Source organism: Pseudoalteromonas sp. AS84 (assembly GCF_038900255.1).
GTDB lineage: Bacteria > Pseudomonadota > Gammaproteobacteria > Enterobacterales > Alteromonadaceae > Pseudoalteromonas.
This window is the reverse complement of sequence record NZ_JBBMQY010000029.1, coordinates 1-43,006: the sequence shown is the minus strand read 5'-3', so window position 1 is coordinate 43,006 and position 43,006 is coordinate 1. Positions and strand designations below refer to the sequence as shown.

Annotated in this window: 41 protein-coding genes, 1 tRNA gene and 1 riboswitch; of the genes, 20 read left to right on the top strand and 22 right to left on the bottom strand. The window is 40.7% G+C overall.

The annotated features are described in order from the left end of the window. Window positions 1–649: 649 nt before the first annotated feature. The 7 genes from WNY79_RS19515 to lptD all read right to left on the bottom strand — a co-directional run bounded on the left by WNY79_RS19515 (window position 650) and on the right by lptD (window position 9,392). Complete coding sequence (locus tag WNY79_RS19515; protein ID WP_182711398.1) at window positions 650–2,665, bottom strand: methyl-accepting chemotaxis protein; 2,016 nt, start codon at window positions 2,663–2,665, stop codon at window positions 650–652. 136 nt (window positions 2,666–2,801) lie between these two features. Beyond that, window positions 2,802–3,620 (bottom strand): symmetrical bis(5'-nucleosyl)-tetraphosphatase, encoded by an 819-nt coding sequence (locus tag WNY79_RS19510; protein WP_342876670.1) that lies wholly within the window; start codon window positions 3,618–3,620, stop codon window positions 2,802–2,804. 13 nt (window positions 3,621–3,633) lie between these two features. Next, the gene (apaG, locus tag WNY79_RS19505) at window positions 3,634–4,023 is read right to left on the bottom strand and encodes a Co2+/Mg2+ efflux protein ApaG (RefSeq protein ID WP_007585091.1); all 390 of its coding nucleotides are present in this window, start codon (window positions 4,021–4,023) and stop codon (window positions 3,634–3,636) included. Beyond that, the gene (gene rsmA / locus WNY79_RS19500) at window positions 4,007–4,813 is read right to left on the bottom strand and encodes a 16S rRNA (adenine(1518)-N(6)/adenine(1519)-N(6))-dimethyltransferase RsmA (protein WP_002960838.1); all 807 of its coding nucleotides are present in this window, start codon (window positions 4,811–4,813) and stop codon (window positions 4,007–4,009) included. Before rsmA ends, apaG begins: the two co-directional genes overlap by 17 nt. Next, window positions 4,810–5,802 (bottom strand): 4-hydroxythreonine-4-phosphate dehydrogenase PdxA, encoded by a 993-nt coding sequence (gene pdxA / locus WNY79_RS19495; RefSeq protein ID WP_024600312.1) that lies wholly within the window; start codon window positions 5,800–5,802, stop codon window positions 4,810–4,812. The genes rsmA and pdxA overlap by 4 nt, the downstream gene beginning before the upstream one ends. A gap of 2 nt (window positions 5,803–5,804) precedes the next feature. Further along, window positions 5,805–7,100: a peptidylprolyl isomerase SurA gene (gene surA / locus WNY79_RS19490; RefSeq protein WP_024600313.1), complete on the bottom strand. Its 1,296-nt coding sequence runs from the start codon at window positions 7,098–7,100 to the stop codon at window positions 5,805–5,807. Between the two features lie 39 nt (window positions 7,101–7,139). After that, window positions 7,140–9,392: an LPS assembly protein LptD gene (gene lptD, locus WNY79_RS19485; RefSeq protein WP_024592325.1), complete on the bottom strand. Its 2,253-nt coding sequence runs from the start codon at window positions 9,390–9,392 to the stop codon at window positions 7,140–7,142. Window positions 9,393–9,503: 111 nt separating this feature from the next. On the opposite strand from lptD, the gene WNY79_RS19480 reads away from it, so the two are divergent. Genes WNY79_RS19480 through djlA form a run of 3 tightly spaced genes read left to right on the top strand, consistent with a single transcriptional unit; the run spans window position 9,504 to window position 12,057 of the window. Next, complete coding sequence (locus WNY79_RS19480) at window positions 9,504–10,505, top strand: phosphotransferase (RefSeq protein ID WP_342876669.1); 1,002 nt, start codon at window positions 9,504–9,506, stop codon at window positions 10,503–10,505. Next, complete coding sequence (murU, locus tag WNY79_RS19475) at window positions 10,502–11,158, top strand: N-acetylmuramate alpha-1-phosphate uridylyltransferase MurU (protein ID WP_342876668.1); 657 nt, start codon at window positions 10,502–10,504, stop codon at window positions 11,156–11,158. The genes WNY79_RS19480 and murU overlap by 4 nt, the downstream gene beginning before the upstream one ends. Before the next feature lie 32 nt (window positions 11,159–11,190). Further along, window positions 11,191–12,057, top strand: coding sequence for a co-chaperone DjlA (gene djlA / locus WNY79_RS19470; RefSeq protein ID WP_024600316.1), 867 nt, complete (start codon window positions 11,191–11,193; stop codon window positions 12,055–12,057). Here the strand turns inward: djlA and WNY79_RS19465 are convergent. From WNY79_RS19465 to rsuA, 3 genes are all read right to left on the bottom strand, one after another. Further along, window positions 12,040–12,990: a DUF3530 family protein gene (locus tag WNY79_RS19465; RefSeq protein ID WP_342876667.1), complete on the bottom strand. Its 951-nt coding sequence runs from the start codon at window positions 12,988–12,990 to the stop codon at window positions 12,040–12,042. The genes djlA and WNY79_RS19465 overlap by 18 nt on opposite strands. A gap of 81 nt (window positions 12,991–13,071) precedes the next feature. Next, on the bottom strand, window positions 13,072–13,725 hold the full coding sequence (rluA, locus tag WNY79_RS19460) for a bifunctional tRNA pseudouridine(32) synthase/23S rRNA pseudouridine(746) synthase RluA (RefSeq protein WP_170071657.1): 654 nt from the start codon (window positions 13,723–13,725) through the stop codon (window positions 13,072–13,074). Between the two features lie 386 nt (window positions 13,726–14,111). After that, entirely contained in the window at window positions 14,112–14,810 is a 699-nt protein-coding gene (gene rsuA, locus WNY79_RS19455; protein ID WP_182197047.1) for a 16S rRNA pseudouridine(516) synthase RsuA, read from the bottom strand. Window positions 14,811–14,869: 59 nt separating this feature from the next. On the opposite strand from rsuA, the gene zapE reads away from it, so the two are divergent. Further along, window positions 14,870–15,979, top strand: coding sequence for a cell division protein ZapE (gene zapE, locus WNY79_RS19450; protein ID WP_342876666.1), 1,110 nt, complete (start codon window positions 14,870–14,872; stop codon window positions 15,977–15,979). A 169-nt stretch (window positions 15,980–16,148) separates the two neighbouring features. On the opposite strand, the gene WNY79_RS19445 is transcribed toward zapE, so the two are convergent. Genes WNY79_RS19445 through WNY79_RS19420 form a run of 6 tightly spaced genes read right to left on the bottom strand, consistent with a single transcriptional unit; the run spans window position 16,149 to window position 21,134 of the window. Further along, window positions 16,149–17,576 carry a tetratricopeptide repeat protein gene (locus tag WNY79_RS19445; RefSeq protein ID WP_342876672.1) on the bottom strand — a complete coding sequence of 476 codons (1,428 nt, stop codon included), beginning with the start codon at window positions 17,574–17,576 and terminating at the stop codon, window positions 16,149–16,151. Window positions 17,577–17,595: 19 nt separating this feature from the next. Then, on the bottom strand, window positions 17,596–18,252 hold the full coding sequence (locus tag WNY79_RS19440; protein WP_294121432.1) for an energy transducer TonB: 657 nt from the start codon (window positions 18,250–18,252) through the stop codon (window positions 17,596–17,598). Window position 18,253: 1 nt separating this feature from the next. Beyond that, window positions 18,254–18,658, bottom strand: a complete 405-nt coding sequence (locus WNY79_RS19435) for a biopolymer transporter ExbD (protein WP_010555259.1) — start codon at window positions 18,656–18,658, stop codon at window positions 18,254–18,256. 4 nt (window positions 18,659–18,662) lie between these two features. Further along, window positions 18,663–19,043 (bottom strand): MotA/TolQ/ExbB proton channel family protein, encoded by a 381-nt coding sequence (locus WNY79_RS19430; RefSeq protein ID WP_002960812.1) that lies wholly within the window; start codon window positions 19,041–19,043, stop codon window positions 18,663–18,665. After that, a complete protein-coding gene (locus tag WNY79_RS19425; protein ID WP_342876665.1) occupies window positions 19,036–20,361 on the bottom strand; it encodes a MotA/TolQ/ExbB proton channel family protein in 1,326 nt (441 codons plus the stop codon). The genes WNY79_RS19430 and WNY79_RS19425 overlap by 8 nt, the downstream gene beginning before the upstream one ends. Continuing rightward, the gene (locus tag WNY79_RS19420; RefSeq protein ID WP_342876664.1) at window positions 20,361–21,134 is read right to left on the bottom strand and encodes a DUF3450 family protein; all 774 of its coding nucleotides are present in this window, start codon (window positions 21,132–21,134) and stop codon (window positions 20,361–20,363) included. Before WNY79_RS19420 ends, WNY79_RS19425 begins: the two co-directional genes overlap by 1 nt. Before the next feature lie 217 nt (window positions 21,135–21,351). Here WNY79_RS19420 and WNY79_RS19415 point away from each other — a divergent pair, with 217 nt between their 5' ends. Then, window positions 21,352–23,532: a TonB-dependent siderophore receptor gene (locus WNY79_RS19415; RefSeq protein ID WP_342876663.1), complete on the top strand. Its 2,181-nt coding sequence runs from the start codon at window positions 21,352–21,354 to the stop codon at window positions 23,530–23,532. 77 nt (window positions 23,533–23,609) lie between these two features. Next, window positions 23,610–24,290 (top strand): Fe2+-dependent dioxygenase, encoded by a 681-nt coding sequence (locus WNY79_RS19410; RefSeq protein WP_007585050.1) that lies wholly within the window; start codon window positions 23,610–23,612, stop codon window positions 24,288–24,290. Window positions 24,291–24,713: 423 nt separating this feature from the next. On the opposite strand, the gene galE is transcribed toward WNY79_RS19410, so the two are convergent. Then, the gene (gene galE / locus WNY79_RS19405) at window positions 24,714–25,730 is read right to left on the bottom strand and encodes a UDP-glucose 4-epimerase GalE (RefSeq protein WP_024600327.1); all 1,017 of its coding nucleotides are present in this window, start codon (window positions 25,728–25,730) and stop codon (window positions 24,714–24,716) included. Between the two features lie 281 nt (window positions 25,731–26,011). Between galE and WNY79_RS19400 the strand changes: the two genes are divergently transcribed. Then, complete coding sequence (locus tag WNY79_RS19400; protein ID WP_197184570.1) at window positions 26,012–26,503, top strand: DUF3016 domain-containing protein; 492 nt, start codon at window positions 26,012–26,014, stop codon at window positions 26,501–26,503. Window positions 26,504–26,553: 50 nt separating this feature from the next. Here WNY79_RS19400 and WNY79_RS19395 read toward each other — a convergent pair whose 3' ends face one another. Continuing rightward, window positions 26,554–26,844, bottom strand: a complete 291-nt coding sequence (locus WNY79_RS19395; protein ID WP_076923732.1) for a prephenate dehydrogenase — start codon at window positions 26,842–26,844, stop codon at window positions 26,554–26,556. An 82-nt stretch (window positions 26,845–26,926) separates the two neighbouring features. On the opposite strand from WNY79_RS19395, the gene WNY79_RS19390 reads away from it, so the two are divergent. Then, window positions 26,927–27,136 (top strand): hypothetical protein, encoded by a 210-nt coding sequence (locus WNY79_RS19390; protein WP_024600329.1) that lies wholly within the window; start codon window positions 26,927–26,929, stop codon window positions 27,134–27,136. 8 nt (window positions 27,137–27,144) lie between these two features. On the opposite strand, the gene epmB is transcribed toward WNY79_RS19390, so the two are convergent. Beyond that, on the bottom strand, window positions 27,145–28,158 hold the full coding sequence (gene epmB, locus WNY79_RS19385) for an EF-P beta-lysylation protein EpmB (protein WP_342876671.1): 1,014 nt from the start codon (window positions 28,156–28,158) through the stop codon (window positions 27,145–27,147). A 41-nt stretch (window positions 28,159–28,199) separates the two neighbouring features. On the opposite strand from epmB, the gene efp reads away from it, so the two are divergent. Then, window positions 28,200–28,766 carry an elongation factor P gene (efp, locus tag WNY79_RS19380; RefSeq protein WP_024596699.1) on the top strand — a complete coding sequence of 189 codons (567 nt, stop codon included), beginning with the start codon at window positions 28,200–28,202 and terminating at the stop codon, window positions 28,764–28,766. Window positions 28,767–28,822: 56 nt separating this feature from the next. Next, on the top strand, window positions 28,823–29,797 hold the full coding sequence (gene epmA / locus WNY79_RS19375) for an elongation factor P--(R)-beta-lysine ligase (protein ID WP_342876662.1): 975 nt from the start codon (window positions 28,823–28,825) through the stop codon (window positions 29,795–29,797). Between the two features lie 379 nt (window positions 29,798–30,176). Here epmA and WNY79_RS19370 read toward each other — a convergent pair whose 3' ends face one another. Continuing rightward, on the bottom strand, window positions 30,177–32,294 hold the full coding sequence (locus WNY79_RS19370; RefSeq protein WP_342876661.1) for a TonB-dependent receptor: 2,118 nt from the start codon (window positions 32,292–32,294) through the stop codon (window positions 30,177–30,179). Window positions 32,295–32,378: 84 nt separating this feature from the next. Between WNY79_RS19370 and WNY79_RS19365 the strand changes: the two genes are divergently transcribed. The 8 genes from WNY79_RS19365 to WNY79_RS19330 all read left to right on the top strand — a co-directional run bounded on the left by WNY79_RS19365 (window position 32,379) and on the right by WNY79_RS19330 (window position 40,073). Further along, window positions 32,379–32,777, top strand: coding sequence for an acyl-CoA thioesterase (locus WNY79_RS19365; protein WP_182681684.1), 399 nt, complete (start codon window positions 32,379–32,381; stop codon window positions 32,775–32,777). 126 nt (window positions 32,778–32,903) lie between these two features. Continuing rightward, window positions 32,904–33,302: an META domain-containing protein gene (locus WNY79_RS19360; RefSeq protein WP_010555269.1), complete on the top strand. Its 399-nt coding sequence runs from the start codon at window positions 32,904–32,906 to the stop codon at window positions 33,300–33,302. Between the two features lie 107 nt (window positions 33,303–33,409). After that, a riboswitch (TPP riboswitch) is annotated at window positions 33,410–33,524 on the top strand. 142 nt (window positions 33,525–33,666) lie between these two features. Next, a complete protein-coding gene (gene thiC, locus WNY79_RS19355; protein WP_170071667.1) occupies window positions 33,667–35,619 on the top strand; it encodes a phosphomethylpyrimidine synthase ThiC in 1,953 nt (650 codons plus the stop codon). A gap of 113 nt (window positions 35,620–35,732) precedes the next feature. Next, window positions 35,733–36,743: an FAD-dependent oxidoreductase gene (locus WNY79_RS19350; protein ID WP_342876660.1), complete on the top strand. Its 1,011-nt coding sequence runs from the start codon at window positions 35,733–35,735 to the stop codon at window positions 36,741–36,743. Between the two features lie 7 nt (window positions 36,744–36,750). Next, complete coding sequence (thiS, locus tag WNY79_RS19345; protein WP_024606375.1) at window positions 36,751–36,945, top strand: sulfur carrier protein ThiS; 195 nt, start codon at window positions 36,751–36,753, stop codon at window positions 36,943–36,945. Window positions 36,946–36,950: 5 nt separating this feature from the next. Next, window positions 36,951–37,742 (top strand): thiazole synthase, encoded by a 792-nt coding sequence (locus WNY79_RS19340; RefSeq protein ID WP_010555272.1) that lies wholly within the window; start codon window positions 36,951–36,953, stop codon window positions 37,740–37,742. 10 nt (window positions 37,743–37,752) lie between these two features. After that, window positions 37,753–39,288 (top strand): thiamine phosphate synthase, encoded by a 1,536-nt coding sequence (thiE, locus tag WNY79_RS19335; protein ID WP_342876659.1) that lies wholly within the window; start codon window positions 37,753–37,755, stop codon window positions 39,286–39,288. 35 nt (window positions 39,289–39,323) lie between these two features. Next, window positions 39,324–40,073, top strand: a complete 750-nt coding sequence (locus tag WNY79_RS19330; RefSeq protein WP_197184576.1) for a HesA/MoeB/ThiF family protein — start codon at window positions 39,324–39,326, stop codon at window positions 40,071–40,073. A 147-nt stretch (window positions 40,074–40,220) separates the two neighbouring features. Here WNY79_RS19330 and asd read toward each other — a convergent pair whose 3' ends face one another. Then, window positions 40,221–41,087 carry an archaetidylserine decarboxylase gene (gene asd, locus WNY79_RS19325; RefSeq protein WP_024606371.1) on the bottom strand — a complete coding sequence of 289 codons (867 nt, stop codon included), beginning with the start codon at window positions 41,085–41,087 and terminating at the stop codon, window positions 40,221–40,223. A 15-nt stretch (window positions 41,088–41,102) separates the two neighbouring features. Beyond that, window positions 41,103–42,161: a small ribosomal subunit biogenesis GTPase RsgA gene (gene rsgA / locus WNY79_RS19320; RefSeq protein ID WP_024606370.1), complete on the bottom strand. Its 1,059-nt coding sequence runs from the start codon at window positions 42,159–42,161 to the stop codon at window positions 41,103–41,105. A gap of 121 nt (window positions 42,162–42,282) precedes the next feature. On the opposite strand from rsgA, the gene orn reads away from it, so the two are divergent. After that, window positions 42,283–42,828, top strand: coding sequence for an oligoribonuclease (gene orn, locus WNY79_RS19315; RefSeq protein WP_004336052.1), 546 nt, complete (start codon window positions 42,283–42,285; stop codon window positions 42,826–42,828). 105 nt (window positions 42,829–42,933) lie between these two features. After that, window positions 42,934–43,006, top strand: a tRNA-Gly gene (locus WNY79_RS19310).

The following is a 43,006-nucleotide window of genomic DNA, read 5'->3' as shown; positions in this document are numbered from 1 at the left end:
AAAATACATAATTACTATGTTTTATGTTTTCTCATTTACTCCTCTTTTGCTTCTCTTTGTGCAATAAGGTTTTAAGTAATTTATTCACAAAAAGGTTAAGAGGGCGCTTCGCTTTAGAGAAGGCAAAAGTAGGTAGTCTATTAAGTATAAATATTAAAAGCTGCGCTTTTCGCGTGAGCAAGCTTACGCCTACCGGTAAAGTTTGACGCCGTGGTTAAATTTACTTGTAGGCGAGCAAAGCTCGTAATTCCTAGGCTTTAGTCTCTTCTCATTTACTCCTCTTTGGCTTCTCTTTGTGCAATAAGGTTTTAAGTAATTTATTCACAAAGAGGTTAAGAGGGCGCTGCGCTTTAGAGAAGTAAAAATACATAATTACTATGTTATATGTTTTCTCATTTACTCCTCTTTTGCTTCTCTTTGTGCAATAAGGTTTTAAGTAATTTATTCACAAAAAGGTCAAGAGGGCGCTACGCTTTAGTGAAGGCAAAAGTAGGTAGTCTATTTAGTATAAATATTAAAAGCTGTGTTTTTTACGTGAGCAAGCTAGGTGCTTACCGGTAAAGTTTTACATCTCGCTTTTAAAGTCCTGATAAACAAAAACCCCGATGGTACATAGTACTATCGGGGTTTTTTAATCGTTTTAGTAAACTTAAACTTTAAATTCGTCTACCGATAAGCGAAGCTCTTCGGCAAGTTTTGCTACTTCTGAACTTGAGATATTAGTTTGGTTTGCGCCTTCGGCTGTTTGCTCTGCAATGGCTACAATCGACTCAAGGCGTTCACTAATTTCTTGTGCTACTTGTTGTTGCTCAAGTGCTGCGGTCGAAATTTCTTCACTTACGTCGTGAGCTTGCGAAACCGCAAATGTAATTGAATCAAGAGCGCTACTTGCTAGGTCGGTTTGCTCAACACACGATACCGCACGTTGCTTACCTTTACTCATTGCCGTTACGGCAGCTTCTGCGCCTGTTTGTAGAGACTCAATCATTGATTGTATCTCTTGGGTCGACTCTTGAGTTTTACTCGCTAGAGAGCGTACTTCGTCCGCTACAACAGCAAAGCCTCGGCCATATTCACCAGCACGTGCAGCTTCAATTGCAGCATTTAGTGCAAGTAGGTTAGTTTGATCCGCTATTCCGCGTATTACATCTAATATGCTGCCTATTGATGCGCTATCTTGATGTAGTTTATTAATTACTTGTGAGGCGTCGTCTACTTCACGTGCTAATTGCTCAATCGTTGCTTTGTTGTTATTTGAAATACCTTTAACGCGTTCAGCTTCTTTATCCGCATTTTTAATTTCGCTAAGTGCTTGTTGAGCGCTATTGCTAACCGTTTGCGATGTACTGCTCATTTCGGTTGTTGCGGTTGCGGCTTGTTCAACTTGTGCTTGTTGGTTGCGAATTGCTTGGCTTGATTCTGAGGTAATGGCCGATGTTTGCTCTGATGCTGCTGCAAGTTGAGTGGAACGCGAAATAATACCTTTAATTAGGCTGCGTAGGCTGTCAATTAGCGTGTTACAACTTTTAGATAGTTCGCCAAATTCGTCTTTAGCGCTGTCATCTAAACGTTGTGTCATGTCGCCACTGGCAACAATATCTAAAATTCGGTTAACTTCAGCAAGTGGTTTAGTAATGCGGCTAACAGTAATAATAGCAATCGCTACAGCTAAAAGGGTGGCTATAATCATACCAACCCACGTCCATAAGTTTGCTGAGTCTACGTCGCTGCGCACGCCTTGCTGTAATTTAAACGCAACATCACTTGCTTGATTAACTAACTCATCAATTTGGTTAAGTGCCATTTTGGTGGCTTGCTCTGACTGGGCAAGCTCTGTCTCTGTTAGCGTAATCGAGTCAATTAATCGTTTTTTGTTTGCAGCTAAACCGCTGCTACCTTTTATGTTGTTTTCTAAAGTATCAACATACTCTTTTAAGCTTGAATATAAATCGCTGTGAGTTTGCTCAATCGCAGGTTTAATTAATGCAATAGTACGCGTTACTTCTTCTAGGTAATAAGTTTGCTCGTTTTTAACAATATCGAGAGTATTAAGCGTTTTAACGGTTAGCATGTCGGTGCTGTTACTAACTACCGACATAAAGTTGTTTTCTAAATTGTTTGCAGCTTGATAAGCGCGAGGGTGGTTTTGCTCAAATCCGTCAATGTCGGTAATATCGAGTACAACAGAGTTAGCATCTTCTGCACTTAGTTCTATATTTTCTAATTGTGCTTTTAATGTTTTATTTAATGCTAGCTGTTTGCTTTTATCTTCTAATAAGTTTTCAACTGTGCTTAAAAAGCTTAAGTAGGTTTTTTCTACGTTTTGGCTACTTTGATTAAGCGTTGCATCGTTTTTTACTACGTCTTGAAGTTCACGGTGCAGCGTGTTGAACAATTGTTTTTGCTCAAGGACCTGTGCTTTTATTGGCGCAAGCTCATTGGCGGATGTCGTGTAAAAGCTAGCTTGAGCGGCTTTACTCATTAAAATAAATTCGGCTTGTAGCTCAGAGCTTTTATTTAATGCTGGGAGTGATAGTTGGTTCACTTTTTGAGTGGAACGGTCAATATTTGCAATTTTTATTAAGGAGTTACCACCAATTATTAATAATAATAGTGTGATAAATATAAAACCACCCCAAATACGTTGGCTTACTGTCAGGTTCATAAGGTTTCCACTCAAAAGTACTTCAATTAAAACTTATCGGCGTTTGTACCAATAAGTTAAGTAATTAAAATCAATTACTTTAACTAATTTTAACTATTAATTTATAAATCTAACAGATGTATTGTTTTTTTTCAGTTTATTTAGACGAAAGGTGGGACTTTTCTACAATAACTTTTTTTGTACTTAGCTCCATTAGGGTCATGGTGTTACCCCATACACAGCCTGTATCTAAGGCGTGAACCCGTGGATTATCTGTCCTACCTTCAAGCGCGGCCCAGTGGCCAAAAATAATATCGTGTTTAGTTTTAGCTATATTAGGATGGTTAAACCAAGGGATTAGTGTTTGACTATCGGTTATTGCACCCTTTGCATTAAGCTCGAGTTTGTTATTACTTGTTAAAAAGCGCATGCGGGTAAAGTAGTTAACTATGTATCTAAATTTTTCAAAGTCATCAAGGTTGCTTGACCACTTTGCAGGGTGAGGTTGATACATGTGTTCAAAAAATGCTTTCGCGTTATTTGATTGATAACAGCTTTGTGCAAATTGCGCGTGTTTTAGTGCATTTTCAATAGACCAATCGGGGTTTAATCCTGCATGAGATATAAAACAGTCATGTTTCATAAGCTCTAAGGCCAATGGTTGGGTTTGTAAAAAAGCGATGTAATGCGCTAATTTTGGGCTTTCAAATATCGGGTTTAGATTATCTTTTGGGTTGGTAGGTTTGTTAAGAAAGTAGCAGGCAACCATGTGGAGGTCGTGATTGCCTAAAGTGATGGTCATGCTATTTTGATGTTGGTAAATATAGTCTAAGCAGGCTAGAGAGTCTGGCCCGCGGGCAACTATGTCGCCAACTAAATAAAGGTGATCTTTGCTTGGGTTAAAATCAACCCGTTGCAAAAGGGTGTTAAATTCACTAAAACACCCTTGTAAATCACCTATCGCATAATCTGCCATCAGTGGTTACGACTTAATGTAAAATGTTAGGGCAAGCCAAACGAAACACATTAATAGGCGCCTGAAACTCAGAGCCAAATTCGTTGCGTAACGTGTAGTGGCCTTGCATTGTGCCTACAGGTGTATCTAAAATTGCACCGCTGGTGTATTTATAGCTTTCGCCTGGGCCAATGTCTGGCATCTCGCCAACAACGCCTTCACCTTCTACTACTACTTCTTTGCCATTTGCATCGGTAATTAACCAATAGCGGCTCAGTAATTTTGCACTGCATAAACTATGGTTTTTAATCGTTACCGAGTAAGCAAATACGTATTTTTCAAGCTCAGGTTGAGATTGACCTTCTACGTAAAATGTTTCTACAGATACCTTTACAGGCGATCCAATATTACTGCTTGTTGTCATAAATCCAGTTAGCTATATCAATAAATTGTTGTAAAGATAAGCGCTCAGCACGCAGCGTTATATCAATGCCAATGCTAGTAAGCTCTTCTGCCGTTAGTAAATTACCTAAACTGTTACGCAGTGTTTTACGGCGTTGATTAAAGGCTTCTAAACACACTGTGTTTAATATTTTAACGCTTTTTGCTGTACGTTGCTCTGGCTTTTTAGGTATTAAGCGTATAACCGCAGAGTCAACTTTTGGCGCTGGTTTAAAGCACTCAGGTGGTACTTCAACAACCGGCATCGCATTACAGTAGTATTGAGTCATTACGCTTAAGCGGCCAAATGTTTTACTACCTGGGCCTGCTACCATGCGTTTTACTACTTCTTTTTGAAGCATAAAGTGCATGTGCTCAATATGATCTGAAAATTCAAAAAGATGAAACAATAACGGTGTCGAAATATTGTAAGGTAAGTTACCAAACACTTTCAATTTTTTGTCATCGCGAACCAAGCTTGCAAAGTCAAACGTCATTGCATCGCCTTGGTTAACGGTTAATTTAGGACCCAAAAATGGGTGTTCAATTAATCGTTGTGCTAAATCTTTATCTAATTCAACAACCGTTAAATGGCCGCTTAAATCAGCTACTGGCTCAGTAATTGCGCCAAGGCCGGGGCCAATTTCTACTAAGTTGTCTTCTGGTTTAGGATCGATCGCAGAGACTATTTTATCGATAATAGACTCATCAAATAAAAAGTTTTGCCCAAAACGCTTACGAGCGCGGTGTCCTAAATGTACTTTATCGGTCATTGATTTTGTGCTTTTTCTTGGGCGAGCTTAATTGCTTCGCGGATCGCTAATTCAAAACTGCCAACGTCAGCTGTACCAGTTCCTGCTAAATCGAGTGCAGTACCGTGGTCAACTGATGTGCGGATAAATGGTAAGCCAAGGGTAATATTTACCGATTTACCAAATCCCTTGTATTTTAGCACAGGTAATCCCTGATCGTGATACATAGCAAGCACTGCATCTGCTTCAGATAGGTATTTATCTTGAAATAAGGTATCGGCCGGTAGTGGGCCAATTAAATTCATACCTTCGCTTCTAAGTATCTCAAGCGTTGGTGTGATTGTTTCTATTTCTTCGCGGCCTAAATGGCCATCTTCACCGGCATGCGGATTTAAGCCACACACTAAAATACGTGGTTTTTCTATACCAAACTTAGTTTGTAAGTCGTGATTTAAAATACCCGCTACTTTAGTTAAGCGCTCTGGTGTAATGGCACGCGATACATACGCAAGTGGAATATGAGTGGTTACAAGTGCAACTCGTAAGCCCTCTGTTGCAAGCATCATAACTACATCAGCAGTATTTGACTGCTGTGCAAAATACTCAGTGTGCCCGCTAAATGAAATACCCGCTTTATTAATTATGCCTTTGTGAACAGGGCCCGTAACAACAGCATCGAAGGTGCCGTCCATGTTTTTTTCACTTGCTATACGCAAGGTATCTAACACGTATTGGCCGTTACCGTCGTTTAGTACGCCAAGCTCTACATCAGTACCTAAATCAACTTGGTGAATATACAGGCTGCCAGCAGGTGCTACGATAGCGGGTGCATTATCATCAAATTCAATTAAGTTTATTGTTAGGCCTAAATGTTTTGCACGCTCTTTTAACAGCTTGCCATCGGCAATTGCTACAAGTTGAGCATCCCACGCTTGCTGAGCAAGCGTGAGTAGCAAATCTGGGCCAATACCGGCAGGTTCACCCGGTGTAATAGCAATTCTTAGGGTCATATTTATTGGTCTATAGGGAAAATTTCAACGTGAGCTTGCTCGCGCATTTCTTGCTGCCAGTTAAAACTTTCTTCCTTAAATTTACGGTTAAACAACATACCGTGAGCACGGTTACGTTTAGCTAGCTCAGTTTTATCAGCTACACGTTTACCAAGTAACTGAACAATATGCCAACCAAACTGTGTTCTAAACGGTTCGCTTATTTCGTCTTGCTTAAGAGAAAGCAGAGTATCTTTAAACGCAGGTACGTAAGTTGTTGGATCAGTCCAATCGTATTCGCCACCTTTAAGTGCAGAGCCTGGATCTTCTGAGTATTCTTTAGCTAACTTTCCAAAGTCGGCAGTTCCTGCGCGTAAATCTTTTGCAAAGCCAGCAAGCATAGAGCGTGCTTTTTCTTCACTTAAAATAATCGAAGGTTTAATTAGTATATGGCGTGAGCGTACTTCTGTTGTTTCTACAACTTGTAAACCACGAACATCTTGTACTTTAATGATATGAAAACCAGCACCAGAGCGAAGAGGGCCAACAATAGCGCCTTTCTTTTGGCCTTTTACTGCTTCAGCAAAAAGCGATGGCATTTCGTTAATGCCCATGTAACCAAGCTGTCCACCTTCAAGTGCTTTAGAGCCACTTGATGATGAAATAGCAATACGCTTAAATTCTTGGCCATCGTTTAGTAGCTCAATAACTTTATCTGCGCGTGTTTTTGCGCCAGCAATTTCGTCAGCGTTCGCATCGTTAGGGATATCTATTAAAATATGACCAATGTCGTACTCTTCAGCACTTTGACCTTGGGTTTCCATAATTTTTAAAAGGTTATCAACTTCTTGCTCGCTAATATAAATACGGCGATCGACACTTGCACGTGTTACTTGTTGCGTTGTAATTTCTTTACGAATTTCTTCACGGTAAGCTTGAAAGCTTTCGCCCGAACCTTCAATAGTACGGCGTAAATCGGCAATTGTTCCGCCTTGCTCTTGTGCCATGCTTGCAAGAGTTTGATCTAGTTGACTGTCTGAGATTTGTAACCCCATACGGTCAGCCATTTGTATCATAAGGGCTTGATTTACTAAACGCTCAACGGCTTGTACACGAAGAGTTTCATCTTTTGGTAATTGCTGGTTTTGTTCTTCGGCTTGCTTTTTAACACGATTAATAATGGTGTCTACTTCGCTTTTTAAAATTACGCCTTGGTTTACAACGCCAATAACTTTATCTATTTCTACTGGTGCGGCCATTGCACTTTGACAAAGGCTGGCACTTAAAACTGCTGATGTTAATAATTTTTTTAAATTCATATTCTTTTTACTACTCTTGCTGATAGTACTGTTGTGATACTAGTTACTAAGAAAATACGGTCTACGATAGCCAAAAATACCTTGTTGTAATAATTTTTGTGCATCATAACGGCTTTTACTGCCAAGTCCTTTTAATACAAAATTCAAACTAATACCTGAATCAAAAGTTGCTTGTTCTTGGCCTATTGATTGATTTAAATCTGTTTCAATTTGGCGGTGCCCAGTAATTTGGATAGCCCAACAGCATGATTCATACTGTAATCCGCTCAATACTTCGATACTTCTGTTGTTTTCAAGATCTCGATGATAGCTCGCAATAAATTGCCATTCGTCGCTAATAGGAATACTTGTAAATACACCTGCTTGCTCGATTGTATTTCCTGAGACATCATTTGCATAGCGATGGTTCAATTGTACTAGCTGATTATTATCACCTTTATAATCAAGCGTTACATTTGACTGTACCATTTGCTTGCCATCTGTATCGTATTGAATACCTCCAGCGAGGTACCAACGGCGGTGCCAATGTAACATGGTTTGAGCTGCAAATAGTGCATTATAATTAGTGTCTGAGTTTAAGCCTTGCTCTGTTGGCTTGGCATCGTCACTTAAATAAAATATTTGGCCAGCACTAAAATTAAATACTTCTTCTTGTTTTTTATCAAACAAGCGCGTTGTAGCACCTAACGTAAATTGATTCGCGGCTGCTATACGGTCAACACCTGAAAAGCGCACGTCTCTAAATAAACCATAATAATCGTCTTGTAGTTTGGTTGTATCAAACAAACCAATATCTGACTGGTCTTTATTAGGCGTATATAAATATTGAATTTGCGGCTCTAGTGTTTGTATAGCATCTTCAAAAAAGTAAGATGCGTCGCGCTCAAAATTAAGCTGAGAGTACAAACGTACTTTAGGAATAGTACGCGATACGGTATCGCTGTATTGCGTGCCTGTTAAGTTTCCGCTTTGCTTATAATTAGTTTGCAGTAAGCTCACTTCAGATAAAAAAGACCATGCATGCGTTGCATAGTTATAGCGTGCTTTAGGCTCTACGTGTACACGAGTTGCGCTGTCTATGGCCACTTCTGATGAATCATTAGTAAAATGGCTAATTTCACCTGATACACTAAAGTCAAAATTATCAAAACGCCATGGGGCAGTTTGCGTAAAATTAACTTGCGGTATAGCAGTGTAAGACTCTAAGTGATCGCCCAGTACTTCAAAGTTTTGTACTTTAATATCGGTGCGCCATGTTTCACCTAAATGAGTAAGTGAACCGGTACGATACAACTGAGTATCGGTTTTACTGGCGTAATTTGAGCTTAAATCGGTGATGTAGTTATCATCGCTTACATTGGTTACATCAACGTTTGCGCGCCAGTTTTCACCTAGGTAGCTTTGTTGTTGCCAATGAAACATGTAGCGTTCATTCAAATCTGGCTCAGAATCATCACTATCTAAGTATTCAATCCCTACTAAGCCTTCATGTTGCTCTGTTAGGTATCTAAACTCTGTTTGTAATTGCAGCCCTTTATTAGACATATAACGAGGCGTAATAGTGGCATCAAAATTAGGTGCAATATTTAAATAGTACGGCGTAATTGTTTCAAGGCCGTATTTGTCAGAGCTTGAAATAGTCGGGGTAAGCAAACCTGATTTACGGCGTTCATCCAGCGGAAATGTAAAATAAGGTAAATACAAAACCGGTGTATCGAGAATGCGTAATACGGCGTTATATGTTTCGCCCCAGCCTTCTTCGCGTGAAAGGTTTATTTCGTCAGCTTCAATTTCCCACACTGGGGTGTCACTTGGGCAAGTAGTAAAGCTTGCATTCATGAGTAATAGGCCAGACTGATTAACAGTGAGCTTTTCAGCGCCGCCTTTACCTTGTTGTTCGGTTAGGCTGTAGTCGGCGCCTAACAAGCTGACTTCTGAATTATTTAAATCGGCATTTAATCCGGTGCTGTTTACTTTACTTACATAGTCTTGATAAGTGATTGGCCCCGTTGCATTTAATAAACCACGCTGTTTGTCTATCAACGCAGTTTGTGCGGACAAACTCATCTTAAGGGTGTTAATATCAACATTGCCGGTAAATTCAGCGCTTTGAGTGCCAAGTAGCTCTACATCATCAGCTTGAATATCAACTTCACCAAGGTTAAGGCCTTCAAGTGGTTGCCAAGCTCTGGTTTGCATTGAAATGCCACAAAGGTTGTGTGCCAGTTCAGTTTCGGCAAGCGATGGTGCGCTAACTACGCTTAGCATCAATATGCCCCAGGTTTTGCTCATTTATCGACCTTAATACTGTGTGTTTAATATAATATACACATAATAAAGGAAAATAATGGCAATTACAGTAATTGACCTAATTAACTTAGTGAAAAATAGATATCTTATAAAATGACACGCTTTGAGAATTTACAACAATTTATAAACACACAGCTTAATGCCAAGTCGCATACTTTAAACGCGATCACGGGTGATGCTAGCTTTCGCCGTTATTACCGTTTAAATCACGATAATAAGCATTTAATAGTGATGGACTCAGATCCGCAAAAAGTAAATAACGAACCTTACATTTCGCTAAACCAGGTGTTTGTTGAGCAAGGTTTTTTACTTCCTACAATTATTGCAAGTGATGAAAAGCAGGGCTTTTTTATTCTCAGCGATTTAGGGAGTACGCACCTAGCTGACATGCTTGATGATGCAAACCGCACCGAGCACTATCAAGCATTAATTAGCTTAAGTGCTCAGTGGGCAAAAACGCCGGCAGCTTATGCTATGCAAGCGTATAACGAAGATTTTATAAAACTAGAACTTGATATATTTAGCCAGTGGTTAGTGAGCGACTTTATTAATGAGCCACTAAGCGCAGAGCAAAACGTAATGTGGCAAACAAGTTCAGATCTATTAATAAAGGCCATGCGTGAGCAACCTACTGTTACCGTTCATCGCGATTACCATAGCCGTAATATTATGAACAGTAACGGCCAGTGGGCAATTATAGATTATCAAGATGCTGTACGCGGGCCGCTTTGCTACGACTTGGTATCGCTACTGCGCGATTGCTACTTTAAACTGCCTCAACAAGAGTTAACAAGCTTGCTTGATTTTGCTTATCAAGAATTTACGACTCAAAATTTACTGGTTAACACTTCATTCGATGAGTTTAAATATTGGTTTGATTTAACCGGATTACAGCGCCACTTAAAAGCTGCGGGTATATTTTGTCGATTATATTTGCGCGACGGTAAAACAGGTTATTTAGATAATATTTTACCGACACTTGATTACATTATTGAAGTAGCGGCAAATTATCCAGAGCTTAAAGCATTGAGTGAGTGGACAAAAAATACCATAGTGCCCAAAGTGACTGAAAAGTTAGCAAAGGAGCGCTCATGAAAGCGATGATTTTAGCGGCAGGGCGCGGGCAACGTATGATGCCGCTAACGAAAAATATGCCAAAGCCAATGTTAAAAGTGGCAGAAAAACCACTTATTGAACACCATATAAATAACCTTAAAGCGGCCGGCATTACCGATATTGTAATAAACCTTGCCTGGCAGGGTGATAAAATAAAAGACTACTTTAACGATGGCAGCCAATTTGGTGTAAATATACTTTATAGCCAAGAAGTTGAAGGTGGCCTTGAAACGGCTGGCGGTATAATTGAAGCGTTACCGCTGTTGGGCGACTCGTTCATTGTAGTCAATGGTGATGTATACACCGATTATGATGTAAGTGCGCTAATGCAACTTTATTTACAGCCCGGTGAGGCGCACATAGTGCTTATAGAAAATCCGCCACATAATCCTAATGGCGACTTTGCGTTGAGCCATTTATCGGCCGAGAGTCAAAAATATACATTTTCGGGGATTGGCCGCTATCAGGCTGATTTTTTTAAAGGATTAACGCAAGGTATTCGCCCTTTAGGGCCTATTTTACGTGAAAAGCTAAATGAACATTTAGTCTCTACTGAGCTCTATATAGGGCAGTGGGATGATATTGGTACACCAGAGCGTTTAAACCAATTAAACACACGCCTTGAGGCGTAACAACTCAATTTTTTAAGAAGGCAGTATTATAGATGTGGGGAAAAATTCTCGGTTTTTGTTTTGGCTTTATGTTTGGCAAAATATTTGGTGCCATTTTAGGTTTATACCTAGGTCATTTATTTGATAAAAGCTTAAAAAATAACTTTGATAAAGCAGGTGGTTTTTCTAGCTTATTTAGTGGTGACGACGTGAATGAGCGCCAAGCTTTATTCTTTTCAAGCTGCTTTGCTGTTATGGGGCATATTGCGAAGTCGAATGGTCGTGTTAGCGAAGTACATATAAAAGCGGCTAACTTGTTTATGGATGAAATGGGCTTAAAGGGCGAAGAACGCCGCGAAGCCCAGCATGCATTTCAGTCAGGTAAAGAGAGCGACTTTTCACTTAAAGAAACAGTACACGATTTTAAAGAACGCTTTGCTAAACGAAACGATCTAATACAGTTGTTTTTAGAAATACAAATTCAAATGGCATTTTCTGACGGGGTATTAGCCGAACAAGAAAAGCAATTATTAGCAGAGGTAAGTAAACAGTTAGGTATTTCTAAAACACGTTTTGCATTTGTATTAAAGCGCTACCAAGCAGAGTTTAACTTTAGAAAGCAACAACAGCAGTTTAATCAGCAGCAACAAAACCAAGGTCAAAGTAGTAGTTACCGTGAGGGCTCTGGCCATCATGTACCGCCAAATAATAACATGAACCGTGCGCAAGCATTGGCGTTATTAGGTTTAAATAGCGATGCAACGCAGCGTGATATAAAAGTAGCGTATCGTAAACTTATGTCGCAACACCACCCTGATAAGTTAGTGTCGCAAGGCCTACCAAAACACATGATGGAACTGGCTGTTAAAAAGAGCCAAGATATTCAAGCTGCTTATGAGTATTTAAAAAAGTCGGCGTAAAAAACCGTCTATTTCTTTTGTTAGGCGTGCGTGTTGATCGGGTTGATCGCGCAGGCCAAACAACTGGCGTTGGCGGTAATCAAACTTTGCATTTCGGTTAACCCAGCGCTGACGATTTTTAAGGCTTATTAAAATGTCTGTGCTGTCATTAGCGTAGTAAATATCAAGTAAGGCGGGTGTAACAAGTGATGCCGTTTGGCTCAAGCTTTCGTTACGCTTGGTATTAGGTAGATAACTGCTTAAACTTATAAACGCATCCAGTCTCTCATCTGGAAAATCTGCATAGTACTCCAACAACACACCAGCACTTGTACCTTGTGCTATAACAACTATATTACTCGAATCTTCCATAGCGGTTTGATACAGCGCATTAAAACGAGAGATAAGATTTATTTTATAGTTATCAAGTATGTCATCGGTTACTTTTTCAATTGCATTAACGTAATGAGGTTCTCCTTTTACTTTTGCAGGCTGCGATTGGGCGTTTGCTGTTGTGTCGGGTGATGCAGGTTCCTCGGCGTTACTCGGCGCAGCTTCGGTTTCGCTGGGCGTTGTTTCTGCCATTTTACTAGTTTGCCAATCAATGTCGGGCACTGTCATTGCGTAGGTGCTGTAACCTAAATTATTAAGCTCTTTACGCAAGTAACTCATGCCTGAGTTGTTGGTTGGGGTCGAGTGCCAGTCGGGTATAAGTAATACGACTCCTCTAAAATTAGCGCTCATATATTCGCTATAAAGGCTTAAAAACTCTGTTTCACCCGCTAATATTGGTTTTATTTCATCGCTTGGAAGAAGTCGCTCAATGTCGCTATTTTCAATACTTGATAGGCTAGGTGGGGCAATATGTTCCGCCGCGCTGATAGGGTTAGCTAAAAGTAGCGCACAGCTGAGCTGTATATAAAAAGCGCCTTTTAAAAACCGTGAAAATAGCATAACGCACCTAACTAATGACAATTAGTTAGGTATCGGCAAAGTTATCTAAAAGTTTAATAATTTACGAAGTATTTGAGCCAGTTAAAATTCAGGCTCGGCTTCAAAAGTAAGTACTTGCTCAGTGGTTGGGTGCTTCAACTGCAGCATTTGTGCATGTAATTGTAAGCGAGGAGCGGCAGCAAGTGCCTCTTTATGGGCGTAAAGTCTATCACCTAAAATAGGATGACCCAGACTTAACATATGCACACGTAGTTGATGCGAGCGACCAGTGATAGGGGTTAGCTCTACACGGGTTGCATTTTCTTCACGCTCAAGTATTTTAAAATGCGTAAGCGAAGGTTTACCTCTGTCGTGATCAACCATTTGCTTAGGGCGATTAGGCCAATCACAAATAAGGGGTAAATCTACTGATCCTGTTTCAGCTTCAAGTTGTCCGTATACACGTGCTATATAACGTTTGGCTGTTTCGCGCTCTTGAAACTGCATACTTAAATGTCTGTGCGCGGCTTTATTCATGGCAAGGCACAGTATGCCAGAAGTCGCCATATCTAAGCGGTGTACTATTCTCGCTGTTGGAAAAACACGATTAACGCGATTAATTAAGCTGTCGGCATGTTTAGGATCTTTACCTGGAACAGTTAATAACTCACTTGGCTTATTAACGATAAGTAAGTCGTCATCCTGAAAAAGTATTGTTAAATACGGACTCATAGGGGGATTGTAGTTAACTAACACGGCCGACCTTAGTGATTTTGAAGGGCGCTATTTTAGTAGAGCAAGCCAACAGGCTCAAGTAAAAATTTGGCTATATTGTTTTAGTTAGGGCGTGTTGAACGTTGGTGGTTGAATTTGCAGTAGTATGTTTGGTTTTTAGGCAAGGCAGAGCCTATGTAGTGTGGTTATTCCCCATAATTAGGCGATAACGCAGCATAAATGCCAAACATGCTCTGCCCTTTGGGTTCTTTCTAGGGGCGATTAACTCTTTGTTGCTCGATTTTTACTTAGCCCACTAGGTTACAAACCTCGCGCCGCGATTAAATCGCCCCTAGATTGAACAAATTTCAATCCACAAAGTTCAACACGCCCTAGTATATCCAAACTTAGGCTCCTTTAAAGCGCTTTTATAGTTTGATTTCTTGAGTTGTTAATAGTCGATATTCACCGCTAGCCAAGTTTTCATCTAGGGTAATTCCCGCAATCTGCTCGCGATGTAGCTCAACTACTTTGTTGTCTACCGCGTAAAGCATACGCTTAACCTGATGATACTTACCTTCACTTATTGATAAACGCAGTCCGTAATTAGCAAGTCTCTCAGCTATAGCGGGGCGGGTTAAATCTTTTTCGTTATGCAGCATGACACCTGTTCGTAATTGCTCAAGTGCTTCATCGGTAATAGGCTCTTGAGTTTCGACTAGGTAGGTTTTAAATTTATTGCTTTTAGGCGACGTAATTTTATGTGACCAATCGCCATCATTAGTAATAATAACTAACCCTGTGGTGTCTATATCAAGGCGACCTGCCACGTGAAAGTCGCTCATATTTGGCTCATCAAGTAAGTCAAAAACAGTTTTATGTAGCTCGTCACTGTTAGCACATACATAGCCAACAGGTTTATTTAGCATGTAATAGCGCTTACCTAAAAATACCAAAGGCGTACCTTGGTGCAGTACTTCATCTTGCTGGGCTAGCTGAAAATTATGTGATGTGATTACTTCGCCATTAACGCTTACTTCTTTTCGCTTTATACTCGCGCGGGCTTGCGTGCGCGGTATTTCAGCTAAGTGGCTAATAAATTTATCTAAGCGGCAAGGGAATTTCATTTTGGTTCACATTTTTAGTCGGCTACAATGGGCGCGATTATAGCCGATAGTGAAATACCATGACAGTGCACAGCACACAAATTTTAAGCCTTTACCAAGCAAAAATAGACACGGGTGAACTGTGTTTTGATGCTGCGCAGCAAAATGCAGTGGAAGCTTTAAATACGCTAACCGAGCAACTTCAAGCTCACACATCATGGTGGCAAAAAGCGCCCTTAATAAAAGGCGTTTATTTATATGGACCTGTAGGACGAGGTAAATCTATGTTGATGGATTTATTTTATAAAAACCTACCTACTGAGCAAAAGCAGCGACTGCATTTTCATCATTTTATAGCGCAAGTGCATGCCCAACTCTCGCAGCTACAAGGTCAAAAAAATCCACTAATCCTAATTGCAAAACAGTGGGCTAAAAATATTCGAGTACTGTGTTTTGACGAGTTTTTTGTGAGCGACATTGGCGATGCTATGGTTATGGCGAGATTGTTCAATGCGTTGTTTGAACAAGGTGTTGTGCTGGTGGCCACATCGAACGCAAAGCCAGAGCAGCTTTATTACAACGGCCTGCAACGAGCGCGATTTTTACCTACTATCGATTTAATTAATAGTCACTGCCATATAATTAGCGTGGCGGGGGAGGACGATCACCGCTTTAGATACGGTAAAAATAGTCGCCACTATTTTATTAATTTATCTAATCACGATTTTAAAAATGAGTTTTTAGCTTCTTATGCAGAAGTAACATATAGAAATACAATTAGTGTACATGGCCGCAATTTACCTTATTTATTAAAAGCCGATAACGCCTTGATGATTGATTTTATGGCGCTATGCTCAGGCCCGCGCAGTGCTAACGACTATATGTTTTTAGCAACGCAATTTGATGTGTTATATGTATCGAACGTGCCGCAAATGGGTGTTAAAGCAACGGGTAAAGTTATTGTTCACGGTATAGAAGATAGTTATCAACGCGAAAAACAAACGCTTGATGAGCACACCTTTGACGACGAAGCACGGCGCTTTATTGCCTTAGTAGATGAGTTTTACGATTGCCATAAATTGCTGGTAATAAATGCGCAAACCGACATTGAACATTTGTATAAAGGTAAAAAGTTGAGCTTTGAATATGCGCGCACGCAATCGCGCATAGTCGAAATGCAAAATTGGTAACGCTTTAATATATATCGTAGACGAGCTTGCTCAAGTGAGAAGCGTAGCTTCTTTTTAGCCTCTTTGTGAACAAATCACTTAAGATCTTATTGCATATAGAAATTACGAGCTTTGCTCGTCACGCCAGCAAGCGCTGCGTCTACAAGTAAATGTAACCACGGCGTTAAACTTATCCTTCTTGGCGTACTATATTCTCAAGGGCGCGAATATTAGTAATTAAGTCTTGGCGCTCCGGGTTTGCTTGTAATGCTCTTCTAAGATGCTTGAGCGCACTCGAATAGTCTTTAGAATCAATCGCTATTTGCGATAACCCAAGCCATGCCGATAGTTGATAATCAGGTAGGGCTTGTGCACGAACATACATAAGTTTAGCTTGGGTAAGCTGATTTTTACTGCGATAAATACTAGCTAAACTAAGTAGGGCATCACCTAAATTCGGGTTTATTTTAAGTGCGTTATTTAAGCTTTTAAGAGCGCGCGTAGTATTACCTTGCTGCATAGCAAGTTGTGCACTGTATACAGAAAATTGAGCTTGTTCATCACGGGGTAGCTGCTTAGTTAATCTTTTTGCGCTGCCTATTAGCTCTTTAGTTAAATCCCATTTTTGCTCCGATACAAGCCAGCCTAAAGTTTGCATCGTGGTATTAATAACCTCAATTTGCTGTTTTTTATTTGCGTGTGTTAAACCTTGCTTTAATAAACTAACAGCGCGTTCAGTGCTGCCTTCACTTAAATGTAGCTGGGCTGCTAAAAGCTGGTTGCTGGTATCTTTAGGGTTAAGTTTTAAGGCCACTTCAATAGCAGCAAGCGCATTTTTATTTTGCTCAAGTTGCAGTGCAATTTGTGCGCGCTGTAGCCAAAGTTCTGCATTATCAGGGTTTTTATTGAGTAACTCTTTTAATAATGCATTTGCCTGACCTAAATCACCAGACTCAATCAAAGCAAATAGTAACCCTTGCTGATATTGGTTTGTTTCTGGCGCTAGCATTAGCGCCTGGCGGTACGCCGCTACTGCGCTCCAAGGTTGGCTGTGCTGAACATGAATATAAGCAAGTTGCGCATAACTTTGTGCATCAGCTTGGCCAAGTTTAATACTGTTAACTAGGTGTGTTTGCGCTTTGTCATACTTTGCTTGTTGCATGTACAAAAGGCTTAAACCTTGGTGTGCTTTTACTAAATCAGGTGAGGCTTTTAAACACGCTAGGTAAGCTAGTTCAGCGTTATTAAAGTCTTTTGTTGAAAGCAGTACTTGTGCACGTAATAGGTTTAAAGCAGTGCTATCTTGGCTTATATCACGGCCTTTAAATAACGCCGCAACTTCACTGTAATTACCGGCTTGTAATAGTGGTTGTACTTGGCGAGCAAAACCGCGCTCGGTCGGCTCAATAAGAACTTCTGTAGGACCCAGTAATTTATTATTTATAGCTAACTGCCATGTTGGATCGCTAGGCGATAAAGTTACTTTTAGTGGCGCACTTTTTAATGGTGTACTCACGGCGCTTGCATGCACGCTACTTACACCTAATAAAGGGAGTGAGCACATTAAAGTAGTGATAACTGCGCGAGTTAATGGTTTTAGCGTTTTAATTACATTCATGTTTTTCATTTTAATAGGCTTAAGGTTTAAATTCGATTGGCCAAATAAAGCGAGCGCGTACGGTTTCACCTTCTTTTTTAGGTGCACTAAAGCGGCTTTGTTTAATAATTTTGTCGATAGCTGGTTTAAGTTCAGGGTATGGATTTTGTACTACCTCAATTAAACTTAACTTGCCACTTTCATCAATAAATACATCGAGTTTTACAGTAAATACATCAACACCTCGACGGGTTAAGCTTTTTGGTAAAACGGCCTTAACAGGAGTAAGCAAAGTTGGGAGACCATCGAGTTGATTTAAGCTAAATGCATCCCAGTTTACACTCATTGATTGCCATTGTGGCGCGTTTACTTTTACGTTGGGTGTATCGGGTTTTACAATACTTAAATTGCTGGTGATCTTAATTTTTACGGCTTGAATAGACGCGCCTGCACCTTCTACCGCTAAGCTCTGCATTGGCTCACTTGTTTGCTGTTGCGATATTGATGGTGGAGGGGGCGGTGGCAGTGCCACCATGGCAATCTCACGTACAACGACTTTGTCTTGTATATGATGCTCTGCAAGTTGCCCAAGCCATAAAAGTAGTAATGCGGCGCTAAGTACAATTAAGCTAAGGCCAAATGCAAAAAGTGGATGGCGATTGTTTTTTGTTTTTTGAGGCGAGTTAATCGTGTGCATATTATTGCTTGGTCGCTAAGTTAACTTGCGCCGCGCCTGCCAGCTTTGCTTCGTCAATTACTTGAACAAGTAACTCAGTAGGTACCGTTTTATCAGCTTGAATAACTACAGGGCGTTGTTGCTGTTTTAACATTTGCTCGACACTACTACGCACGCCAGCAACACCAATTTGGCTACCATCAAAAAATACTTGTTGAGAGTCGGTTATTGCTAAAAATATAACTTGCTGCTCAAGACGACTGGCCGATACGGCTTGTGGTTTATCAACCTCAACACCGCTTTCGCGTACAAATACGGTTGTAACAATAAAAAATATTAGCAATATAAATACCACATCAAGTAGTGGCGACATATCAATATGTTGCCCCGCTTCTTGCTCTAGCTTGTGCTTTAAACGTGATTGCATAGTGTTACCCTAACTGCTTACTTAACGTATGTAACTTAGGGTTACGCTGCGAATACGCTAAATACGCTTGCATTAACCACGCAGGAATAGCGCACACAAGGCCCAATTGAGTTGTTAGTAATGCATCACCAATGGCGTCACTCATTAACTCGTTATGGCCCAGCGCCATTACTTTAAATGTATCAAGCAAACCAACAATAGTGCCTAATAAACCAAGTAGCGGAAGCGCTGCAGTTAAAATAGAGCTTACCTCTTGCCAGTAACCTTTACGCTGCGCTTGGTATTGTTTAAGGTGCAGTAAGTCATGAAAAATTAACTGGTATACAAATAAAGCGAGTAAAAGAATACACCAGCAAATAGGGTTACTAACGATTTTCTCAAACATTGGTTTCTCCTTTTTCTAGTTGACTTAGCTGTAATGCAAAGCCTTCTAGTTGGCTGTAATACGCTTTTGCTTTACGCGATAGCAGTGCATTTAATACCAGAGCAGGTATGGCCACGACTAAACCCAATTCAGTTGTTATAAGGGCTTGTGCGATACCGCCCGATACAACTTCTGGGTCGCCTGAGCCAAACAAGGTCATCATTTTAAATGTTTCGATCATGCCGCTAACAGTACCTAACAAGCCAAGTAGTGGAGCTACTGCAGCTGTAACGGCAATAGCGCCAATAAAGTTATCGAGTTTATGCTTATCGTGAATTAACTGATTAAATAATTGATCGTCTCGTACTTGGCCTTTTTCGCTTTGCAGCGTTAAGTTAAATAACTGCTGCTGCATACCTGCAAATTCACTGCTATTTTCAGCTTTAAAAAATTGCTGTAATTGCATTTGAGAGTGCATTTTAATTTTACTTAAACACAGTAGTTGTGCGGCTTTTAATAGCGCAATAGTTAGTGCAAAGCAGGCAAACAAAATAATAGGGATAGCCCATAAGCCGCCTTTTTCTAAGTGTTCAAGCGGACTTTCTTGTTGAGCTTGGCTCGTTACTAAGTGCGTTAAACTAGGATCAAAAGTAAGTAATGTTGAGCCTGCACCGTTTTGATTTAAAGTATTATCGAGTGGGTTATCGTTACTTGTTGATTGCACTAACGCTACTTTTAATGCACTAGATTCATCATCCAAATTTAATAAGCCCATAAGTTTAGGAGTTTGCGTACTAAACCATGCAACAGGGCCTACTTGAAGAGTACTAGCTTGGCTTAATTCGCCATTACCGAGCACAATCGATTGCTTATTAAAGTGTGGGTAAAGTGCCTGTTCTTGATTATTAATTTGCGATATAACGCGGCTTAATAACTCGTTTTGATTATTAGTCGACTCGTTACTGCTATCACTATTGCTGGTATTTTGGCGCACAAAACGGCTAAGTAAGTTTAATTGATATTGCTGCTGCTGTTGCCAAGTGTCTAATCGGGTTTGTAACTGATCAAGGCTTAATGTGTTTTCGTCAGCTAGGCGGCGATTAACGGCGGCTTGTTCGCGTAATTTACTGAGCGATTGCTGCTTGGTAAAAATTTGCTTTGCAAGGGTAGCTTGCTCTTTTGAAATACTATTTTGAGTTTTATTTAGAGTACGTTGCGCTGTTTTAATATCACTTAAAATACTTTGTTTAGCATCATCACTGCTAGCTGCAAAAGAAATATTTGCACTAAAAAGTAACACTGTGGCGCTAAATGCTGCAATTATGCTGTTAGTAGCCATTATTTAGCCCCTTGCTGGTTTTTATTTACATAACTTAATATTGGGAGTGTTACCCAATCAGCAGCGCGCTTTTTTTGCTGTACAGCAATACCCAGTGCAACTTGCTCAGCATTAATGCTTGGGTCAAATTCCCACTGCCAACCTAAGTCACTTGGAAAACCAATACCTACGTAACTTAAATCTTCACTTACAAACCATGCTTGAGCTGCACCTAAGTAAAGCTGCTTTACCCACACTTCTTGCCCGTCAGGGTGTTTAATAGCCATTTCGTGAATAGAAATACGTTGTTGAAAATCATTAAGTAGGGTCAGCATTTTTAGCGCTGTTTGTAATTTGTCAGTTGTACTGAGTTGTGAGTCGCTTAAATCACCTGCGTTTTTCCAACTACTTAAAAGTGGCGGGGGTAATTGCACTTGTAATGAAAGTAATTGCTGAGAAATATGTGCTAGTTGATCGTTTAATTGCTGTTGATCATTTTCAAGTTCTGATTGCTTAGTAACAAGCTGTTCGCGTTTTTGGGCAAGCTCACTGGTGCTTTTTTTTCTACGCTGATTAAGCTCGCTAAGTTGCTGTTGCTCGGCATTTAGAAGCGTTAAGGTTTGCTCCATACTGCTTTTTTGTTCAAGCCAATGAGTATTTAATTCTGTGTTTTGATTTTCTATTTGTAGCCATTTATTAACGAGTTGTTCTAGCTCACTAACAGTGTCGGCTTTTACTGCCATGGTGCTACAAAGCGCGATAACTACGCTAATTGGTTTAATTAAGCTTCGCATTACTTAACAACAATCCTGAAAGTTACGACAAGTAATTACAAGGACGTAATTACTGTTAATTTTTGAGTGTGTATACAATATAGGAATTTACATAGCAATGCAATTGATAACAGTTATCGTTTACATTGCATTGTTTGAATGGTAGGATTTCGCCGAAATTAAATATGTACCTTAAATTAACAATAGTTAAGTGCTTAATAAAAACTACGGAGTAACCATGAGTAAGCCATCGAATAAAGGAAATGCGTACGTGAAGCCAATTGCAGCGGTTGTTACAGCTACGCTTTCAACTTGGGCAAGTGCACAGGATGTTCAAGAACTATCGGTAACCAAAGCAGAAACTAAAACTGAGTCTAGCTATGTTGTAGAAAAATCAACGTCGCATAAATACACTCAACCGCTACTCGATACAGCTAAAACTGTAACGGTAATTAACCAAGCGGTAATGAAAGATAGAAACGTAGATAGCCTACGTGATGCTTTACGTAATGTTTCAGGTATTTCTTTAGCTGCAGGTGAGGGTGGCTCACCTACTGGCGATAGCATGTCGATTCGTGGTTTTAGTGCTACAAATGATATTTTTGTTGATGGTATTCGTGATGTTGCAGGTTACACACGTGATATTTACAACATTGAAGCCGTTGAAGTTGCAAAAGGCCCAGGCTCAGCAGTTTCTGGTCGTGGCGCAACAGGTGGTAGTGTTAATTTAGAAAGTAAAAAGGCGAAGTTAGACAACTTTAACGACGTTTCGCTACGTTTAGGCACAGAAAGCGATTACCGTGGTCGTTTTGATACTAACATTCAAGTAAACGATACAAGCGCGCTACGTATAAACCTTCTTACTGATAAAGGTGATGTTGCAGGTCGCGACCATGTTGAAAATGAAACAAATGCTGTTGCGTTTGCATTTGCAACAGGACTTGGTACAAACAGCCGTTTTGATTTAAACCTAGAGTATCAACGCCAAGACAATTTACCAGATTACGGTATTCCTTGGGTTTACAGTGATACGCCTGTAGCTGAACTTGCAGATAGCGCGCGCTCACCTTCTCCTGTCGATTTTGATAACTTTTACGGTAATATTTACCGTGATTACGAAGATATTGAAGCCTACTCAACAACAGCTCGTTATGAGTATGATTTTTCTCAAAATACTACATTACGTGTGCAAGGTCGTTTAGGTAAAGTTAAGCGTGAATCAGTAACAACTGCACCGCGTTATTTCTCGGTTACAACCGACACTGATATTACCTTTGCAGATGAAAAAACACGTGATACAGAAAATTCACTTGCTGCACTTCAAGTTGATTTAATTGGTAACTATGAGTTTGCTGGCTTTACTCATGATGTTGTAGTGGGTGTTGAACTTGCAAACGAAACGTTTACACGTCACGCATTAGTCGCTACAACTCCAGACAACCTAATTGAAGATGAAATACGTAACGACTTATATAACCCTGACGCAACAATTGCGTTTACGGGTGTGTACGGCCGTGACGGTACAAGCATTGAAGCTAAAGCTAAAAACCAAGCTATTTATGCATTTGATACAGTAACGCTTAACAAGCAATGGGAAGTTACGGGCGGAATTCGCTTTGATAGCTTCACTACGGATTACCATAACGATTACAATGACCCAAGCGCTTTAATTTCTACAAGTGACGATTTATTTAGCTGGAATGCAGCTGTAGTTTATAAACCAGCAGAAAATGGCAGTGTATATTTAGGCGCAGGTAATTCATTTAACCCATCGGCTGAAGGGCTAACGGTATCTACGCGTTCAAATGCAGCTGATTTAGACGCAGAAGAAAGCCGCAGTTATGAATTAGGAACTAAATGGAGCCTAATGGATGGTCGCCTGCAAACTAATGCTGCACTTTTCCGTACTGAAAAAACCAATGCCCGTACTGATGACCCATTTGCAGATAGCTCAAGTGATGAAATACTCGGTGGTGAACAGCGCGTACAAGGTTTAGAGCTTTCAGCAACAGGCTTAATTACTAAAGAGTGGACTGTAATTGCTTCATACACTTACCAAGATAGCGAAGTAACTAAAGCATTAGGCGACGACGCAACTCAAATTGGTAACGAGCTTGCACGTACACCTAAAAATAGCGCAAGTGTTTGGACTACGTACGATATGTCGGATAAATTATCGTTTGGTTTAGGTGCGCAATATGTAGGTGAGCGTTACAACGGGACTACGTCAACACGCTCTCGTGCGCCAGGTTATACTATTTTTGACCTGATGGTTGCGTATGACATATCAAAAGATTTGAGCCTACAGTTTAATGGTGAAAACTTAGGTGATAAAGATTACGTTGACCAGTTAGGTGGTGGACACTTTGTACCAGGTGATGGTCGTAAGTTTAGCTTAACTGCGAGCTACTCTTTCTAAGAGTAAAATAAGTACGGCATAAAAGGGCAGAGTTAACTCTGCCCTTAATTATTTGATGAAAATGTGAGAGGGCGCACATGCTAGTTAAAATTCCAGAGCTATTAACGAAAGAAGAAGTGGCTTATTGTCATGAGGTTTTGCTTAAAGCCCAGTGGGCCGATGGCAGTATTACCGCAGGGCATCAATCAACCAAAGCAAAAAATAACTTACAGCTACCTGAAAATAGCCCTGAATGCCAAGAGCTTGGCGACATTATAATGGCAGCACTTGCGCGCAGTAATTTGTTTATGTCGGCGGCGCTTCCTGCAAAAATTTTTCCTCCGTTATTTAATTGTTATCAAGGCGGGCAATCGTTTGGTGTGCATGTAGATAATGCAATTCGACAAGTACCGGGTACGCCAGTAAAAATCCGTACAGATGTATCAATGACGTTATTTATTAATGACCCCGAAGATTATGAGGGCGGTGAACTTGTTATTGAAGACACTTATGGCTCACATAGTGTAAAGCTGCCCGCAGGCAGTATGGTGTTGTACCCTTCAACGAGTTTACATCGTGTAATGCCTGTAACGAGTGGGCGCAGATTAGCCTCATTTTTTTGGTTACAGAGCATGGTAAACAGCGACGAAAAACGTGGTTTACTCTTTGATTTAGATATGTCGATTCAAAGTTTGCGCAGCAAAGTAGAAGATAGCCCAGAGATTATTCAATTAACAGGGGTTTATCATAACTTGCTAAGACAGTGGGCGCAGACATAAAAAATATTTTTGTTAGATATTAGATATGAGTAATTAAATATAAGTAATTAAAAGCTGCGCTTTTCGCGTGAGCAAGCTTCATGCCTACAGTCAAAATTTAACGCTGTGGTTAAATTACTTGTAGACGCCCAGCTTGCTAGCGTGACGAGCGAAGCTCGTAATTTATATGCTTTGGTCTCTTCTCATTTACTCCTCTTAGTGAAATAAGATTTTAAGTGATTTATTCACAAAGAGGTTAAGAGGTCGCTGCGCTTTAGAAAAGTCAAAAGTAGGTAACAATCAGTTTGAATATTAAAAGCTGCGCTTTTCGCGTGAGCAAGCTCTACTCCTAGGACGCAGCCATAAATTGAATTCGGTATTTAAGATACTCGGTATGCGCGGCTCGATACCGCGCACTTATTTTAAAGGCGAAGCTTGTTTTAATTAACCTTTATAACCGTTAGGGTTATTTGACTGCCAACGCCACGTATCTTGCATCATTTCATCAATACCGCGTACTGCTTCCCAGCCAAGTTCATTAAGTGCTTTTTCTGGTGCGGCATAACACGCTGCAATATCACCAGGGCGGCGAGGTGAAACCTGATAGGGCACAGCCTGATCGCTTGCTTTAATAAATGCATTAACCATTTGTAGTACAGAATACCCATTACCAGTACCTAGGTTATAAACTAATGCACCTGTGCTGCTGGCAATTTTATTAAGCGCTTTTAAATGCCCAATAGCTAAATCTACAACGTGAATGTAGTCGCGCACGCCTGTGCCATCAACTGTGTCGTAGTCATCACCAAATACAGCGAGTTGCTTTAATTTACCTACAGCTACTTGTGCGATAAACGGTAAAAGGTTATTTGGGATACCATTAGGATCTTCACCAATTAAGCCCGACTCATGTGCACCCACTGGGTTAAAGTAACGCAAAATAGCAAACGCAAAGCGCTCATCTGATTTAGCGATATCTTGCAGCATCATCTCAACCATTAATTTAGATGTGCCGTAAGGGTTAGTAGTACCACCTACAGGGAAGTCTTCTTTAATTGGTAAGCTTGCAGGGTCGCCGTATACCGTGGCTGACGAGCTAAACACTAACTTAAATACGCCTGCGTCGCGCATTGCATCAACAAGCGTAAGCGTACCTTGTACATTGTTTTGATAGTACTCAACAGGCTTTGCAACCGACTCGCCCACTGATTTTAAACCTGCAAAATGTATAACACTATCAACTGTGTGTTTTGCAAATACAGAGTCTAAAAAGGGTTTATCGAGAATATCGCCTTGGTAAAAAGTGGCTTCTTTGCCTGTAATATTCTTTACGCGCGCAAGTGATTCTTGTGATGAGTTACTTAAATTATCAATAACAACAACATCGTTACCTTGCTGTAAAAGTTCTAAAACAGTGTGCGAGCCAATATAGCCTGCGCCACCGGTTACTAAAATAGTCATGAAAGCTCCGTGGGTACCTTTTATCAATTAAGCTAATTTCACCATAAATTGAGATGGTTTACATGCTTTATCTGTGACTTTTATTATTTATAGTAAATCATGATATTTATATGAATTAATATTAATAACTTTGATTACATTTCGCTCGCTATAAGTAACACTTTATACGTAAGATTAAGTTATAGTTAATAAACAAGTGCTAAACTGGATGTAGTAATAGCTAATGCTAGGTTTATTCCAATCTACACCTTTGTGATTGGTCTACCTCTTTGGAGAAAGATATGAATTTAGTTAAAAAAATAGCAGCAACAATGTGTATCGCATTGCCTGCACTTGCCCATGCGGGCGAGTCTGTTGTTAAATGGCATGACTTTAATGATTATCGTGATGTGCGAGCGTCAAATCAAACTAAGAGCTCATATCACAAAAGTGTGGCAGCAAGTTTCGAAAAGCATATGGCTAAGCTAGCCGAACAATTGCCAAAAGATTATAAATTAAACGTAGAGTTTACTGATTTAGATTTAGCGGGTGATGTGCGTTATGGCGGTATGGATGAAATTCGTGTAGTGAAACCCATTTATTTTCCACGCATTAAGCTAGATTATTCGTTAACCGATAACGACGGTACGGTGCTAAGTAAAGATACTGATGTGGAGCTTAAAGATATGGGCTTTATGGATAAAATTAAAATGGGCCGCGACGAATCATTCTATTACGAAAAACGCTTACTAACAGAGTGGTTTGGTGAACAAATATTACCAAGTTTAGATTAACTTAAAATAGTAATGCCGCTAAATAGCGGCATTTTTTTAAGCTGATTACATTACTTAAAAGTAGCTAACAGCGTTAGTATTTGCTGTAACTTAATAACGGTTGTTTTAAGCTTTTCTTCATCAAAACCATCGTTAGATAAGCTTTCTACGTCAGCGGCTACATCAAGAACATAAGGCTTAAAGCGTTTTGCTTCAAAATTAAAGCCTGAATCGGCAGTAAATAAGGCTTTAAATTTGCCATGGCCTTGTTGTTGTAATTCGTCTAATTTTTTATCGGCATCAAGTGCCTGACGATAAACAATTTTTAAGTTAGTGTTGAGTTGTTCAATAATAGAATCCATGGTTTTCCTAAAGCTTTGTGCTGCATGGCCGACATAATACGTGGATTACATTTAAAAGTCAGGTTGATTAAGGCTTATAATTATGAATATATCAGGTGGAAATTTACCAGCTATGTCTGGTTCAGGCCAAGGCAGCGAGCTTTACACTGCTGCTTTATCTAAAAAGCAGCAATTAGCTGATGGCGCTGCGGCGCTTGCACTTATTGAAGGTGCAGCGCAATCGTCAAGTGCGCAAACGCCGGCTAAATCGGCGACTGCATCACTGGGTAACAACGTAAATATATATGTTTAAATGCTGTTTTAAATTAGCTTAAGGTCGATAGGTGTTTTACTTTTTTGACCACCGATTTCTCTTACTAATTTAGGCACTAAAAATCCAGGCAGAGCTTTTAATAGCTCTGCCATTATTTCAATTGCTTGCGCTTCATTAATATCAAAGTGGCTGGCCCCTTCAACTTTATCTAGCAAATACAAATAATACGGTAATACGTCTGCGTCAAATAACGCTTCGCTTAAATTTATTTGTGCATCGAGCGTATCATTCACATCTTTTAAAATTACAGCTTGGTTTAGAAGCGTTACGTTTGCTTGTTTAAGCTTTTGCATAGCGGCTTTAAAATCAGCGTCTATTTCGTTTGCGTGGTTTATGTGATTAATAAAAATAATTTTTAATGGCGATTTTGCTAATCGTTCACATAACTCATCGGTCACTCGCGCAGGTATAACTACTGGTAAACGGCTATGAATTCGCATTCGTTTAATTTGTGGTAATTGCTCAAGTTCATCTAAAAACCAGCTTATTGCATCGTCTTTGGCCATGAGTGGATCGCCACCACTTAAAATCACTTCGTTTATATTGCTATCTGATTTTATATAGCTCAGTGTTTCTAGCAGGCTTTTTTTATTGAGCTGATTTTCTTGATACGGAAAATGCCTTCTAAAGCAATAACGACAATTTACAGCACAACCGGTTTTAAACATCACTAAAACACGTGATTTATACTTATGTAAAAGGCCAGGTTGGTCGTTATCTTGCTCAAGTAGAGGATCTTTATTAAAACCCGATTTAGTCAAAAACTCTTGGTGGCGTGGCATAACTTGTAGCAAAAGAGGATCGTTTGGATCGCCTTGACGTATTTTTTTTATAAAAGGGATAGGCACGCGTACCGGAAATAAACTACGGGCTTTTAGGTCGTTTTCATGGACTTGGCTCGATAAACCGACCATTTCAAGCAAGGTTTTTGGGCAGGTAACTACATTTGCTAATTCTTTTTGCCAGTTTTTATGCAAATTTGCTTCATTTCTTTGTATCATTGGCATGTAGATTACTCGAAAAAATATAAATAGAGGAAACGATGGCGAATTATAGCACCAACGAGTTCAAGGGCGGCCTAAAAATTATGATGGACGGCGAGCCTTGCAGTATCTTAGAAAATGAAATGGTAAAACCTGGTAAAGGCCAGGCATTTAACCGTGTTCGTATCCGTAAACTTATCTCTGGTAAGGTGCTTGAAAAAACCTTTAAATCGGGTGAATCAGTTGAAGGTGCTGATGTAATGGATACTGATTTAGCGTATCTATACACAGACGGCGAATTTTGGCATTTCATGAACAACGAAACATTTGAGCAAATTGCTGCTGACGAAAAAGCACTAGGCGATGCAGTTAAATGGTTAGTTGAAAATGACTTATGTACAATTACATTATGGAACGGCAGCCCAATTGCTGTTACTCCACCTAACTTTGTTGAGCTTGAGATCACTGAAACAGATCCTGGCCTTAAAGGCGATACAGCGGGTACTGGTGGTAAACCAGCAACGCTTAGCACAGGTGCTGTAGTACGAGTTCCATTATTCGTACAAATTGGCGAAGTAATTAAAGTAGACACTCGTAACGGTGAATACGTAAGCCGTGTTAAGTAAGCTTTAACATTGTTTATAAAATCCCAGCTTACGCTGGGATTTTTTTTGGAGAAAATATGTCAGCAGATCTTTGGGCCCCAAGCGCAAGCATTGAAACACTAAAGCAACGCGCAGCGATATTACGTAGCATTCGTGAATTTTTTTATGCACGTGATGTTTTAGAAGTAGAAACGCCAAGCTTAAGTGCTGCCAGTGTAACCGATGTGCACTTAGCTAGTTTTAATACCACATTTGTAGGTCCAGGGCATGCTGGTGGGCTTCCTTTATTTTTACAAACTTCTCCAGAGTTTGCCATGAAACGTTTGTTAGCAGGAGGCTCAGGCGCTATTTTTCAGCTTTGTAAAGCATTTAGAAATGAAGAAGCGGGTAGTCATCACAATCCTGAATTTACTATGCTGGAATGGTATCGCCCAGGTTTTGATGAATTTGCACTTATGGATGAAATGGATGAGCTTATGCAGCTTGTTTTAGGTGTCGAGCCTGCAACTAGACTTACCTATCAGCAAGCGTTTGAACAAGCACTCGGACTTGACCCGCTAACCGCAAATATAGAGCAATTAAGGCAGCTTGCTTGTGAGCAGGGGTTTGCTGATATAGCCCAAAATGAAACGCATAAAGATACCTTACTGCAATTATTATTTTGTATGAAAGTAGAGCCAACAATAGGGCAGGCTAAGCCATGTTTTGTGTATCATTTTCCAGCTTCTCAAGCGGCACTTGCTCAAATTTGTGAACACGATACACGTGTAGCAGGGCGCTTTGAGCTTTATTATAAAAATATGGAGCTAGCGAATGGCTTTAACGAACTCACAAATGCCAGCGAGCAAGCTAAACGTTTTAATGAAGATAATGCATACCGCGCAGAAAATGGTTTAAAGCAAGTGCCAATGGATACGCGTTTAATTAAGGCGCTGGAGCATGGATTACCACAGTGCGCTGGTGTTGCAATGGGGATTGATAGGTTGGTAATGCTCGCAACAAACAAAGAGAAAATTAAAGACGTAATTGCGTTTGATGTGCAAAGAGCGTGATGCTTGACCTGTAGGCGCACAGCTTGCTGGCGCGTTAAAGCGAAGCTTTAAAAAGCTGTTCGATTATATGTCGTTTATGCTTAGCGCTTCTTACTTGAGCAAGCTCTACGTCTACCACATGTTTTATTGTTACTTATTTGATATGCAAAGAGCGTGATGCTTGACCTGTAGGCGTGCAGCTTGCTGACGCGTTAAAGCGAAGCTTTAAGGTCTTTTTATTTGGTTAGTTTAAAGTAATTAGAAGCAGCGCTTCTCACGTGAGCAAGCTCTACGTCTACAACAAACTTTTACTTCTTATATAAAAACACCGCGTTTAATTTAAACGCGGTGTTTTTTATTGCTTGCTGAAAGCTTTTAGTTGAAAGCCAACTGTTATACCTTACAGATTAAGCGTAAACGTAACACCTGCTACACGAGGCTCACCGAGTTGTGTATAGGTATGCGTTTGGTAACCATCTTGTGGATCGTTACCAAACTCAAAGCCACGTGTAGGGAGCGTTTCATCAAACACGTTACGAGCCCATGCGCGAACTGCCCACATGTCTGCTTCGTAGCCAAAGCTTAAATTAACTAAGTTGCTGCTTGGTGCTTGTGAGTTGTGGCTATCAGAGAAGTAGTAATCGTCTTTACCTTCAATACCCACCATGCCGTAAAATGCGTTAGTAAAGTTGTAACGTGCAGTAAACGCATACTGGTATTTAGGTGACTGCGCTTGCTCACGACCGTCTTGGTTTAAGCCTGATTGTGTTACAAAGTCGTCTATTTCAGTATTTAAGTAACCAGCACTGCCTGTTAAAAACAGGTTATCGGTTAGTTGGTAACTACCCTCAACTTCTAGTCCGTAGTTGCTACCAGAACTTGCGTTATCAACATAACCGGTAAATTGCTGGCCTTCTACTTGCCATGCTTTTAACTGAATATCGTCGCGGTGCATGTAAAATGCAGCTAAGCGAAGTGTAAATTTGTCATCAAGCGATGAGCCTTTAACACCAAATTCGCCGCTCCATAAATATTCAGGGTCAAAACTGGTGTGTTGCTGGAAAAAATCAGCGCTTAGGTTTAAGCCTTCATCTTTCGCTTTAGCTAGTGCTTCTGAGTTAATACCGCCAGCTTTGTAGCCACGCGTGATACTGGTGTAGATCATCGTACGATCAATTACTTGATACTCAAGCGCTATTTTACCGCCAACCATTACGTCGTCAGTATCTTGTATAAAGCCATTGCTATCGGTGTAGTCGCCTTGGTATTGCTCTACACGTAAACCTGTAATTAATGTTGTTTTAGGACCAATTGGAGTTGCTACTTGACCATATACAGCAACGTTACTCGTTTCGTAAGTTGAAGAAAATGGGCTTGCTAGCCATGTGTATTGGCGCTCTAAGTCAACGTCACGGTTTTGGTAATAAATACCCGCAACCCAGTTACCTGTTTTAGAATTAAACTGTAAATCTACAGACTGGTCGTCGCGATCCCGGCTGTAAAGATCGGTTGAGCTGTATCCATCTGGATGTAAGCCTGCAGCACATAACTTTGGCTCACTTGTATCGTTACATACCCAGTCTTCGTCAAAGCTGTAAAGTAATTCGGTATCGATAGCCGAGAGGTTTAGATTTACATCAAAAGCGTCAAAACCCGTGTAAGTATTATTAACACCGATTGCGTAGCTTTGTTGATTATCTTGCCCTGGCTCATCGGCAACACTATTGCGGCTGTTATCAAGCGTAAACGCATCGTAGCCGTTGTTTATATCAATATAATGAAGATTTAACTCAGTATTTAAATGCTCTGTTAGCTGGCTGTTTAATTTAAAACGCGCTACTTGCTCGTCTTGATTTTGTGTTTCGTCATTTAAATACAAGTTATCTACGTAACCGTCTGACTTTCTGCGAAAGTAGCTAACGCGTGCGCTAGTGTCATCTGTTAAGCCTGTGCTTGCTGCAATGCCTGCTTCACGTGTGTTGTATGTGCCAGCACCTACTTGTAATTTTAAACTTGGATCGCTCGTGGCTTTAGCTGAACCCATTTGGATCATACCGGCCATACCGTCTGCGCCAAAGCGTGTACCTTGTGGGCCACGATAAATTTCTACTTGGTCTATATCAAATAATAATGAGCTGCCACCAAGACCAGAATAGTTAATGCCATCAATTACTAAGCCTACAGATGGATTAATAGGGTCTACAAATTGTGAGCGAAGTCCCACGCCACGAATTTGGATGTAACGACCACGCGACGCACCAGATGCAAAATTTACATTGGCGGCACTGCCTAACATTTCGTCTAAATAACTTGCACCACGTTGATTAATTTCATCTTCGCTGAATAAGCTCGCACTCGCGCTTAAAGTTTGAATGCTTTCGCGCTGAAAATCGCCGGTTACAACAATTCTTTCTAGGTCGCTATCATCAGCGTTAGCTGCAATTGGTGCACCAAGCAGCGGTAAAAGTGCGGCAGTAATTAAAGACAAACGTAAGTTCATTGGGTTACTTAACTCCATTTTAGGGACTCGTATGGTAGCAATTATTTAAACACATGTGCTATAAACGCGGCAATTATACGTTAAATAATCAGGATTACTAATATGACCTTTAAAGTTGACTTCAAAGTACGTGATTACGAATGTGACTTACAAGGTATCGTAAATAACAGTGTTTATTTTAATTATTTAGAGCATGCTCGCCATGAATTTTTGTACGCACACGGTATTGATTTTGCTCAATTAGCGAAAGATAAAATTAACCTAGTCGTGATGCGCAGCGAAATGGACTATAAACATTCACTATTACCTGGGGATGAATTTTATGTGGCTGTAGAGCCGCAGCGTATTAGTCGTTTAAAATTTGCGTTTAAGCAAACGGTTATACGTAAAAACGATGAAAAAGTAATGCTCAATGCACTGGTTATAGGAACGTCCGTTAATGAAAAAGGTAGGCCGTTTTTACCAGAGCAAATAGATAACGTATTCAAAACTACAACTTAGTGCTTAATTGTATAACTTTTAAACTATCATAGAACAAAAATTTACATTTAAAACATGCATTTTTAACGGATAAAGGGCATAAATATTGTTACAATTATATTAATTAGACAATTAGTTAGTAGTAGCATGAAATTAGCAGCAATACCGATGCTTATAGTCGGTTTATGTGTTGGTTGCGCATCAACAGGGACGGTTACCAGTGAGCAGCTTAAATACACCCAATGGCAATTATCACGTGTTGATGGTTTAGCAATTCCACCTTCGTTTAATGCATCAATGAGCTTTATTGAGGCACTGCAAGTAAACGGTTTTGCTGGCTGTAACAAATTTTTTGGTGAGGGCTCGCTTGAAGAAAGTAACCTTACCGTAAGTAAATTAGGAATGACGCGCAAGTCGTGCGGCGAAGACCTTGATGAGTTTGAGCAGCAGCTATTGCAAGCCTTAAAGCAAGGTGCCGAGCTTAAAATGCAAGACCAGCAATTAGTCATGCAAGGCGAGCAAACATTTGTGTTTATCCCTAAATAATTTTAAGTTTTTGAAAAACAGCCCCTTGCGGGCAGTTTTTAACTGACGTACACTCAGTGCAGATTTGTTGGGTAATACCTTCAAATCAATGAACAGAATTTATATATCAATACTTGTCGGAGTGCCAAAGCTAAGTAATTAGTTTGTGGCTGAGATCGCGAAAGCGGGATCCGTGAACCTGATCAGGTTAATACCTGCGTAGGGAACAAGCTGCCTAAATCAGGACGCTTGTGCGTCTTTTTTTATGCGCACAATAAAGTGATTTTGTTTTTTTAGGCTGCAAAGTAGCATGTACGCTACTTTACGATCTTTCTCTATTCCTCGGAATATCTGACAAGACAACCCTTAAGCAATGAGGTAAGTCATGTCAAATACTACAAATAAAGCGTCACGCCGAGAAACTCGTGCTGCCGCGTCTGAATATATTTATAACTTAACGGGTCAACCGTTCCCAAATTCTCATAAAGTATACGTTGAAGGTATCCAGCCTGGCGTGCGCGTTGGTATGCGTGAAATCACATTAAGTGATACGTTTATTGGCGGCACAGATGAAAACCCTGTTTATGAGTCAAATGATCCGCTACGTGTTTACGATACGTCGGGTCCTTATACAGATCCTAATTTTGAACTTGATGTACGCAAAGGCTTACCAAAATTTCGTGAGCAATGGATTGAAAACCGTGGTGACACCGAGGTTTTAGAGTCAGTGACGTCACAGTTTTCGCAGCAGCGCATGGCAGATGAAGGACTGGATCATATTCGGTTTGATCACCTTCCAAAAATTCGCCGTGGTATCGCGGGTAAAAACGTAACGCAAATGCACTACGCACGCCAAGGGATTATAACTCCTGAAATGGAATACGTAGCCGTTCGCGAAAATATGGGACGTGCAGAAATTCGTAAAGAATTACTAGCCGCTCAGCATAAAGGCGAGTCGTTTGGTGCGAGTATTCCTGAATTTATTACCCCAGAATTTGTACGCGACGAAATAGCCCGTGGTCGCGCTATTTTACCAAATAATATAAACCATCCAGAAACAGAGCCTATGATTGTAGGTCGTAACTTTTTAGTAAAAGTTAACGCCAACATTGGTAACTCATCGGTCAGCTCATCTATTGAAGAAGAAGTAGAAAAAATGGTGTGGTCTACCCGCTGGGGTGCAGACACCGTGATGGACTTATCAACGGGGCGTTACATTCACGAAACGCGCGAATGGGTTGTACGTAACTCGCCTGTCCCTATTGGCACAGTACCGATTTATCAAGCGCTTGAAAAAGTAAACGGTGTGGCTGAGGATTTAACGTGGGAAATTTTCCGCGATACGCTTATAGAGCAAGCCGAGCAGGGCGTTGATTACTTTACTATTCACGCGGGTGTATTACTTCGTTACGTACCAATGACGGCTAAACGCGTGACCGGTATTGTATCGCGCGGTGGCTCAATTATGGCTAAGTGGTGTTTGGCGCATCATAAAGAAAATTTTTTATACACGCACTTTGAAGACATTTGCGAAATTTTAAAACAATACGATGTGTGTTTTTCATTGGGTGATGGACTTCGCCCAGGCTCTATTGCTGATGCTAACGATGAGGCGCAGTTTAGTGAGCTACGCACATTAGGTGAACTGACTAAAATTGCGTGGAAGCACGATGTACAGGTATTTATTGAAGGCCCTGGTCATGTACCAATGCACATGATTAAAGCCAATATGGATGAGCAATTAAAGCATTGCGACGAAGCGCCATTTTATACATTAGGCCCGCTAACGACTGATATTGCACCAGGGTATGACCATATTACCTCAGGTATTGGGGCGGCTCAAATAGCATGGTACGGCTGTGCAATGCTGTGTTATGTAACACCTAAAGAGCATTTAGGTCTGCCAAATAAAGAAGATGTTAAAGAAGGCTTAATTACCTACAAAATTGCAGCGCATGCCGCTGATTTAGCAAAAGGGCACCCAGGCGCGCAAGAGCGCGATAACGCCTTATCAAAAGCACGCTTTGAGTTTAGATGGCATGACCAATTTAATATTGGTTTAGACCCTGACCGTGCTCGTGAATATCACGATGAAACCTTGCCGCAAGAATCAGGCAAAGTAGCTCACTTTTGCTCTATGTGTGGTCCTAAATTTTGCTCTATGAAAATTAGCCAAGAAGTACGCGATTACGCTAAAGATTTAGAAACACGCGGTATTGATCCAAATGATGCTGGCGAGGCTATTGAAATCAAAATGGTTGATGTAGAAGCCGAGATGAAAGCTAAATCAGCTGAGTTTAAGCAAACAGGCTCAGAGATTTACCACAAAGCGGTATAAAACAATTATTGCAAGAGATGCAGACGTAGGTGAGGTGTTATACCTCGCTTTTTTAAAAGTTGAAGAAGTGCGAGTGAATTCGCACCTACTAATAACTGCTTTTGGAGGTTTTCATGTCTTATAACATTGCGGTGGTGGGTTTTGGTTTAGCTGGGCGCTTAGCTGCGCTTGAATTAAGTAAACAGCACTATGTCACTGTTTTTGAAGCAGACGATGAGCATACACAAAATAGCGCAGGTAAAGTGGCAGCAGCAATGCTTGCCCCGCTTGCTGAGTCGGTTTTGTGCGAGGCTGATTTAGCTTTAATGGGTCTTGATTCAATGAAGCGCTGGCCCAGCATTATTGCAGAACTTGAAAGTGAGGTTTTTTTTCAGCAGCAAGGCACTTTGGTCATTGCGCACCAACAGGACAAAGGCGATTTACAAAGCTTTGCACAGCGTATAAAACCGCTAGCTGATCATACTGCCGAGCATATAAATGCTCAGCAAATTACAATGCTTGAACCTGAACTTGCAGGGCGCTTTAATCAAGGCTTATTTTTACCCTGCGAGGGGCAAATAGATAACCAAGCATTTTATAAAGCCAGCTTTGCACAGCTCAACAAACGCAAAGTAAAGTTTGTATTTAATCAGCGCGTAACCATTAGCGACAACAAAATAAATAATCGACCATTCGATTACATTATTGATTGCCGTGGGCTTGGTGCTAAAAATACTCAAGTTGATAAACCGCTTAGAGGTGTGCGCGGCGAAGTAGCAAGGTTATACGCACCAGAGGTAAGTTTAATCAGGCCCGTGCGTTTAATGCACCCGCGTTATCCAATTTATATAGCGCCTAAACCCAATAATGAATATGTAATTGGTGCGACCGAAATCGAATCGCAAGACAGCGGCGCGGCAACAGTGCGCTCAACCCTTGAATTACTTTCAGCCGCTTATACCGTACATAGCGGGTTTGCCGAAGCACGACTACTTAATATTCAAACCGGATTACGCCCCGCATTTAGCGATAACCGCCCAGAAGTATCACAAGTTGGTAATGTAATTAGCATTAACGGCTTATATCGACATGGTTATATGTTGGCGCCGGCATTAGTGGCGCAAGCAGTTTCACGAATAGAGTGAGAATAAAATGAACATTACAATTAATGGCGAGCTACTTAATGTGAATAGCAAAGCGCTTGTTGAGGTACTTCAAAGTTTTGGTGCAGCCGCGCCTTTTGCTGTTGCTGTTAATAGCGAATTTATTCCACAAAGTCAGCACAGTAACTATGTACTTAATGAAGGCGACAGTGTTGAGTTGCTGTCGCCCATTCAAGGCGGATAAAGCTCATGCAAACGAAAGACTGTTTAACTATTTATGGAGAGCAAATTAAGAGTCGTTTGTTAATAGGCTCTGCGCTTTATCCGTCGCCCGATATTATGACCCAATCAATAGTCGCCTCTGGAGCTGAAATTGTAACCGTGTCGCTTAGGCGCCAACAAAGTGCAGCGGCAGGTGATGACTTTTGGCAGTTAATAAAAAACACCGGTTTAAAAATACTGCCTAACACTGCAGGATGCCATAGTGTTAAAGAGGCCATAACGCTTGCAAAAATGTGTCGAGAGGTATTTGCCACCGATTGGATAAAGCTAGAGCTGATTGGCGATGATTACAATTTACAGCCTGACCCTTTTGCACTACTTGAAGCGACAAAAATATTAATTAATGATGGCTTTAAAGTATTGCCTTATTGCACCGATGACTTAGTACTTTGCCAGCGCTTAAATGAGCTGGGGTGTGAGGTGCTTATGCCGTGGGGGGCGCCAATAGGCACAGGTAAAGGCTTGTTAAATAGCTATAATTTAAAAACTATTCGAGAGCGCTTACCCGATACCACATTAATAGTAGATGCAGGTTTAGGTTTGCCATCGCATGCCTGCCAAGCACTCGAAATGGGGTATGATGCGGTATTATTAAATTCAGCCATTGCAGGGGCGGGTTGCCCAATTACTATGAGCCGCGCATTTAAAGCCGCAGTTGAAGCGGGGCGCTTTGCATACAAAGCAAAAGCGATGCCGGAAAAAGACGTAGCAGCCCCATCAACCCCTACAATGGGGATGCCATTTTGGCATCAGCAGTGAAGGAAAAAATATGAATAACGTAGTATGGACAATTGCCGGCTCTGACTCTGGCGGCGGTGCAGGCATTCAAGCTGATATAAAAGCAATGCAAAGTTTTGGTGTGCATGGCTGCACGGCAATTACAGCGCTTACTGCGCAAAATAGTTTAGGTGTGGAGGCTATTAATGCAGTGTCTACCGATATTATTGAATCGCAGTTACTAGCGCTTGAAAAAGACATGAAAGCCAAAGTGATAAAAATTGGTATGTTAGCTAACGTGCAGCAAATTCAGTTAATCAGTGAACATATAAGTCATTATAAAGCTAAGTGGCCAGTGCCTCCCGTTATTGTATATGACCCTGTTGCGATTGCCTCAAGCGGTGACTTACTAACAGAAGAAGATACGGTAAGCGCAATTAAAGAATGTTTACTGCCGCTGGTGGATGTAATAACCCCAAACACCCACGAAACACAGTTATTAACCGGTGTGTATTTAATTGGCCCTGCGGCAATAAAAGAAGCGGCTAATAAGCTATTAAGCTGGGGTGCAAAAGCCGTTGTTATTAAAGGCGGGCATTGGGATTACCCAAGTGGTTATTGCATTGATTATTGTGTAAATAATTTTACGCAAAATGGTGAAGAGTATTGGCTTGGTAATCAAAAAATACAAACACCGCATAACCACGGCACCGGATGTAGCATGGCTTCGGTAATAGCTGCGTGTTTAGCTAAAGACTACCCATTAAAAGACGCCTTTATTTTAGCTAAAGCATATATAAACCAAGGGCTAAAACAGTCTGTACGCTACGGCGAGGGAATTGGACCGGTTGCTCAGACTTCATTTCCCACTAATTTAGCAGATTACCCACAAGTGATTGAGCCAGGTAGCTGGCTTGGTGATGAACTCGATTTTGATGTGCCGCTTGATTTTAATATGGCTGCTGATTTTGCAACGTGCGAAAGTAAGTCGCTTGGCTTATATGCAGTTGTAGATAGTACCGATTGGTTAGAAAAGTGCCTACAACAAGGCATTAAAACAGCGCAGTTACGTGTTAAAAATAAAACGCAAGACGAGCTTGATGGGCTCATTAAGCAAGCTGTTGAGCTGGGCAAGCAATACAACGCACAGGTATTTATAAACGACTACTGGCAGTTAGCTATTAAACATGGTGCGTATGGTGTGCATTTAGGGCAAGAGGATTTAGAGATTGCTAATTTGGCAGCAATTAAAGACGCTGGGTTAAGGCTTGGGCTTTCGACTCATGGTTTTTATGAAATGCTGCGTGCGCATAATTATCGCCCTAGTTACATGGCATTTGGTGCTATTTACCCAACCACAACAAAAGACATGACAGGTCAAATACAAGGTCTTGAAAAGCTCATTAAGTTTGTACCACTTATGCAAAGTTATCCAACAGTAGCAATAGGTGGTATAGATTTAAGCCGTGCTGAGCAGGTAACTAAAACCGGCGTAGGCAGTGTTGCCGTAGTGCGTGCGATTACCGAGGCTGATAATTACGTAGAGGCTATAAGCGCTCTGCAAGTGGCCATAAGCAGTGCACATTAATACTAACAAGGCTAATCTTAATATGGTCAGTAAAAGTGAATGAGCTAAGCGATAAAGAAACCCTACGATACAGCCGCCATTTATTGCTTGAAGAAGTAGGGCTTGAAGGGCAATTAACGCTTAAAACTTCAACGGTTGCGGTTGTTGGGGCAGGCGGGTTAGGTAGCCCAGCACTTTTGTATTTAGCTGCGGCGGGTATTGGAACGCTTATTTTAATTGACGATGACGAGGTTGAGCTTTCAAATTTACAGCGCCAAGTGCTTTATAAAATAAATCACTTAGGGCAAAACAAGGTCGCCGCCGCAGGTAAAGTATTAGCGAGTCTTAATAATCAAATAGAAATAGTAACGCATTGCCAAAAGTTAGATGAGAGTAACGCAACTTACATGCTAAAAGGGGCTGACATAGTACTTGATTGCTCTGATAACTTTAGCACTCGCTATTGTGTTAATCGTTATTGTATTGCTAATAAAACACCGTTAATTTCTGGTGCTGCACTCGCAACTAAAGGGCAGTTAATGGGCTTTGACTTTAGGCAAAGTAATAGCCCGTGTTATGGCTGTGTTTTTCCACAAAGCGAAGCTACACCCGTTATAAATTGCAGTAACGCAGGGGTTATCAGCCCGCTACTTGGTGTAATAGGCTCTATGCAGGCGCAACTTACGCTCAATTTATTGCTGGGGCATGCAGAGGGGGGTGTGTTTATAACCTTTCATGCGCTTACTTTAAAACAACAGCACTTTAAAGTGATTAAAGATTTAGAGTGTAAAGAGTGTGGTAAATAGGTTTTTGAGGGGCTTGTGCCTGTTATTACATGTGGCGTTAAGAAACCAAAAACTGACGCTTTTAACGTGAGCAAGCTCTAGGTCTACAAAATTAAAAAACCGCGTTTAAATAAACGCGGTTTTTTGATTTCTAATTAACGATTGACTTTAGTCGTTAATTTTTGCAAACGCAGTACCTAAGCGAGTAACCACTTCAGGTAATTGATCGTCCAGTATTTCCGCTTTATCAGCACCCCATGCAAGTACCACAGTAGAGCCTAATTTAAAGCGGCCCATTTCTTCACCTTTTTTAAGCGTGATGGCATTATCGCCAGTGGTTGGGTATTTCCAACTAAATACATCGCTACCTGCTGGTGGCGTGACAGTACCGGCCCAAATAGTTTCTATGCTGGCTACAATTGTTGCGCCAACAAGTACCATTGCAAGCGGACCAATTTCAGTTTCAAAAATTGCTACCACACGTTCGTTACGTGCAAACAAGTTAGGCACGTTTTGCGCTGTAAGTGGATTTACTGAAAATAAGTCTCCTGGCACGTAAACCATTTTGCTTAGGGTGCCATCAATTGGCATATGAATACGGTGGTAATCTTTAGGCGCTAAATAAATAGTGGCAAACTTACCGCCTAAAAATGGTGTTGTGTCATCTTGTGAGCCGCCTAGTAGCGCTTGTAAGCTGTAATCGTGACCTTTAGCTTGTATTAGCTGTCCGTCAACAATATCGCCTAGCTGGCTGATTGCGCCATCCACTGGCTGAGTGATGATATTGCTATCTTCTACCATTGGGCGCATGCCGTCTTTTAAAGGACGAGTAAAAAATTCATTAAAGCTTTTATAATGAGCCGGATCTGGGTATTGCGCTTCGCTCATGTCTACTTTGTATTGCTTAATAAATAGTTTAATTAAAGTAGTTGTTAAAGCGCCCGCTTTTGCAGCAGCTAATTTACCTACTACGCGTGAAATAAAATGTTTTGGCATTGCGTACTGCATTGCGATTTTAAATTTGTCTAAACTCACAGTATTTATCCTAAATTATACGCGAGGCGCACGGGCGCCTGCACGGCCATCGGCCATTGTTTCTAAAATTCGGTGGTAGCTGTCAAAGCGCAATTGAGAAATTCTGCCATCGGCTACAGCTTCTTTAACTATGCAACCCGGATCGTTTAAATGTTTACAGTCTCTAAAGCGGCACCCGCCTATAAATTCTCTAAACTCTTTAAAACACCACGTTACACGCTCAACATCTAAATGCCATAATCCAAATTCACGAATTCCTGGCGAGTCGATTAGGTTACCGCCACTTGGTAAATGGTGTAGTCGCGAAACTGTTGTTGTGTGCTGGCCTAAGCCGCTGTTTTCAGATACTTCTTTAGTTAATATTTCAGCGTTAGGCAATACAGTATTAACGAGGGTTGATTTCCCCACACCACTTTGGCCAACAAAAATATTATTTTTATCAACAAGTACTTCTTTTAATTTATCAATACCATCGCCTGATATATTACTAACAAGGAGTACTTGGTAATCAAGTTTACGATAGATATCGAGAACTTTTTGTATTTCGCTAAGGCCTGCTTCGTCAATTAAATCGGTTTTATTGAGCACTAAAATTGGCTCAATACCCATATCTTCACAGGCTATTAAATAACGGTCGATAATACTAGGGGTAAACTCGGGTAATACAGCTGATACCATTAATATTTGGTCAATGTTTGCTGCAATAACTTTTACACCGTCGTAAAAGTCAGGGCGGGTAAGTTGCGAACGACGCTCTTGCGTGGCTTCAATTACACCGGCTAAATCGCCTTCACTTACTTTGGCACGGCGAAACAATACTTCATCACCACATACTAAATTAGACACGGTACGGCGTATATTACAGCGAAGTACATCGCCATTTTCAGTTTCTACATCGGCGTGCTGGCCAAAACGACTGATCACAATTGCGCTCTCGACCTGACCTAAGTTATCGGTTTGCCATTCTTGCGCCCCTTTTTTAGCCGGTCTTGAGTCTGCGCTATTAATGCGCTTTTGGTGATTGGCCTTGATCTGACGCGATTGGCCTTTACTTAATTTTTTTTGTTTTGCCACTGGAGGCCTATAACCTTAGTTAAATGTCGCTTTTCCTAAAAAAAGCTTTAGCTCGACGGTTGATGCTAATATGATATATCGAAATGCGTTGGATCTAAAGGAAAGCACCGCTTAGGTAATTATGACTATTAATAAATCAAATTTAATTTGGCTCGATCTTGAAATGACAGGGCTCGAACCAGAGACCGATAAAATACTCGAAATTGCGACGGTTGTCACTGACGCAGACTTGAATATATTAGCCGAAGGGCCAACTATCGCTATTCATCAAAGTGATGAATTACTAAATGGTATGGACGAGTGGTGTACTACTCAGCATGGAAAGTCAGGTTTAACAGCGCGCTGTAAAGCAAGTACTTTCGATGAAGAGTATGCCGTTGCACAAACTTTAGATTTTTTAAAACAGTGGGTGCCTGCGGGTGTATCACCAATGTGTGGTAATTCAATTGGGCAAGATCGCCGCTTTATGAATAAATATATGCGCGAGCTTGAAGATTTTTTCCATTACCGAAATCTTGACGTAAGTACTATTAAAGAATTAGCACGTCGCTGGAAACCAGAAGTTCTTGCAAAAGTGAACAAAAAAGGATCGCATCTTGCTCTGGATGATATTAAAGATTCGATTATGGAATTAAAAGTCTATAGAGAAAATTTCTTTAATTTGTAAAAAACACTTGCAAACACATCGGATTATTGTAGAATCCTGCCCCGCTCAAGACGATAACCCACGCGGGGTTAGTGTGTTTGAGTGATTGAATTACCATCAATAAATGCGGTACTAGCTCAGTTGGTAGAGCGCGACCTTGCCAAGGTCGAGGTCACGAGTTCGAGCCTCGTGTACCGCT

What these genes read in the sequence shown, in the direction of transcription:
- WNY79_RS19515 (WP_182711398.1), bottom strand. Translation starts at nt 2,665, where the DNA reads ATGAACCTGACAGTAAGCCAACGTATTTGGGGTGGTTTTATATTTATC.
- WNY79_RS19510 (WP_342876670.1), bottom strand. Translation starts at nt 3,620, where the DNA reads ATGGCAGATTATGCGATAGGTGATTTACAAGGGTGTTTTAGTGAATTT.
- apaG (WP_007585091.1), bottom strand. Translation starts at nt 4,023, where the DNA reads ATGACAACAAGCAGTAATATTGGATCGCCTGTAAAGGTATCTGTAGAA.
- rsmA (WP_002960838.1), bottom strand. Translation starts at nt 4,813, where the DNA reads ATGACCGATAAAGTACATTTAGGACACCGCGCTCGTAAGCGTTTTGGG.
- pdxA (WP_024600312.1), bottom strand. Translation starts at nt 5,802, where the DNA reads ATGACCCTAAGAATTGCTATTACACCGGGTGAACCTGCCGGTATTGGC.
- surA (WP_024600313.1), bottom strand. Translation starts at nt 7,100, where the DNA reads ATGAATTTAAAAAAATTATTAACATCAGCAGTTTTAAGTGCCAGCCTT.
- lptD (WP_024592325.1), bottom strand. Translation starts at nt 9,392, where the DNA reads ATGAGCAAAACCTGGGGCATATTGATGCTAAGCGTAGTTAGCGCACCA.
- WNY79_RS19480 (WP_342876669.1), top strand. Translation starts at nt 9,504, where the DNA reads ATGACACGCTTTGAGAATTTACAACAATTTATAAACACACAGCTTAAT.
- murU (WP_342876668.1), top strand. Translation starts at nt 10,502, where the DNA reads ATGAAAGCGATGATTTTAGCGGCAGGGCGCGGGCAACGTATGATGCCG.
- djlA (WP_024600316.1), top strand. Translation starts at nt 11,191, where the DNA reads ATGTGGGGAAAAATTCTCGGTTTTTGTTTTGGCTTTATGTTTGGCAAA.
- WNY79_RS19465 (WP_342876667.1), bottom strand. Translation starts at nt 12,990, where the DNA reads ATGCTATTTTCACGGTTTTTAAAAGGCGCTTTTTATATACAGCTCAGC.
- rsuA (WP_182197047.1), bottom strand. Translation starts at nt 14,810, where the DNA reads ATGAAATTCCCTTGCCGCTTAGATAAATTTATTAGCCACTTAGCTGAA.
- zapE (WP_342876666.1), top strand. Translation starts at nt 14,870, where the DNA reads ATGACAGTGCACAGCACACAAATTTTAAGCCTTTACCAAGCAAAAATA.
- WNY79_RS19445 (WP_342876672.1), bottom strand. Translation starts at nt 17,576, where the DNA reads ATGAATGTAATTAAAACGCTAAAACCATTAACTCGCGCAGTTATCACT.
- WNY79_RS19440 (WP_294121432.1), bottom strand. Translation starts at nt 18,252, where the DNA reads ATGCACACGATTAACTCGCCTCAAAAAACAAAAAACAATCGCCATCCA.
- WNY79_RS19435 (WP_010555259.1), bottom strand. Translation starts at nt 18,658, where the DNA reads ATGCAATCACGTTTAAAGCACAAGCTAGAGCAAGAAGCGGGGCAACAT.
- WNY79_RS19430 (WP_002960812.1), bottom strand. Translation starts at nt 19,043, where the DNA reads ATGTTTGAGAAAATCGTTAGTAACCCTATTTGCTGGTGTATTCTTTTA.
- WNY79_RS19425 (WP_342876665.1), bottom strand. Translation starts at nt 20,361, where the DNA reads ATGGCTACTAACAGCATAATTGCAGCATTTAGCGCCACAGTGTTACTT.
- WNY79_RS19420 (WP_342876664.1), bottom strand. Translation starts at nt 21,134, where the DNA reads ATGCGAAGCTTAATTAAACCAATTAGCGTAGTTATCGCGCTTTGTAGC.
- WNY79_RS19415 (WP_342876663.1), top strand. Translation starts at nt 21,352, where the DNA reads ATGAGTAAGCCATCGAATAAAGGAAATGCGTACGTGAAGCCAATTGCA.
- WNY79_RS19410 (WP_007585050.1), top strand. Translation starts at nt 23,610, where the DNA reads ATGCTAGTTAAAATTCCAGAGCTATTAACGAAAGAAGAAGTGGCTTAT.
- galE (WP_024600327.1), bottom strand. Translation starts at nt 25,730, where the DNA reads ATGACTATTTTAGTAACCGGTGGCGCAGGCTATATTGGCTCGCACACT.
- WNY79_RS19400 (WP_197184570.1), top strand. Translation starts at nt 26,012, where the DNA reads ATGAATTTAGTTAAAAAAATAGCAGCAACAATGTGTATCGCATTGCCT.
- WNY79_RS19395 (WP_076923732.1), bottom strand. Translation starts at nt 26,844, where the DNA reads ATGGATTCTATTATTGAACAACTCAACACTAACTTAAAAATTGTTTAT.
- WNY79_RS19390 (WP_024600329.1), top strand. Translation starts at nt 26,927, where the DNA reads ATGAATATATCAGGTGGAAATTTACCAGCTATGTCTGGTTCAGGCCAA.
- epmB (WP_342876671.1), bottom strand. Translation starts at nt 28,158, where the DNA reads ATGATACAAAGAAATGAAGCAAATTTGCATAAAAACTGGCAAAAAGAA.
- efp (WP_024596699.1), top strand. Translation starts at nt 28,200, where the DNA reads ATGGCGAATTATAGCACCAACGAGTTCAAGGGCGGCCTAAAAATTATG.
- epmA (WP_342876662.1), top strand. Translation starts at nt 28,823, where the DNA reads ATGTCAGCAGATCTTTGGGCCCCAAGCGCAAGCATTGAAACACTAAAG.
- WNY79_RS19370 (WP_342876661.1), bottom strand. Translation starts at nt 32,294, where the DNA reads ATGGAGTTAAGTAACCCAATGAACTTACGTTTGTCTTTAATTACTGCC.
- WNY79_RS19365 (WP_182681684.1), top strand. Translation starts at nt 32,379, where the DNA reads ATGACCTTTAAAGTTGACTTCAAAGTACGTGATTACGAATGTGACTTA.
- WNY79_RS19360 (WP_010555269.1), top strand. Translation starts at nt 32,904, where the DNA reads ATGAAATTAGCAGCAATACCGATGCTTATAGTCGGTTTATGTGTTGGT.
- thiC (WP_170071667.1), top strand. Translation starts at nt 33,667, where the DNA reads ATGTCAAATACTACAAATAAAGCGTCACGCCGAGAAACTCGTGCTGCC.
- WNY79_RS19350 (WP_342876660.1), top strand. Translation starts at nt 35,733, where the DNA reads ATGTCTTATAACATTGCGGTGGTGGGTTTTGGTTTAGCTGGGCGCTTA.
- thiS (WP_024606375.1), top strand. Translation starts at nt 36,751, where the DNA reads ATGAACATTACAATTAATGGCGAGCTACTTAATGTGAATAGCAAAGCG.
- WNY79_RS19340 (WP_010555272.1), top strand. Translation starts at nt 36,951, where the DNA reads ATGCAAACGAAAGACTGTTTAACTATTTATGGAGAGCAAATTAAGAGT.
- thiE (WP_342876659.1), top strand. Translation starts at nt 37,753, where the DNA reads ATGAATAACGTAGTATGGACAATTGCCGGCTCTGACTCTGGCGGCGGT.
- orn (WP_004336052.1), top strand. Translation starts at nt 42,283, where the DNA reads ATGACTATTAATAAATCAAATTTAATTTGGCTCGATCTTGAAATGACA.